Here is a 57,671-nt window from a genome sequence, read left to right on the forward strand (position 1 = left end):
GGGGCGCACATGTATCTGACGAAAACCGATGAGAGCGGCGATGTCTGGGAACGGGAACTGGTCGGCTACGATCCCCGCGAAGAGCCGCTGGAGTACCGTCCGCGCGAAGAACGCTGGACGCGGTACGAGCGTGGCACACCGGATGAACCCGGCGCCTCCTACTTCGCGGTCACCTTCGTCCCGACCGACGACGGCACCAGCCTTGCGCCCATCCCCCGTTTCGACCCCGATACCGACCCGGCGGCAACCCCAGGCGAACCACTCGCGGACTATCCGATCCACCCGATGGGTTCTCGAGCTGAGCCCGACGACAGCACTCCCGAACCTGGCCCGATCGAGGCCCGAACCCCGTCTCCAACAACCGAACCCACCGAATCGCCGCACGAGACTCCCGCAGCGCCAGCGCCGCTGGCCGCTTCGGACGGCCGTACAGATGTGCCCGATGGTTCCACGGCCGTGCGCGACAACGACGCGGTGCCGGAAGTCGCCGGTTTCGGCGCAACGGAATCGGCGGGTCCGGCGCCGAAAACACCGTGGAGCAACCGTCGATCCGACGCGGTGAGTACCGGATCGCAGGATCCGGAACCCCATAAGTCCAGCAGGCCAACACCCTGGAGCAGTACAGAGCCCGCCGATGAGACCACGGATGTAGACCGATTGCAGGACGTGCAAATCCGGCAGTTGATCGATACTCATATCGCCCAAGGTCAACCGGAACACGCGGTCAACCTCCTCGAAGCGCAATTCAAAGCCGACGTATTCCAGGGGATACGAGCGCGTGTAGGCGACCCGCAGGTGGCTCGAGAGATTTTCTCCGACGCGTGTACGGGTGCGATCAGACGTCTCGACCAGATCGGCACGAAAAGCGTCAAGGAATGGGTCGGCATCAATGCGGGAAATCTCATTGGGCAGCACCGTGAAATTGCCGAAATCTGGTACCGGACTTTGGAATTCGTAGCCCGCGGTGCCAGGTTGGCGGCGTCTGACCCGATGCTTGCCGCGCTTGCCGAGGCGAACACATCGCAGGTGCGACAACACCTGCTCGCGCAAACCGCGAGCCGCCAGCGGCACCTGCGCCGATTCGGGTCGCGGCCGACTGGGCCCGGTCGACCGTCGACGCCGCCTCGAGATCCCGCGAGCGAGTCCCGCGCGGTGTGGGATGCCGTCCGAACACTGGTCCTCGCGGTCGCCGACGAACGCGGTCTGCACACGCATATTCCCGACGAGCCTGCACCCAAGCCTGCGCCGTCCCGTCGCACGACAGCCAAGCCTCGTCCGGCAACGGCAGCGGGCAGAGCCACGGCCAATGCGAAACCCCACCCTGCCCGCGTCGAGTCACCCGAATTCCCCGCAAAGGACGGGACGGCGGCCGAGCAGCGCGGGCCCGATGCGTCCGGCCCGGTCACCGCAGCGCCAACCGAACCGAGCGATGAGCCGACCGCAACGAATTCCCCAGTTACACAGCCCAGCCCACTGGACATGGAGCGGGTGGATGCCGCTACCGACCGGCTGGCCGCATTGCTGTCTCCGGCGGTCAACAAGCGCCCACTGCCAACGGCAAACACTCCGGGGCCGAACATACTGTCCGAGCGCGAGCGGACAGTACTCGAATTGGTCGCTGAAGGCCTGACTGATCGGCAGATCGCAGCGACGCTCGACATTTCCCAGCACGCCGTGCGGCACTGCCTCGAACGTGTTTCTCTCAAACTCGGCACCAGCAAGAGCCGGAATACGCTTGTGGCAGTCGCGACGCAGCGGCAACTCATCGGTCACCCGGAAGCTCCCGCACCCACGGAATCGCTCCATGAACCCGAACTCGATTCGGCAGCAAGCAGTTCCGAAACTCCCGAATCCCACCTTGGCAACTCGACAACCGAGCCAACCCACCCCGCTGACGAGAATCAGCGTCCTGTCGAATCGGATCCCGTCGACGACACAGCGGTCGACCGGCAGACCGCTCCGCACTCCGGGACCGAGCATTCGGCGACCGAGCCGCGATACCAACTGGCGGACTTGGAGGATGAGTTCCCCTACCATCCGGAACTGGCCAAACATGTCACATGGGATGATGTCGACTTCGACGAGCACGGCGATGTTCGCGATGAGAACGGCGACCGGTACATCACCGGCCCGAAGGGTGCCGTCTTCCTCTTCACGCCGCAGTTCAAGCGCACGATCCGCCATCGGGCGACGCACATCATGGTGTACAGCTCGTTCCCCGAACCCGGACACTATCCATACGCTTTCGGGCACTGGTTCCTCACCGAGGACGCAAGAATCCGAGTCATGCCCGGCAGCCAGATGTTGCCGAAAGCCTCGGCGCACCCGAAGTTCATCACCCAATGCAAATTCGAATTCGCCAAGCACGTCGACCTCAGTACGGTCGAATTCGATGACGAGCTCCAAGGTGAGCTCTGGCGCAGAGTGCGACCTCCCGGCGTACCCACCTTCGATCAACTGATCGATCGACGTGGCACAAGAGCGCGGGTGGTGGAAGCCGACGCCACAATGTTCAAAGGCGGCGACGTCGAATTCTGGGTGAATGTCGAGCAATGGGAAGCCACGACGGACGGGCTCGCCATCACGTTCTCAGTGGGTTCGGTTTTCGACTGGGAGGGCAAACTCACGCTGGTTCTCGGCCGCGCGAACGGTGCCAAGACGGCGCATTACACCAATGTGGTCCCCGGTAGGGCCCCGGAAGACTTCGCCGCAGCGGTCGAGAAGTTCCACACCGAGCGGGTAGCTCCTTGGCTCGCGGAATCAGACGTCGTAGTCGATGAATTCGGTCCGGACCGGCAATCCACGCCCGTCATCTCTTCCGCACCCGCTGCCGAAATCGAGCCGGTTGCTCCGAGCCGAGCCCGCTACCAGACGATAGCCTCGCCCGCCTCGTCGGCTGGCGACGATACGAACGTCGATCTCGTGTGGCCGACGATCGATTCTCGCGGCTGGCTCCTCGGCCCCGATGGTCAACACTTTCGCACGACCGCCAACTCGGGTGCGGGCTTCCTGCTGACGTCGGCTGGCGATTTCGTCACCTCGGAGAACGCCTGGCCGGAAGAACTGCTCGCCACGTTCCTCGCGCGCGGTGGCTCGCTCGACGATGTGAGCGGCCTCGGAATCTGGTCGGTCATCGGCCCTATCAGCGAGCTCGACCTGCAAATGCTCATTCTCGGGGAGACAACCGACCCGATGAATCCCGCGCAGGTCCTCGACGCGTTACTCCAAGCGGGCGCGGACCTCTCCCGACTGCGAGTCGATGACATCGCCGGTGACCAACAGGGCCTGATGTGGCGCGGCCTGGCGGATCGGATGACGGTCGCCGACCTGTGGCGCGACCGCGGCCGCGATGCCCATCTGCTGTTCGCAGGCTTCGGTATCGCCCCACAGACCGGTAGCCGCGGGGTCGCCTTCGGCGTTGATCTCGCGGGCTTCGAGGTGACAGACGACGGTATGTCGGTGCGGTTGCTCGTCACTGTGCCGCGATGTGATCCTGCCTTGGTCACTTTCGAATTGGTCCGGCACGGCGACACATTCACGTTCCGACGCGGTGCATTGGACCTGGGACGCGACGAGGGACGTGCCGTGCTGGCGTCGGCCGTCGTGCACGAGAAACTGACCGCCCGGTTGGCGGAGTCGGGCGTCTCGTGGGCCGAAGACAGCACCGCTGCACCCACCGAGAACCTGCGGCCGGAACAGGCGCACGGTCCCCGGGAAGCCGCGGTATCGGCGCACGGCGCGGAACATGTTGTGCGCACCGAAGCGTACGAGCGCTGGACCCCAGCTGCTTTTGCCGAGGCTGCGGACTGGCTCGCTCAACAGCTTCGCGGCTTGCCTTCGCGCCTGGTCGATGCGGCCTGCGCCACGTTGCGAGAGGCTGTCGGCGAAGCGCTGCGGCAGCGCCCCGGCAGACTCCATGTGACCGTCGAAACGACGAACGAGCTCGTGCGTGTCACGCTGCTCGAAACGACCACCGAACATCTCGCCGCCGCACCCGAACCTGTTGCGGCCGGAGGTGATTCGCTTGCGATGCGGTCCGGCGTAGAATTCTTCAGACGTCCTGTCGCCGGGTGGAATCAAGCATCATGGTTCGAGCTTCCAATTCCGAACGACACGGCGGACGTGGACGCCGAATCCGCCGCACAGCCTCGCCCCGCACACCCAACCGGCGCCGCACCTGTGAATCCCGCTCACGCAGTCGTGCAATCATCGACGCGCACCGCTGATAGTGAGACCGGCGATCCAGTACACACAGATCCGCCCGCCACCACCCCAACAACCGACGCCAGGGACGACGCGGCGCCATCAGACACATCGAACCCGTCGAGGGACGGGCGATTGCCCGCCGCGCAAGACGATTCCGCAACCGACACCGCGCATCGCCCCGAGCGCGACCTTCTCGCCCCCACACACTTCCGCGCCGCAGGGTGGAACCGGCGAGCCCGCCGCATGAACCCGATCCTCGCCGTCCAGCGCAACAATATCCCGGACGACCCCGTGCACGGGATTCGCAACAGACAGCCCGCACCGCACGGCGCCCCGCAACCACAAGCACCCGCAGCACCGACCGACCCCGCGCCCGACCCAGAAGGGCCACCGAGCACTCATCAGGACGGCATGCCCGGGCTCGGCCCCGCCCTGACCGAGCTTCGGGAGCGGGTCGCTGCGAACTTCGTCTCGATTGCCGACGCGGCGGGCGAATCGGGCGTGTGGCGTGCGCGCGACCGCAATCCGATCGGGCGGCAAAGGCGTCGCCGGATAGTCGCGCACATGATCGGCCACGGTCAGCCGGAGATGGTGCGGTTGCATGAGCTCGCCGCGGACCGTCCGGCGGGCATGCGGCTCGAACAGCGCCGACATGCCTTGGCCCAGCTGCTTGCCGCGCGGATCCGGGCACTGCCGGATGAACTGCGGGCCGAGATCGGGCCGTTGCCACCGGACGCGCCCACTGAGCGGGTGCGGGCTGTCGTCGACATGATCGTGGCGAGCGACCGCGTGCGCGCGGTGCTCGGGCGGCGTGAGCGTAGCGCGTTGGTGCGGTCGGGCCGACAGCTGCTGAGGCTGAACTCGTTGCGCGCCTACGCCGACGGCTTCAACTCCGCCGTCCGGCTGCGCAACAACCTCCTCCAGCTGGAGCGGTGGTACGCCGATGCGTACCGTCGGCGCGACGAGCCCAACCGGCGGGCGTGGTATGAGACCGTGCACTCCTGGGTGGCCGACCTCGAACAGTCTGCCCGCGCCCTGCGCGACGCCGACTCCACCGACATCCAGCATCTGCAAGAGCAGCTGGCGGAGATGCTGACGCCGGATGTAGTCATAGCCGAGGCGACCATCGTCGACGGATCCGGTGCCGCATCGTTCGTCGGCGATGTGGTGGTGCGGGACGGAAGCATCGTCGCGACTGGCCCCGATCTCCCCAGACGGGCTACCACACCGATCATCGATGCGAAGGGGCTGGTCCTTGTGCCCGGCTTCGTCGACACGCATACCCATGACGACGTAGCCGTCACGAAGTGGGGCGCGCTGGACTTCAAGATCGGCCAGGGCGTCACGACCGTGGTCACCGGCAACTGCGGTTTCAGCATGTTCCCGACCGTCGAGCCGCAGGATGCGACGCAGCTCGCGGAGCAAGCCGCCGCAGTACTCGGCGTGATCGACCAGCCATGGGACTGGCCGACAATGCGGCTCTGGCTGGACATGCTCGGTCGAAAGGCATTGGGGCAGAACGTCCGTCCGCTGCTCGGTCACAACGCGGTGCGGGTTGCCGCGATGGGCCTGGATGCACGCGAGGCCACTGAGGACGAAGTCCGCACGATGGAGGCACACGTCGAGGAGGCGATGCAAGCCGGTGCGGTCGGACTTTCACTGGGCATGATCTACGGCGGCGCCACGGCGACCCCGCAGGAACTGACCCGTCTCGGGGCCGTCGTCAAACGCCACAACGGCCTGCTCGTCGCGCATATGCGAAATGAGGGTGAGGGCCTACTCAATTCCATCGCGGAAATGTTGCAGATAGCCCGGGACACCGGGGTGGCGGTCCACCTCAGCCATCTCAAGGCCACCGGCCCCGCGAACTGGGGGAAAATGGCCGAGGCGCTCGACATGATCGACGAAGCCGTCGCCGAAGGCTTGGACGTCACCGTCGATGTCTACCCATACGCGAGTACCGGTCTCATCCCGATCTACCTGCTGCCTCCCCGGGCCTTGCAGGGCGGCATGGATGAGACTATGGCGCGGTTGCGCGATCCCGAAACACGCGCGCAGATCCGCGACCACCTCGCCCATGGCGACCCGGAATTCCCGGATTGGGAGAACATCCTGCAAGGCGACACTCCTGCGGCGCTGGTCTTGACGTTCGTTCCGGACGAAGAACTCGCGCGCATGGAGGTCCGCAGACATGAGGAAGAACTCGAGCGACTGCGCGCGGCGGCGGGACAGGAAGAACTCGTGCGCCTGGAAAATCTCAGGCACGAGCAAGAGCTCAGGGCTCTGGTCGAACTCAAGCAGCTCGAGGGTCTCAATCTGGAGCAGGCGGCCGAAGCTCTCGGCGTGGAGGTCACCGAAGTGGTCTGCCACATGCTGGAAAAGACCAGGGGCGACCTGACATTCGTCTCACTGTGCCTGAGCCCCGCGGACATGGCACGGGTGCTGCGCAAGCCCTACAGCATGATCGGATCCGACGGCCTGCCCACCGATGCGGCGAAGCCACATCCCCGACTGTACGGAACCTTCCCGAAGTACTTCGAGGAGGCGGCGCGGCTCGCGATCCCATTCGAGGAGGCGGTCCGCAAGGTCACCTCACTGCCCGCCCAGCGATTCAGCCTCGGCGATCGCGGTGTCATTCAGGCAGGCAACATCGCTGACCTCGTCCTATTCGATCCCGAGGCCTTCCAGGCCGAGGTCGCCACCCTTACCGATCCGCGGCAACCCGCCGCCGGGATCAGTGCGGTTATCGTCGGCGGCCAAGTGGTCCTGCAGGATGGCGGGCTCCAGAAGGCACGGCCGGGAGAGCTTCTGGCACCTGCGATACCGAACGTCGACGATCCGGAACCCGCACCGGTCCAGAGCGATTCCGTTGAGCCCGTGGTCTCGGGCGATACAGGAGTATGGACGGACTTCACGAACGATTCCGAACACTGTGTGATCGGTGCGGCGGAGCTGGTCGCGGATCTCATCGGCGACGAGAGCATCCGGGAGCGTGCGGCCGCGCGGATCGGCAAGGGAGCCGCACGGGTTCGGGCGATGCAGCGAATCTTCGGCGCCGCGTTGCACCGAGGCGGCTGGGATTCGGTGAGTCGGCACGGTACATCAAAGACTGAGCAGGAGCGTACCGTCGAGGGGTGGATGGCCGAACGTCCCGGGTCGACGGTTGCGCTGGTCTTGCAACGTCCGGGTCCGGTCCGGCGCAATGCGGTGGCGAATCACCTGATCGTGTTGCACAACCGAAGCGAGCGGGTAGGCGAGCCCGACGTGTGGGTGTCATTCCATACCGACGACACGGCACGGCTTCGAGAATGGGAGCCTTTGGCGGATTGCCTGCGGCGCCTCGGTGCCGAATACGGCCTGGATCTCGATAGCCTCGGCCCGTTCGCAGGTATGGCTTTCGTCGACGGCGAGCCGGATCAGAGGTTGGGCAAAAGCGTTGCGGCCCGGCTTCGAGGGTGGCGGGAGGGCCGCATGGTCCGCGGCCGGATCGGCTCCGCCGCAGGGCTGGAATCGCCGGATTCATCCGGGAACGGCATGTCCGGCCGCCAAGTCGAGCTCCTTCGGTTGGCCGATAAGGGTCTGTCGTACAAGGAAATTGGCGCGATCGTCGGCATATCCGAGAGCGCCGTGAAGAGATTGGTGGAACGCGCGGGTCTGGTGGTCGGTACGCGTGGCCGCACCGCAACAGTCGTTCGAGCGCGCGCGTTGGGTGGGCTCGGCGGGCAACCCACCGAAACCGCCGACAATGCGGACAATGCCGCCGCCAGCGAGCCGGGCACTGCGTCCGAGCCCTCGCTGCAGGTCACCGAAACCCGCTCCGATATGCAGGGGACCGCTGATCGCAACGATACGAACGACGACGGTGATGAGGGCCCAAGCGGCGGGACCCGCACCCCAGAACCGAAGCCCGGATCACCGCTCGGTGGGCCGAGCGCGAGTGGCGACAGTGCCCCGCAGGCAAGCCACGACCTACAAGGGCGGATGACGCCAGTAGGTGAGTCGACGGCCGCCGCGCACCAGGAGCAGCTCTCCGATGCCGAGCTGGACGCCGAAATACGCGAGAAGGAGCGGGCCCTCGGCATCGAAACCGACGCGCAACGCAGGCTCGCGGTCAGGTTGTACATCGAGGACAAGTTCGCGCTCGTAGCTTTCGCGGCCGACCAGGATCGGCCCGAACTACTTTTCGGGCGCAAGGAATGGTTGAGCTGGCTAGATGCCCTGGGTTACGCGTTCGACCATCTCGACGACGAGTTGAGCGTATCTTTCGTTACGGAGCTGCACCGTCGGCTGGGCTGGCGGTTCGACCCAGAAAAGGCCGGAAAGTTCGCCTATTCGAAAAACAGGCACTGGGGTGCGCTGGACGGTCCGCTGACCGAATCCCAGCAGCGCGCGATCGCGGAAAACCCGTTATTGACCTATGTGCCCGGACCTTTCGAGCTGGGCCCGTACGGGGCCGTGATATCTCCGGTAGTGGCAGGTCAGCCGGGGGCCCGCCAGATCCGCGTGCTGGAAGCGCCACTCACCCCCGCAGAACTTGCCGCGATCGATGCCGACCCATTGCTGGGTTATGCGCCCCCGCAGCAGGAGACCTACGAACACGGGCTCATTCTGTATCCCAACTTCGGCAGTGTGGAGGGGGCACGCGCGGATGTGGAAGATATGTGCCGCACGTACAACGAGGCGGTACGCGCGGGAGACGATCCTTACTCGGCCGCCGCCGCACTACAGCAGTGGAGTGTCGCGGGTCATCACGGGGCTGGCGACTTCCACGGTCGGCTCTCCAGAATCCTGCTGTACTGGGCATTGAAGAGGGCCGAGTTGCCGCCCAGTGCCCTACCGGAATTCGAGGACGATCTGTTCACCTCGCCGTCCGACTGGGTGGAGATGGTCAAGGCGGGCAGCCTGCGCTATCAGGAATGGGAAGCGGACCTCGAACAGTTGCCGGACGAAGCCGACGCCGTAACCCAGTTCGGTGTGCAGCGTGAGCGTCGGCGTTACCAGCAAATGGGCGGCAGGCCTTCACCTTTCGTGCCAGGAGAGATGCATGCGGCCGACGCGTGCCGACGCCTGCTGGCGACGCTACAGTCCGATGGTCCCCTGCCCGAGAGCGACGAGCAGGTCCGCGCGATAGTCGATCAGTCGCTGCGTGACGAGCAGCGTCGCATACCGAACACACCCCCCACCCGGCAAGGCAGGCCCGCACACCCCCCACACGACTTCCACATCGTCCCCAACCCCGACGACGACATCTTCGGCGACCTCGGTAGCCCCCTCAACCCCGGCCGCAAACCGCTACGCGGAAGGAGACGGATCGAGGAACTCGGAATAGTCCACATCGACGGCGGCGGCTTCGGCCGCGCAGCCTCCGGAGACGACGAATCAGAACCCACCCCAGCCACCGAGCAGCCCGGTGAGACCACGGCGCCCGACGAGGCTGCGGCGTCATCGAAAACCGGTTTCCTGCAATGGATCCGCAGCAAAACTCCGCGGCCCGCGAACAAGAATCTGGCCCGGCTGTACACCGCCACCGGAATCTCTGCCATGGGCAGCGCCGGGCTGATGAGCGTCGTCGGACCGCTGGTATTCGATATGAGCGACTCCGCGCAACTGACCGGCTTCACCACAGCCGCGACCCAAGCCGCCGCAGTGGTCGCGTACATCCCGGCCGGACAGTTCGCGGACCGCGACCCCCTTGACACCTTGCGCAAGGCGGCGGCGGCCGGACTCGCGGTCACGGCGGTCGCCGGTGGCTGGCTGCTCGCCGGTCTGCCCGGCGCGTTGCAGGCCGTCATCGGCTCGGCGGTTGTCGTCGCGGCGAGCGACACCATCGCCGGGGTGAGCTCGACGGTCTACGGCCGAAAGCTGGCTGAAACGGCGGAACAGTCGAAGGCCGCGATAACCTTGACGCTGCTGGAGCGTCAGGCGGCCGGAACGTTCGGCAGGTTCAGTTTTCCCTTGCTCGAACACATTTCATCGGCGATTCCCTTCTTCGGCGACGCCGCTACCTATGCGGTGAGTTCGCGGACGCTGAGCAAGCTTCCGCCCTTGCCGACACCGGAGGAAGGGAGCCGCCTGCTCGATGGCTTCCGAGCCCTGGGCAAAGACCCCTACCTGCACGGTGCTACCTGGCTGCTGATCCCGTCGACCTTCGCGCTCTTCTCCGGCGGGGTGCAGATGGCCGAACTCATCAACACCGCAGGCTATTCCGCGACCACGACCGGACTGCTGCTCTCCGGCACCAGTACGGGAGTCCTGCTCGCGGCGGTACCGGCGACCCGAAAGCGGTTCATGGACCGCATCAGCGTGAAATGGATGCATCCGCTCATGCTGACGTCATTCGGCGGGCTTATGGCCGAGTACGCGACCACTACCAACCCATGGACCATTTGGCCGACCTCGGTTGCCACCGGTTTGTTGATGATGTTGAGCAATCAGAAGATTCTCGAGTACCAGCAAGACGTAGTTCCCATGGAGACGCTCGGCAAATCAGGCGCCGCAGCCTCAATGGTGGGTGCCGTAAGCGGAATGCTCGGCAGCGCATTCGGTGGTCTTCAGTTGGAGCGGGCAGGCGGTACTGCGACCGGTGTGACAAACGCGGCCCTGATGGGCGCCTCGGCATCTGCCTCCGCCGTCCTCGCATACCTCACGGGTAACAGGAGCAAAAATGGACCGCGCGGTAATGGCTCGACCGCGCATGAGGAGCCGGACACCCCCGGCCTCGACACCGGCCTGGTACGAAATTGCGCCGTCCATTTCGCCGCCCTGCACCGCGCCCTCGTACTCACCGACGACGGCTCACCCGAACCCGATCCGACCGACCGCAGCTGGAACTCCAACAAAAATTGGAAACCTGTCGAAGCCGCCCGCGGCGCCGAATTCCAACCCATCGAATACGACGGCGACCCATACTTCACCGCCATCGCCGAGACCGTCCGCACCGGAGAAGACGGCATCGACAGAGTCGACCTTGTCACCGACGACGGTGAAAACGCACACATCATCACCCTCGTCAATGTCGAAGGCCAACTTCTCGTCTTCGACACCCTCGTCAAAGACCCCGACAACGACGACGAACCCGATAACGACGACTACATCCCCCGCGTACGCAACTACGACGGCGACAAAAACGGCCAATATAAATGGGAACCCACCTACCACAACATCAAAGAACTCTTCGCAATCTTCAGCGCCAACGGCACTACTGTCCCGATCCCCGCTAACCACCGACCACTCCCCAAGTACCGACACCTGCGACGCCGACACCCACACAAAATCCAAGGACCGCCCGCCGACAAGGCGGAGTCATCGCCAGCGCTTCCGCCCCCGGAATCCGCTGCGCTGAAGGCGGAGTTGCGCGTCTACGGCTTCGACTACCTCGACCGTCTGGGGGAGCCCGCGGCTGGTGAGCCGCGGGGGCGGGCCTGGATCGATAGCCCGGAACAGCGAACGTGGGAGCTGTCCTGGCTGGCGGAGCGGAGTGCTCGATTGAGCGCGCTTGCCGCGCTCACCGCGGCCGCACTGGAGGCGGCAACGCAACTGAGCCTGCCGAATTCAGAGGCGGGAGCGCTGCTGATCGTGCAGTATCGACAGAAGCTGCCTGGTGTGCTGATCCCGATCTGGAAGTTCCGGACCCAGAACGCGGCTGGATTGTCCAACGTCATCGCTCGGATTGCCCGCAAGCTGTCACTCGACGAGCTTCCGCAATATCCCTATACCTTGTTGGTCGCTCCGAGACCGCTGCTCCCGGCAGAACACGAGTGGATGGCGCCGCCCCTGCTGACGTCGGCCCGACACGCACACTGGAACCAGATCCTGCGTGGCGGCGTGTTCGGACTGCACTTCCCGGGCTGTCGCTTGCTCGAGCGCCAATCACCGGCATACCTGCGCACTCGAGAGGGTGCCGATACCCTCTATGAAGACCATCTCGCCTGCCGGACGGTCGACGAGAAGCACCTGAACACGGTTGTCGAGCCCTACCTGCTCGGCACAGCCTATGAGATACAGGCGAGCTTCGACGGCGCGACATCAGCCGAGGATCGAATCGGCCAGTGGTTCGCGACAGTCGTCGCGGAAATGCTTGCGGCGCCGCCCGATTCCGCGCCCGGTCTCCTCCGCCAAGCTCTCCGAGTGCAGACGGCCCGGAGCGACGCGTTGTCGAGCGAGGAGCGCGCACTCCAACAATTCGTTTCGACGGTGGGAGAGCTGCTGGCCGGAGAGCCCGATTTCGGCCTGTACCTGCACCAGCGCGGACTCCCCGAGACGCAGGCGTACATCCGCGATGTCACCGAGGCCGTCCAGCAGCGCGCCCCGCGGCACACCACCACCGCCGTGCCGTTCATCGATAACCTGATCGGATCATCGCCAACGCACACAGCGTCTGAGGCGAATTCCGGTGCAGGGGAGCAACATTCCGATACCAGGGGCGCTTCGAACGCGGATCACCCAGTCGCCCAACCATTATCGGGCGATCCCGGCAACCGACGGGATACGACGGCATCGGATGAACCGGCCGCCTCCGCAGGCGAGCCGGGCAGTGCACCCGAGGCCTCGCCGCACACCACCGAAACCGCCCGTGAACTCCACGACCACTTCCCCGCCACGTACACCACCGACCCTGGTCTCGTTTACATCCCCGAACCCGGCCACCCCCCGACCGAAGTATTCACGACTGGCATCGCTCCGAGAGGCGAAGGCCCGCTCACCAGCTACCGCGACATCGACCATGCCCGCCGCCGGTCGACCACCGGCCGCGTCTACGTCGCACGCCCGGAAGCCGCATTCCTGCGCGCCGACCCCGACCGATCCATCCAGCTCATCGGTGGCATCACCGGACAACGAATACTCGGCTACTACCACTTCGGCACCGAGGTACCCAGCACGCTCCCCTACGAAATCACCGCGCCCGCCCAGAACGTCGGTGACTGGATCCCCAACACCACACACGGCGATGCGGTACCACCGCCCTTGCCGGTCGACGAGGACGATCCCGGTGGCGGTACCGCCGCGCCGGGGCCGAACTCCGAATCACCTACTGGCGGCGCAACTTCGAGTGGCGCCGGAGCACTGCCACCCACCGCGGACGAAACCGGACCACCCCGCGACACCGCTGCCGACATGCGACCCCATGCGACGACGGTGTTCGACGCGGTACTGGCAGTCGTCGGCGACAAGAAGGCCGCGCAAGACATCACCGCGGAAGCCCTCGCACAGGGCGATGCGGGTGAGCCGATGTCCACGCTCGAGCATGCGCGGCAACTGGCGGAGGAACACCTGTCGTTCGCGCTGTTTCGGCAGGCGGTGCTGGTTCGCATAGCGATTTCAGCGGGGGATCGGTCAAATATCTGGATGCGCGCATTGTTCGACGCGAGCAGATCAGATGTGGAGCGCTGTCTGGACGCTCTCGAGCCCGAGGACCGCGATCGCCTGCTGAGGACCTACCGGGATGGAAGTACCGACGCGGGATACAGTTCTCCCCCGCTGACCGGTGCCGCACATAGGTTGGCGATGAAGCTCGTCGCCGAACGGCCGAAGACCGACACGTCGCATTCGCCGGACTATCCGCACGACGAAACCTTGCCCGACTATCCGGCCATCGAGGAGTTCCGGTATCTCGGTGGAACCACTGGCGCGGACATGGCCGACGATATGGTCAGGGAGCTGGTGAGTTCGGCACTGGACCAGCTCGCCGCAGCCGAATTCGGACATTACAACTGGAATATCCGCGTCGGTGATTTCATGGTCCGAATACCTAACCCGGATGCCGACGAGTTGGATACGAAGGTCGAGCCCGAATGGCAAATACTGGAAAGGCTGGCCCGGTTCGGAATACCGGACGTACCAAGAGTATTCAGGGTCATCGACGGCATCGTCCTGCCCGATGGTCGCCGGGTCGACGGGGTCCAGATCCAGGGGTTCGTAGACAGTGCCGAGCGTCTCGCCGATATGGACGACATCCCCGTCGATGAAATTATCGCCGACCTCGAGGAATTCTTCCGTCGGCTTCGCGTGATCCCGGTGAAACCCGGAGATCCGACCACCGATGATCCACAGGGCAGACTGCGCGACCCCGGCGAGTTCGTACGCGAACTGGTCGCCGAAAGGACCAAGAAATACGAGCAGGCGCGGGCCGAATTCGGCGAGAACTTCGCCAGGGCCGAAATCCCCGCGGACCCCTTCGCACCCGTTGTCCAAATGTCATGGGATCTGGACCCGACTCGCTACCGGATCCTGCACGTCGACCCGCATTTCGGTAATGTGCTGTTCCGGATCACCGATCGCCGGATCATTCTGCTGGACTGGGAGCTGTCCAGGGAAGGAGATCCCGCCTACGACTGGGCTCGCCTCCACCTACTCGAAGGCGTCGGGCCATCCGGCGGATACGTTTATCGCGTATTGGAGCAGATCAGTAGGGTCATAAATGACATGACCCGGCTTACCCGCGCGGCCAGATTCGGACTTCTCACTCCTGACCAGATCGAATTCGTACAAACAAAATTGGTACAGGCCTTCAGCGTCGCCAGAGCAGAATGGCGCTTTCCGACCGCGCTGCACGGCCACAAGATCTTCGATGCGCTCAACGCCACGAATCCGAACGCGCGGAGGGCCCGCTCGCGCGCATCGGAGCACGAGGCAGACAACCGCGGCGAATCCCCTACACCTGCCCCCGCCGAAATCAACCCGGTTTCGACGCAGCAGTCCCGGGAAAACCAGCGCGCTGCTATGGCACCGATCACACCGGCGACCAACACATTGCACGCGGCTCGGGCGACATCGTCCGTCCGGATCCCGACTTCGGAGCTGATCGCGATCAGCTCAGGTGCCATCTTCGACAGGTTCGAGGATGTTTCGGATGAGGACGTTCACGCTTTCCTGGCCGATATGCACGCTACGGTCACCGCACATGTGTCGGCGTTCCGCCGCGGCCAGCTGCCGCCGCACGAGGATATGATCGGTGCGACCAGGGCACTGAATGTGGCACTGAACGAGTTGCGCGAGCGAATTCGTGACCGAGCCCCCACCAGTCCGGTCACCGATTATTCGACGCTGTTCGAACTGGCGCGAAATATAGGGATCCTGATCCCAGAATTGCGCGGGATATCTGCCGCGACCGTCGCGGTATTCGACAGTGTGGGAATCTTGGCCGGCTCCGCCGACGAACTCGAGGACGCCGATCACCAAGCACGAGCTCTCAGCCGCACCGCCTATGTCGCCGAGCGGGCCATTCGCTGCATCCCGTGGGCCGCTGAATCCACTATTCCCGCGGATGCCGAGCCGCCCACGGAGCATCGTGGTCCCACCGAAAACGCCGCGAGTCATCTGAGATCAACTCCATTGCCGCGGGTCTTGGAGTCGTGGTCCGAGGCAGTCGATGGGCTGCTGCTGGAACGGCTGGAACATGAATTCGACATGACATTGCTGCGTGCCCTCCAATCCTTGCCCCGCCTGGACGAATCGTTCGCGACCATCCAGGAAGGCCCGGAGCACGAATTCGCCGCGGCAGCCGCCGACTATCTGTCGAATCTGCTCACTGCCGCGCGGTACTACCTGACGCGCACGTACGAGCCGAACAGCGGACTGGAGCTCCTGCAGCGAATCGCGGACGTCCTGCGCGCAGTCGAAACTCGAATCTTGCCTGAGCAGATCGTGCGGGACACCCGGAGAGAGATCAACCAGTTGCGCCTCGAGCTCACAAATCTCTACGAGGACACCGTGCACTATCGGCGCGACACAATGCGTGCGCTGGCGGCTGGAAAAATGGGACGCACAACCCTGCTCAGCGAGGCACTGGACGAAGTGCTCGAATTGCTCCGCCGCGGAGCTCATTCCGCAGTGACCACGCGAACACACGAACCGGAGTCGGCCGCTGCGGTTTCGGCCGAGGGCAATTCGGTGCCTACGGAACCACCGGCTGGCACCGAGCCCCGGACCGCCACCACCGATCCGGGCAAGGCCGCTAACCCTCGCAGCGCGGGCGGCACCGACCCGCCAGGGCCCACAGTCCCCTTCCATGAGTTCGACCAACGGGCCGCACTCGATCTACCCGCACGACGCGGACCCCGCCGACCGCGCATGGGCGGGCTCGGATTCGCCGGAATCCCTGATGGTGGAATTGCTTTCCATCATGACCCGCACAACGACCAGAAATGGGGCCCCGAGCCTCCGGCAGGGTCGCCTCGGGCTCAGGCCGCTCCCGGCGATGCCGCGCCCTCGGACCAATCCGATCAGCCGGACACTGCCGCCCAAGTGGAGCTGGCACCGGAGGTGGGTCGGGCACTCGAGGCCGCCGAGAAGGAAGCGGCGGAGGTGGCCGCGGAAGGACTGCGGCTGGCTCGCGATCTCGGGATGAAAACCGAGCACGCGCATCGGGCGGAGGTCGAGGGTGTCGAGCAGGTGATCCAGGATCTGCAGGACAGGCAGCGGCGGCGGTTCGACGCGGCTTTGCGTCGGCGCGTTGTCGACGGGTTCGCCACACTCGTGCTGCGCGACGAAGAGCTGGTTCCTAAGGCTGTCGAGCATTTCGAATTGCTGAAACCACATATCAAGAGCGCCCGGAACTATGTGCATGAGGTGCGCACCGCGCTGGCGGTGCTGGCGGCAAGGGATGTGCTGGCAGCTGTGGGCGCGGAACCGATCCTGGATGACGACGGTCACCGGATCGAGGGATTCGGGGTGGTGCCGGGCCAGGGGATCGTGGTCGCATCGCCACTACTCGGTCAACAGAATCTGGCCGATGAGCTGATACCGGGGCTGCGGGAACGGGTCGCGCAGGAAGGGATTCCGATCGAGTACCTGCAGGTATTGATCGACGAGAATGCCCAGTTGACCGTGGAAGCGGTATCCGGCGAACACACTGAGCCGGAGTCGGCGATGCAGTACTACGTCGACCGTCCGGGCACCCGCGAGGCCGACCGTGATGCCAAGGCGTGGCTCAACGACCTCGCCGACGAGCGACCGTTCGCAGAGAAGCTGGCCGAAGCGGAAGCCTCGGGCGAGGTTGCCCGCATACGTCTGAAGACCGTGGATCATCACACTTCGTCGGCATCGGTCTATTTGATCCTCTACCGGAATGGTTATCGGGCGGTCCTGAAGAAGGTCCGGGAAAAAGTCCACGCCGATGCCGAGCAATTGGGCTCGCGGACGCTCCGCGACGCCGGAACACATGCCCCGGAAGTGCTACGCCTCGACGACCTCACGCTGATGGTGGAATATGTGCCGGGAATTCCCGCGAACAAGCTCTTCTGGCACGGGAAAGATGGATGGCGCGAACATTTCCCTACACCTGCCGCAATGCGACAGGGCCTGGGCGATATGTTGATTCGCCCGTGGGATCGACACGAGGGCGGGAATTGGCTGCTCGCGCATGGATTCCATATTGTACCGATCGACAACAGCAACGCATACCAGGACGAGTGGCCGCAACCAAAGGGATTCAGCGACCATTTTATGGCGATTGAACACGGCTTGAACGTACTCAAGAGACATTATGTGCCGAGCACGGAACTGGAGGCTATTCGAGAACGAATTCGAGCCTCGGAATCCGAGTACGACGATCTCCGCCAGTGGGATTGGTACCTGAAGGTAATCCGGATCTTGGACGAGATCGCGGCGATGGCGGATGACGGCATGCCGCGGACCCCTGAACCCATCGATGTGCTACACCTTCTCGAACAATATCGCGACGATCTGGCAGCCCGGTTCGCCTTGCCATACGACGAAACCCGAACACCAGGTGAATGGCGCAGCGTGATTGCCGACCTGAGACAGACCTACACCGATAATCCCGACCCGGAGATGCTCGGCTATGTCGAAACCTTGGATGGGCTGGTCAAACTGCACCTGCACGCGCAGTTGAACGAGGTGAGCGCCGACGAGCTCGACGGCACCTGGGAAACCGAGGAGCCGGTGGACGGCACGCACATCGAATTGGTCGATACATACCTCGATGGCCTGTCGTTGCGACTCGCGGATTTGGCCGAAGGTGTGCACTACCCCGATCCCAATGGCGAGACCGACGCGCAATGGCAGACCCGGTTCGACCGTGAAATAGCCAGCGCTACATCGAAATCCCAGGGATCTCCCGCCGATCCACAGTGGCTTGCGCAGCAACTGCAGAAGGCGGCGAGCCGGGTTCGGGACCAGGCGTGGAATACGTTGCGGGAGAAGACGGCATCGTTGCCGTTCACTGCCGAGTCGGTGTTGTCCGGGGAGTATCGGGAGCATCTCGAGGATGCGGACAAGGTTCAGGAATTCCTCGCGGCGACGAACGCACTGGGGTTCGAGGGCCGAATGGTCCTGATCGCGGAACTGGAGCAGGCGGCGGCCAAGTTCGGCGCGGCCGGGTTGCCGATTCGAGCCGGTGCACCGGCCACGTCGGCACAACAGCTGTCGGTCATCGCACGGCCCGATGAGCTCGACCCCGCGCAGGCCGGAGCATTGGTTGCCGACGCCATCGAAACCCAACTGCTCGGAAAGCAAGCGCTGTGGGCCCTCTCGAAACTTCCGGTGCGCTTTCATCAATTCGACCGATGGGCGATGTCGGCGGCACCTTCGGCTCCCCCGGCGATCAATATCGCGAACGGCTTGAACTGCATCAAACTGCCGCTGTACGGCGGTCTTCTCAGTGGAGTCCTCGATCGGGACTATCTGCGGTCCTATATCGGATTCGAATGGTGGAACGACCAGATCGGCATGCCCATCGCCGGCTCGAGGCCGCTGTGGTCGGACAATTCGGAGATCGAGGATGATGACCTGGATCAATACATGCGCCTGGCTGACGTGGTCCTGTCGCCACGCGGTGTGCGCTCGATGACGTCGGGCACGCCTTATGGATTACACAGCTATCTGGAATCCAGCGGTCCACAGCCTCGTCGCGGCGACCTGGTCTACTTCAACAGGTTCACCCATGTGACGGTGGCGACCGGACGACTGGGCGCGGACGGGACTCCGGAGGTGTTCACCTTCTGGCCGTACCGTTTCTGGCCCGCGATGGACACCGTCCGGATTTCCACCGTCGGCGCCGAGGTAATGCGCATGACCACCGCCCCGGAATGCCGCGCGATGAATTCCATCATCTCGGCGGTCCAGGTCGAATTCGGGTCAGGGCCATGGGGCCGCGGTGGTCGCCTGTACCAGCCCGAACTCGATGAGTGGCTGCAACGACACCCGAGAAACCAGTCCTGAGCGGCACCCTGCTCACTCCCGCGTTTCGGGCGAGCGCGAACGGCGGTGCGCCGGAATGGCTTCGGTCCAGAAGTCGTGGCGGACGGCGTCCCAGAGTTCGGCGAGTTTCGGGAGGCGTTCGCGGGCCTGCACCAGGTCGGGGTAGTCGCCTGGGGCGAACGATGCGATCGGCGTTGCGTCGGATGTGTTGTGTACGAACATGATTCCTATCTCATGGCGGTGGTTCAGTTGCCAGGTTGCTCGCAAGCCGTTGATTTCGGTTCGGTGGATGCTCTCCATCCGGTCAGGGCCGGGTATCTGGGGCGGCGACGCTGTGGGAATCCGCGTCGGTGAGTGCGTCGAGCACGTCCAAGAGCGTTGCGAGATCAGGGCCGCGCCATACCGCGAGCTCATTTCCGGCCGGTTCGAATGGCAGGCCGCGGGCCGCGGCGCGTTCGCGCGGGCTCATAGCCGGTGGGACGAGCGCGCCCGCGCGCACCAGACACCTCAGTGCCGCGGCCTTCTTCGGACAGGTGATGGCACGGCATGCTATGTGCCGCTGCATGATTCGATGTGATTCCGGCACCGTGAGCGGATGGTCCGGGTGGGCGTGGGCGGGCGTGATGCTGCCGAGCATGGCACGTGCCCAGGTCACCGGCGGGCAGACCGTCTCCAGGTCACAGGTCTCGCAGACACGGGCCGGGGTGTTGTCCACGCTGGCCAGGTCGTGGACGATCAGGGCGGCGGCGTGCACACCGGTGGCGATGGTGAGGGCGTAGCCGATCGGGTCGGTGTCCGGATTCTCCGGTGGCCGGACGGTGTAGAGGTAGTGGTACCCCAGTTGTTCTGCGTGGCGGCGGATCTCGGCCGCATGTCGCGGCGCGGCAAGGCCGGACACGCCGGTCCGGACCAGGCCGACCGCCTTCGGTTTGCACGCGTCGCGGCCGTCCGGTCGGGTACGGACGTAGGCTGTATCCGGCTGTCCCGCTTGTATGTTCGTCATTGTCGCGAACCTTCGCCTCGGCGTATCGGTGGTCAATGGTGGCGGTCGTCCGGTCGGACCGGCCGACCGCCACGACTAGGACACACCCGCTGCGGGCGTCTTGGAAGGCGGAAACGGGAACCCCTGCCAATCGGTGGAAAAGCCCAGCGCAAAGCCGAAGTTTGTGGGAGGGTCTTCCCGATTCTGGAGCACACGTCGGCTCGAAATATGGGGGTAATTCATTGGTGGACAGCGATAGCAGCATCACTCGTCGGCAGCTCGGGCGATTGCTGCGCGAAGCACGTGACGGCATCGGATTGACGCTGGAGGACGCCGCACGGCTGATGGAGTGGAGTAAGAGCACCCTTCAGCGGTATGAGAAGGGGCAGAACCAGAAGATCCGGATGCGTGAGCTCGATGGGATGATCGATATCTATCGGATCGATCCCGAACGCGCGGAAGGACTTCGGGGGCTGGCGAAGCAGGCGGCGGAGAAGTCGTGGTGGCATGAGTTCGGGGATCTGATACCCGAGAACTTCAGTGTCTTCATGGGGTTGGAGTCCGCTGCGGAGAAGTTGACAACGTATCAGCAGGACTTGGTTCCGGGCCTGCTCCAAACGGCTGACTACGCACGAGTTCTCATGACCACCGCCCTACCGCCAGACTCGTCGGTAGAGATCGAGCGTCGCGTCGAACTGAAGATGCGGCGACAAAACCTGATCACTCGCAAGACCAAGCCCGCCACCCTCAACGTGATCCTCGGCGAGACCGTGTTGCGACGAATGATCGGCGGACCGACGGTCATGTCGGCACAGTTAAAGCACTTGGCAGACATGAGCACAATGCCTAACGTCAGCATTAGGATTCTGCCGTTCTCGTCAGGAATGCCAACCGGTGAACTGATCGGAACATTCACGATCCTGGAGTTCCCAACAGATAACCGGGGAGAACCGATCGAACCCACAATCGTGTACGCCGAGAACTACACCGGCGACATGTATTCGGAGAAAGTGGGTATCGTGCAGCGGTACAGGCAGGCGTACCAACGCATCGAGGAAGCAGCGTTGGATGAGGTCAGCAGCCGAGCGCTGCTGCGGAAGATAGCAAGGGAGTATCAGCGTGAACGTTGACCTGTCCGGAGCTCAGTGGTTCAAGAGCACTCGCAGTGGGGCGACCAAGGACTGTGTGGAGGTCGCCTTCCTCGACAACGGCATCATCGGCGTCCGCGACTCCAAGAACCCAACCGGCCCAACCCTGGCCTTCACCCCGACCGAATGGAACGCCTTCACCACCGGCATCCAGACCGGAACCTTCAACCACCCCGCCTGACGAAATCGGGCAGAGCAACCAGGCGGCCGCATTCCGAACGCGTTTCGGAGTACGGCCGCTCTTGTTCACACCACTTCAAGCCGGACGTTCGGATCGAGCGCACGCAGATCGTCGGGGTCGGAGGTGATGACGGCGCGTGCGCGGGTCAATCGCGCGCACACGATCACGTGCGCGTCCACCACGTCAGCGCTGCCGGAACCGGCGAGCAGCGCACCGACTGCTTGGGCGTGACGGCGATCGAGATCGACAACCTTCACACCTGCCGCGCCGAGCAGCCGCCCGATCGGGCGCTGACGTGGACTGTTGCGCCACACCTGCGCGAGCACCGTGGCGGGCACTTGCACCGAGAGCCTGTTATCCATGGCGCGCTTGATCAGCGCGGTCGCGCGGGCGTTGCCCTTCTCGATACTGATCAGCGCCCCGGCTTCGAGAATGATCATGCGGCACCATTGATTTCGGCGTCATCGAGCCCGAGCACCCGATCAGCCCAGGCAAGGTCTTCATCCGTCACACCAGCCTCGCGCGCAAGTTCGTCGGCGATCTCCCGTGCCGTGGCCCAGTCGGGTTCACGGCGGGCAATGTCGGAAAACCAGGCGGAGACAGAGGGAGCTTCGCCATGGTTCACGGCGGCCTCGGCCTTGGCTGCCACGTCGTCGGGAATGCTGATCGTAATCCGCTTCATACCTCATTCCGACCGAGAGTATGAAGATGTTCATACCATTTTCGACGCCATCGGATAGCCGAACCGCCGCCCGATCTGCCGTGGATCGGGCCCATGTGACTGGCCACCAGGGCGGTGGTCATCGGGGCAAGATCACGCGTCGGACGCTGCGGCTTCTGTCGGCCGGAACTCGGCGTCATCGGCGAATTCCACCGCTAGCATTGCGGCATGTCCACGCCACGCATCGAGCGCCCGGACCTCCCCGAGTACATGACCTGGGAAGAACTGGAGCGTCTTCCCCAAGAGATCGCCGAGCAGATCGAGCTATGGAATGGACGCGTGGTGTGGGTGCGCCGCGGCCCGGCTGAGCATCAGACCTTCTCGAACCGTCTCTGGAGCACGATCGAACGCTGCGCGCGAAAGACTATGTCGGAGCATCCTGAGCACTGTTGGCGGGTGACCACCGAGACGAACGTATTCCTCGGACGCAACGGCAAGTCCGATTTCCTGACACCCGACTTCCTCGTCCACCGCTGCCTCGAGTCCTCTTACCAGGATCTTCGAAGTGCCGATGTCGTGCTGGTCGGCGAGGTCCTGTCGCCCTCGAACACCCAGACCGATATCGAGGCGAAGAAAGGCCGCTACGCAGCCGCTGGTATCCCGTGGTACTGGGAAGTGCGCTTGGACCGCGAATCCAGCGCCATCGCCACCGTCCGCGCCTACGGTCTCGATATTGGGCACGCCCAGCTGCCGGACGGCGTCCATCCGCTGCGCCCGACCAACTACATCCTCGCCGACGAATGGACCCACGAGAACCCGGACGGCATCGCCATCGACTCCCCCTTCGCCATCACCATCCCATGGACCGAACTCGAATACTGATCGCGGGCGCAAACCACTTCGAGGCGGACGTTCGAGTCGAGAGCAGTCCACGATCCCCACGTGCCGGTGGCGGTAAACAGCGCTGTTTGCCACCACCAGCGCATGGTGATCTTGGTCAGTGACATGTGAAGCGGCGGCCGGTGAGGGTGGCGGGGAGTGGGCCGCGGCGTGGGGTGCCGGATAGGTCGTAGAAGGTCGCGCTGGCCGATCCGGTGAATTCGTCGCCGTGCACGGTCAGGTCGAAGCGCACGATTCCCTTCTGGACCGATGACGGATCCGCGCGGTCGACAGTGAACTCCACGAACGCGCCCGATACCGTTGCGCCGTCTGCCTTCCAGGTGCCCATGCCGTTGCTGTCGCTGGTGGCACGGTTGCCGTGGTCCGGATTCGATTGCGCCATAGTGCCATCCGCGTGGAAGGTCATGACGTGATAGCCGAACGGTGCGCCGTTGGCCATTACTTCCCAGACGCCGACGATGCTCATCCGCACAGTCCGGCGAGCAGTTCGATGCCGGGGTCGATCCGATGTTCGGGCACGCTGGCGAAGCTCAGCCGGAGCGCATTGCGGGGGGCGTCGGGGCCTGCGTAGAAGGCGGATCCGGGCAGGAAGGCCACACCCCTGCGCAAAGCTGGGGCAACCAACATGTCGGCATCGAAATCCGTTGGGCCCTCGACCCATACGAACATTCCGCCATCGGGCTCGGTCCAGCTGAATCCGGATGGAAAGTACTTCTCCAATGCGGCTACCACCATATTCAGTTTGGCCGCATAGGATTTCAGAAGCAGGCTCAGATGCGCGGATCCCACTGGCGTGCCAAGGAATTCGGCGGCGATCGCCTGGTTAAACGTGGATGTCTGCATATCGATGCCCTGTTTGAGGGCGAGCACGGGCTCGAGCAATTCGTCCGGCAGTACCGTGACACCGATCCGCAATGCTGGCGCAAGGGTTTTCGACAGGGAGGTGATGTAGGCGGTTCGGTCCGGCGCGAAGGACCAGACCGTCGGCAAGGGCTCGCCGCGATACCGCAGGTCGCTGTATACATCGTCTTCCACGACCAGTGACTGGTGCCGGGTGATCACCTCGGCGACCTGAGCGCGCCGGGCCGCGGACATGGTTCGCCCGGTCGGATTCTGAAAGGTCGGCAGAAGGTAGACGAACGCCGGAGCGTGTTGTGCCAGTGCATGATCCAATGCATCGGGCAGGATGCCGTCGGCGTCGGAGGCAACCTGGACCACCTGCGCGCCGTGGCTGCGGAAAACCTTCACCGCCGGACCGTAGGTCGGCGTCTCCACCAGCACCACCCCGCCGGGATACAGCAGCGCCATACAGATGTTGTGCAGCGCGCCGGATCCGCCCGTGGCGATATGCACCCGCTCCGGCGAACATCCGATGCCACGGCCGGACAACAGTATTCGCGCCTGCTCCAGCAGCGGCGGAAACCCCTGCGTGAGTCCGTACTGCAATGCGGTATTCCCGTACTTCGCGATCGCGGCCGTGGCCAGTGACGCCACCAGCTCACCCGGCAGCAAAGCCGGATCCGGCGCACCGACCGCGAACGAGATCACATCCGGTCGGCGCGCCAATGTCGCGAACGCGTCGTCGATCGGCCCGCTGCGCATGGCCGCTTCCCGGCCGAGCGCGACACCTGTGCTCATACCCGAGCCAACTCGTGCCGCAATCGCGCGGCGATTTCCACCGCCGCGGCATCGAATTCCGGGGTCAATACCAAATCGGCGCTGAACAGCGGATCGGTGCGTACATCCACCGCCACCAAACCCTCGGTGTCGCTGAGATTCACCGGCACGTGCACCACGCCCTGCGGGATGTACAGAAATTCGCCGGGCCCGTGCACATAGGGCTCCAATTCGGGGCCGATCAGCGTCACCGCCCGTCCCGTCACGCAGAACACGATGGTTTCGCTGTGCTCGTGCAGATGCGCCCGCGCCACCTTCCCCGGTGCCATTTTCACCATGGCGGCCGAAATACCCTCGGCCCCGCAGGTATTCGCGGTTATGCAGGGCAGTAGATGCTGCTCCTGCGGTCCCACTACCTCCGCGACGTCGGCTGCGGCGACCACTCGCACGGCCTTGGCAATATTTCCCATTCGGCAATCCCAGATATCGATGGATCAGCAACTGGCAGGCTATGGCACGCACCCATCGCGAACATCCGCCGCGGCCGACCGAAATATCCGCACTGTCCGTCTATCGTCTCGGTCCTGGCTCGACTGGATGAACGGCCGCAACCGCATCGAATCCGCCGCACGAGGTTACCGCCGGGCGATCCACCTATCGCGGATGCGGATATTCCCGTCCGAAATGGCGGATGATCCGGCACTCCGACTGGCCTAGTGTCCAGAATGCGACCGCCCGGCCGGTACGAATCAGCCGGGCACAGAGCATTCGAACGCAGAGGATCGGGTATGCGGGTGATCGTGGTCGACAACAACGACGATACCGGCGACGCGCTGGTGCGCAAGTTGCGTCTGCGTGGGCATCATGTCGATCGCAAACGTCGGGGTTCGGATCTGCTGGTTACCCATCATCGCTATCACGCGGTCATTCTGGACCTCGACTTGCCAGATATGTCCGGATTGGCGGCGCTGCGCAAGCTGCGGGAGGTCAGCTCGGTGCCCGTGGTCGTGCTCACCTCCGATACCGACGAGCGCTCGGTGGTGCGGGCATTGCGCAGTGGCGCCGACGATTACCTCGTGAAACCGCCGCGGGTGGCCGAGTTGACGGCTCGGCTGCACGCGATTACGCGACGCCTTCCCGCCGCTGCGAACCTCACGCCGACAACGATGGTCGTCGCGGGCGATGTGCAGGTGGATCTGGAAGCCGAGACGGTCGAGGTCGCCGGACGACAGGTACAGCTGACGCGGGTCGAGTTCGCGGTATTGCGGGCACTGCTCGAGCAACCCGGTGCGGCGGTCAGCCGCCAGCAGCTGCTGGACCGGATCTGGGGCGATGCCTTTGTCGCGGTGTCGCATTCGCTGTACGTGCACGTCAATGCACTGCGCAGCAAGTTGAGTCGTCCCGGATTGATTACGACCATCCACAGCTATGGCTACCGATGGAATCCCGGTGCCGTGCGGACTTCGGCCGATATCGAGGAGTCGATGGCGATGAGCGCGCTGGCAGGCAGCACCGCCTGAGCGGTCACCGAATCGGTAGTCTCGCCGCGCTTCCGTCGAACGTAGTCGAATGGTTGTCGCCCACGCCGAATTCGACCGCAATATCACTACGCTCGGCGAGCTGCCGGAAGCGGGATAGCGCGGCAAGCAATCTGGATGTGGCACTAGGAGACCGCGTGAACGGGCTGAGTCGCCTGACAATCAGCGGGTCGGCGATTGCGACCAGCGCGGCATCAGGATCGCGGCGAGGACCGCGCCGGTGAAAAGCAGTGCACCGCAGATCAACAGCGCAATTCGGAAGCCGCTGCCGAAGGCCGCGGTATCGGCGATTCCCGCACCGGAAATGCCGACAAGCCCAGGCAGTGCGGCAACCGCGAGCAACTGTGCGGTGCGGGCGACCGCATTGTTCACCCCGGAGGCGATCCCGGAATCCGTTGCCGACACCGCGGCGAATACCGCACCTGTCAGCGGAGCCACGAAGACGGCCAACCCGATGCCCAGTACGATGGTTCCCGGCAATACCGCACGGAGATAGCTTGTGTGCGAGCCGATCCCGGTCAGCAGAACCGCACCGCAGGCGGCGAGCGCAGGCCCGAGAATCATCGGCATCCGCGCGCCGTGTCGCTGCGCCCATCGACCGGCCGATGCCGACGACACCAGCATGATCCCGGTGATCGGCACCGTCGCCAGGCCCGCCGCCAGCGGCGAGTAACCCGCAAATACCTGCAATTGCAGTGGCAGCAGGAAGTAGACACCGCCGAGACCGGCATAGACGGCAGCCGTCACCAGGTTGGCCGCGGTGAACACACGCGAGCAGAACAGTGCGGGTGGCAGTAGTGGGTGCGCACCGCGCAGCTGGATCCAGGCGAATATCCCGAGTAGTGCCACGCCCAGCAGCGACATCCACCCACGCGCACCGATGAGCCCATAGGTCAACGCACCCAGCCCGGCAGCGGCGGTCGCCGCACCCGGCAGATCGAGCGGCCGCGCATCCGCATCCCGCGACTCCGGAAGAAACCGCACCGATACGACGACAACAGCCACGGCGAATGGCACGTTGACCAGAAAAACCGAGCGCCAACCGGCCAACTCGGTCAACCAGCCGCCGACAATCGGCCCAACCGCCTCGATGACGCCGATGAGCCCCGCCCACAAGCCAATTGCGGCTCCATGGTCGCGCCGATCGATCGAGGCCGAGATCAATGCCAAGCTGCCCGGAGTGATCAACGCACCCGCGACACCCTGCAGCACCCGCGCCGCGACGAGCATTTCCATCGAGGAAGCCAGGCTGCACAACAACGACGCCAACGCGAAACCGCCACTGCCCCAGACAAATACCGCGCGCCGCCCCAGCCGATCCCCCAGTGCCCCGCCGACCAGAATCAGCGACGCCAAGGCCAGCGTGTAGCCACCGACGACCCACTGCAAATCGGCCACATCGTCACCGAGACTCGAACCGATTTGCGGCACAGCGATATTGACGACCGACGCGTCGAGCACCACGACCGCCGATCCGAGCACCGCCGCCGCGACAACCCACCGTCCGGTGGCTGAACGCAGCCGCGGCGGTGCGGATGCCGCAAGGTTCGGTACAACGAGATCGCTCATCCTCGGCAGGCGAGAACCAGCGCGAACCGATCATCCGAATCGGTCCACGAATGCTGTACCCGGAAGCCGGAGGTCTCGAGCTCCCGATGAAATTCGGTCAGCCGGAACTTGGCCGAGATCTCGGTGCGCAGCTGCTCACCCGCCGCGAACTCGACAGCGAGATCGAGCTCGGCGACGGTGACCGACATATCGGCCGTGGCCTCCAGCCGCATCTCGATCCACTCGTTGTCCGGATCCCACACCGCGATATGTGCGAACCGGCCCGGGTCGAAATCGGCGCCGAGCCGCTGGTTCACCACATGCAGGATGTTGCGATTGAACTCGGCGGTCACCCCTGCGACATCGTCATATGCGGGGACCATGACCGCAGGATCGACCACCAGTCCGACGCCGAGCAACAACTGTTCGCCCGGCTCGGTCACCGCGTGGACGCAACGGTAGAAATCCGCGCGCTCCTCCGGCACCAGATTGCCCAGTGTGCCGCCGAGCAGGGCGATCAGCCGCCGGTCACCGCGCGGCAAGGTGTGCAGCATGCTGGTGAAATCGCTGATCACCCCGTGCACCGCGAGATCGGGATATTCCTCGTGGATCCAGGTCACCGCGGCGCGCAGCGCAGATGACGAAACATCCTGCGGCAGATACCTTTTCAGGGACCCATGCGCACGCAAAGCGGTCAAGAGCAGACGCGTCTTCTCCGATGAACCCGAGCCGAGTTCGATCAGCTCGCCCGCCTCGGCCGCCGCCGACGCGATCGCATCGGCACTCCGACGTAAGAGCGTCCGCTCGGTGCGGGTGGGGTAATACTCGGGTAGCTCGGTAATCGCTTCGAACAGCTTGCTGCCCTGTTCGTCATAGAACCATTTGGACGGCAGCCACTTCCGGCTTCCGATCAGCCCGCGCTGGACATCGGCACGCAGTGCGGCCGCGAGATCGTGCTCGGTGAGTTGGATATCGATACTGACGTGAGGCCGCACTGGCTTACTCCGATCGATGCTGAATCGCCAGGGTCAGGTCTGGAGTACAAACCTCGCGGTCCGCTTCTCCGACAACGGAATTGTTGACGCAGCCACCAGAGTCCCGCCAACCGGCGATTCGCATATTTACATCGACTTAAGTCTGGCCACACGCTGCGAATCAATCGGGTGAGCCCGCATGGTGGTCGACCACGGTGGGCCAGGCATCCCGGCCGCCGACCGCGATCGCCTGTTCAGACACCACCGAATCGGGTCATATGCGTCAGGATGAGTGAGAGGATCTTGGGGTATGGAGGTGCCAAGGGATTCCTTCGGAGGGCGGCGGCCGACAAGTCATGAGCGGATGACGGGGCTGCCATGGGATGCGTCGTATCAGGATGGCCCTGCGCCCTGGGATGTGGGTCGGCCGCAGCAGGCAGTAGTGCGGTTGGGGACCGCTGGCGGGTTCGCGGGGGCGGTACTCGATGCGGGGTGTGGGAGCGGGGAGAATGCGCTGTGCATTGCGGCGCAGGGATTTTCGGTGCTCGGGGTCGATGTGGCCGAGACGGCATTGACGAGTGCGCGGGCCAAGGCTGCCGAGCATGGGATCGATGTCGAGTTCGTCGCGGCTGACGCGCTGCGATTGCAGGGATTGGGCCGCAAATTCGAGACAGTGCTGGATTGCGGGCTGTTCCACACCTTCGACGCGGACGAGCGACCAGGATATGCCGCGAGTCTGGCGTCGGTGACCGAGCCCGGCGGCACGCTGTATGTGTTGTGCTTCAGCAACGAGGGTCCCGAAACCGGACCGCACCCGGTCAGTCGCGAAGAGCTCGAGGCGGTTTTCGACGCCCACAGCGGCTGGCATATCGCCACTATCGAACCGGACCTGATCGAGACGAGGTTTCACGACCAGGGCGTACCGGCCTGGTTGGCCACGATCAAACGGAACTGAGCCTCGTCCAGACAGGTCGCACTGCGACGACCGGCGTACGAGGCGCACCGTTCTATCGTGCTACCGCACGCATTTCACCGGTCTACTGTACGCGCGGGCGCGCTTCGGTACACCGGAGCGGGGTCGGCGCTACCTGCCGGACAGAGCCGCCGCGATATCACGCCGCGATCCGATGCCGAGCTTCGCCAGAATATTGGACACATGCGACTGAATCGTCCGGCGCGACAGGAACATCTGCGCCGCGATGTCGGAGTTCGAAAAGCCTTCGGCTACCAACGCGGCCACCTTACGCTCGGTATCGGTCAAGGCGGCCCGTCCAGACTTGGGGCGGTTGCGGGGTCCGCGGACGCCACGGCGAATTCCGTACGGACGCATGCGCGCCACCGCGCGGGCAGTGTCCCAGGAGGCGCCGAGACCGCTGTAGAGCGCGACCGCGGCATCCAGCGCGCCACGCGCATCGGAGCCACGACCGTCCGCGGCGAACAATAAGGCGGCGTTCTCATACGCCTGCGCCTCGTAGAACGGTCGTCCCGCCCTTCGGAAATCAGCGGCGGCAGTGCGCAGGATCGACGGGTCGCGGTCGGCGACGCCGCGACACAGTAGCGCGGTACCGGTTCGAGCAGCCGTGGGTTGGCGCCTCGCCATCTCGGCCGATGCCGCCACCACCGAACGCGCCGCCCTCTCGTCACCGACATCGGCGGCGAGGCGGGCGATATCCGGGAAGATGTAGTACAGCGTGGCAGTGGTCAGGCCGCCCGCGAGCCGCTGATGCGCATCGACGAGGAGATCCAGTGCGCCGCGTGGATCACCGCGGGTCTCGAGCATGAGGGCCTTGAGCCATGGATAAAACTGGCCGTTACTACTGCTGCCCAGTTGGTCGTCGGGTGCCGCAATGGTGTCCGGATCCGGCAGGAAGGTGCCGCGGTGGATGCCGATCAGCGCGGACAGGATCTGCAGGATCTGGGTGTAGCCGAAGGCGTCGGGCACCGACTGGCCCGAAGTGCATTCGACGAGCGCATCATCCCAGCGTCCGTTCAATATGTAGAGCCGGGCCTTGGCGACCACATTCGCCCCCAGATAGAAACCGTGGATCCGGCGACTGTGTCCGATTGCCTTGTGTAGCGCCGCTTCCGCGTCGGCGAGCCGATCGAGCTCGATCAAGCAGTGGGCGTTGAGAATGTAGGGATCGAACTGGTCGGAGCCGAATCCGCTGTCGAAAACGGCCAGGATGCGGTTGCTCAATTCCAGCGCCTCATCGAGATAGCCCTGGGTGTGGCGCACAGACCCCACGGTCAACAGTCCGTATCCGGTCACGAGCGGATTCTCGGTGGCATCCCCGATCGCCAGCGCTCGCGCACCCGCCACCTCCGCGGCTTCCAACCGGCCGAGAAACACATTGCTCAAGCCGCTCATCCCGTAGAACCGGCCCGCGTCCTCAGCCGCGAGATTCGGGGTGGCCAGGGTCTGCTCGGCGATCGCAACCACTTCGCGCAGGTCGCCGCGCGCATGGCAGGCCTGCATCAGCAACCACCGCAGTTCGATATCGTGCTCCGGCCAGGTCAACAGCGCCGTGCGCACGAGGGCCTCCGCCTCGGCCGCGCGACCGTTCCACAGCAGCGCCTGGATGTGCAGTTGCAGGAGTACCGGACGCATGCCGAGGTCCGCGGTGTCGGCCGCGCGCTGCAACAGCTGCACCGCGATCTCGGGCGCGCGCACTATCAGCTTGTCGGCCACCGCGACCAGCCAGTCGAGTGTCGGCTGGTCGAGCTCGTTCTCCCCTGCCAACAGGTAGTAGGCGATCCGCTCGATCGGCGCGTCGGTGGCCAGCAAGATCTGACCGGCCCGGCGCAGCAATCCCACGCGCAGCGAATCCGGCAGCTGATCGGCGAGCACCTGACGGATCAGGTCATGCCGGAAGACCAGTTCGGAATCGGCGCGGGTGAGCAGTCCGCCGTCGGTCGCCTCGGTAACCACATTCCAGATTTCCAGAATCGGACTTTCGAGCACCGCGGCGAGTTCCGCGACGTAGACAGTCGGCCCGAGTGCGGCCGCCATCGGAAGTACTTGCCGCGCCGACCGGGACAGGAATTCCAGCCGCTGCGCGATCGCCTGCGCCAATGATGCCGAGGGAGAATCGGCCGGTTCGGTCGGATCGGCGGTGTCGGCGACCACCGTGATCGCCTCGTCGCGCAACAACGAGGCCACCAATTCCGTAATGTAGAGCGGATTTCCGCCCGCACCGATCACCTGCCGCATCAGTCCCGGACCGGGTGCCGCACCGACCATATGCCGAACCAATTCCGCCGCAGCCGGTTCCGGTAGTGCCCCGAGCCGAATCATCGGCGCACGGCGTTCCACCAGTTCGGCCGTCAATGCGATCATTCCGGTATCCCGTGGCACCGGACGCGTCGCCAGCACCAACAGCAGTGGCAAATCGCCTGCGACACCGCAGAGCCGATGCAGCACCGCCAGACTCTGCCGATCCGCCCAGTGCACATCGTCGATGATCAACGCCACCGGACCCGCGGCACACCAGCTATCGACGAGATCGAGGATCGCCTCGCTAATCGCGAACTCGTGTGTCGCCGCACCGTCGCCCGCCCGATCCCCACTGCGCAGGAGCGCACGCACCGGATCGGATCCACGATCGCTGTCCAGCCAGGAGCACACGGCCGCGAACGGCACCTGCCGCTGCAATTCCTTCGCCGCTCCCCGACGCACATTCAGACCCTCAGCCGCATATCGGGCAATGGCCGCATCGAGGAGCGCGGTCTTGCCGATACCCGGCTCGCCTTCCACCAGCACCACCGTCCCCTCCCCAGCGGCGGCGCGTCGACCTAACGAGACCACACGCTCGACCTCGGCATCGCGACCAACGAAGACGGAGGTAAGGGGAGGAGCCTGCACGCACGGAATCCTATGCCCCCGCATGAATCTGTGCAGCACGCGCATCGCCCGGTCAGCGCAATGTTTCGATACCTGATACGGATATTCCTACCCGTTATGACGGATGTTTCCCGCTTGGTGGTGCCCATAGGGTCCGTCTACGGCGGCTCGCGACCGGCGAACCTACCGGGTACAGCAGATCTGATCGGCCGCCGAACAAGAGGAGAACACACAGCGTTGGCCACACACGTAAGGAAGGTCTGCGTCACCCCTGAGCGCGGTCGACGCTGAACACCGAGCATGAAGATCTTCAGTAGTCGTTGTCGCACCTTCGAATACACCGTCACTACCGCGAGTCCGGCCGCCGTCGATCTCGAATCGGCGGCGATCGGCGTGCCCAATGCGTTTTCCGATTGCCTGCTGCTCATGGTCGGCGTGGAGCGCGGCGATTCGACTTCGTCGACGGCCGCCGCGAAGATCGTACGGCGCATCGCGTCCAAGACCGAAGCGTCGCATATCGTCATCAACGGGTTTTCCCATTTGGCAACCCCCGGTGAACGATCCGATATCCCAACGGCTTTGCACGTACTCGCGAATCTGGCCGAATCCCTCGAGGCCCGCGGTGCCCGCGTCCATCTGATGCCGTTCGGCTGGAACAAGCGCTGGCAGGCCGACGTCCTCGACGGCGAATGGGAACAGCGCGTCGTCCATCTGCCCTCCTGAAGCGGCTGTCCCCGCTCCTGAGAAGGAGCCCGGCATGGCGCGTACTCTCTCCGTGGCCGAACCCACTTGACACGGGTGCGTCCGAACCACCGTGCGCGAAATCTCCAGTTCTGCCCGCAGAAGCGGGAAACTTACCGGAAAATCCGTAGATTTTCCTAACGGGTCACTATTGATTGTGCCGTCAAATAGCGGCACAATAGATCTCAGACAACCTGCACTCCCGGCACACCCACTTACCGACCAAGTCCGGGCTCGGCGGGACGAAGGAGATATCGGTAACCATGAACCTCAAGTCGAAGAAGGTCGTCATAGCCGGTGCGGTCGCCGGTGCACTGGTGATCACACCGGCCGCGATGGCGATTCAGTCGACCATCGCGGCGCCCGGTAACCACAGCAACAGCAATGGCGGCGGCGCGCGGGGCGGCGGATACAGCAACAGCAACGCGGGCAACCGCCGTGTCGCAGACCAGGATCACGCCGCCTCCGGCAACAACTCCAGCCGCGGCGGCTACGAAAGCAACGATGGCGGACGCTGGGTCTGGGTGCCCGCCGAGGGCAACAGCCGCTGACCCACTCCCCCTGCGGCTCTTCATATTACGAATGCGACCGTCGCTCCATCCGGAGCGGCGGTCGCATTCGTATGTGCGCCGCATGCGATGGATCGCATCGGCGCACACCGCCTCGGATCAGCGCCATTCGTCCACTACCCGATCAGCGCCGTTCGTCCACTACCCTCCGCCGGTGGCCAACTGAACGCCCACACAGGCCGATGCCCTCCCGGGCGGCGCGTGCTGAGTTGCACGGCCCACCCGAAAGGGCATCTGCTGTATGGTGTTTCGCGGTCTGGTTACCTAGGTCAGGTTGCCGTCGACGCACAGGCTCGACGAGCGCCACGACGGTCCCGGCCGGTTCGCGGCCATATCGAAGGTCCAGCCCGAAATCGGCCCGGCCGCACGCCAATACAGCCCGCCGCGGCCGTCCGCAACGGCCTCGTAGATGTCCTCGCGACCCTCGATCAGCTGACTGCCGACGCAGTAGTCCATGTAATCGGTACCCGGCTGCTGGGCACCCGGACTGAACTTGCCCGCGGGATTGCCGTTGGTGCCCGGGTTGTACACGCTGCTGCGACCGGATGCGTAGCCCTCACGGTTCCAGCGCGCGAAGCCGAAGAAATCGGACTGGCACCGGAACGTCCAGCCGCCCGCGGCGATCGCCACACCCTGGGGCACGGCTTCACCGGCCCAGAGGCAGCGCACGCCGACATCGGCGTTGGCCGCGGGTGTTTCGGTGCCGATACCGAATCCGCCGACTCCCGCCGCGATCGCCGCAAGCAGGGACAGTGCTCGGATCTTGTTGCGTCCCTTGGCATTACCTGCCTGGTCGGGACATTCCGTAGGTTTGGGTGCGCCGCGCAGCTCGCTGACGTTGATCATCGACGTCTCCTTCATCATTGTCTCGCCCACCGGCCGACGTCGATACGGACCGACGGGAGGTGCTGATCCCGCTGCCTAATGTATCGCTATCTAACGGCACGTTAAGTTAAGTATCACCACATGTGGGAACAATGAAATGGGAAACGCCTGGCCACGGACATGCAGCAGCCACAAGTCAGACAAAAAATGCGCGCCTCGGCCTGTCAGGCTTCGGGCAGCGCCTCGTTGAGTTCGCTGTCCTGTTCGAGATACTTCGCGATAAAGCGGTTCACGAGCTCGGCGGTCGCCTGCCCCGGCCGGATCCGAGTCTCGGCCACCCGGTCGGCCAGTACCGCCGTATCCGCGGGTGTGCGCTCAGAGTTCTGATATGGCTCCCACGCCGACCGATGGAACAGATCGACGAAACGGCGGGCGATCCGGTCGCAGTCCGCGCGCAGCCGCTCCAATTCGGCGAGCAGCGCATCAACCGGCATGCCCGCGCCCTCCAACTGATCGAAGATGCGGATCAGCTGCGGATCGGCAATGCGGTAGGTCGCCGCGTCTACCGGTTCGTACAGACCGGCCGAGACCACGCGGGCCAATCCATGGGGCACGTCGCGGTAGCGCTGCTCGAGTTCGGTCGCCGCGATCGTGTCGCCGGTCGGCGGCGCGGTGGATTGTGTCGCACCAGGCTCCGCGACGCCGAGGATGTCGCCGAGATCGTCACCGCGATCCCATGCCTCCAGCAGTTCCCTGATCCCGTTGAGCTTGATCCCTCGGTCCAGCAAACGGCTGATCGTCTGCACCCGATTGAGGTGATCCGGTCCGTAGAAACCGGTGCGGCCCTTGACCTGTGGTGGGGGCAGGATGCCGCGCTCGGCGTAAACCCGCAGGCTGCGCACGGTCGTACCGGCCTCGCGCGCCAGCTCGTCGATCGTGTACTCCACGTCCCCTGCCATATGTCTAGGAAACCACACAGAAACATTACCCATAGGTAAGCATACGTCAGTGATGTCGGGCTCCTATGGTCAGCGAGGCGCTGTCAACCCCCAATGACGCCCCTAATCATTCCCGCTGTTGGTAATTCGTCCGCACCGAAACGGAGGCAACGGGCTTATCCTTCCGATATGACCGAAGCGCAGGCTTCTCGAATTACCGTGACGGAACGGGAACGGGCGCTGGAGCAACTGTCGCACCATCTCGGCACCGGCCGATTGAGCCTGACCGAGTTCGACGAGCGCAGCGCCATTGCCGCGGCGGCGACCACCAAAGGACAATTGGCGGAATTGTTCGTCGACCTGCCCGGGATCACGCCGGACGCACCGCCCGAACCCACCGGCAAAGCGCTGCAGAGACTGCGAACGATCGCCGCGGTGGTCTCGATCGTCGCGGTCGTGCTCGCGGTCGCCACCGGTAATTGGCTGTGGCTGCTGGCGGGCACCGGAACCATCGTCGCGTTCGTGGTGCAGCAGCTGCGCTGAACTCTTCGCCGAGCTACCAGCGGGTGCGCGGCCGAACCGAATTGGCCAGATCGACCAGCCGGTAGCGGTGCCAGCGATCCGGCGCGGTTCTGGCCAGGGCGCGCAGGCTGGTTTCCAGGCCCTGCCGAAGGCCCGCCGAGGTGACCGGGAAACCGAGGATCGTCCGATTCGGATTCCGCGGTCGCCCGCCGACCCGCAGCCACTCCAGGGCCGCACCGACCACGATGACCTGCAACTGCAGCGTTCGCGCATCGTCGGGCAGCGCCTCCAACCGACCCGCCGCCGTACAGATATCCTCCTCGGTGATATCGGCTATCGGCCGCGAGACCAGCAGCAGACATCCCGTCGTATGCGCGACGCCGTGATGCCGGGACGCGGCGGGTACCTGTTCGAGCACCTCGACGGCCTCCAGCAATTCGCCGTCGGCGGCGAGTCGACGGGCCAGGCCGAATGCCGCGCTCACCACGCCGTGGTTGGTCCGCCAGACCGCACGGTAGTGCTCGGCCGCGGCGCGGTGCCAGCGATCGGATTCGGCTGGGTCGTCCAGATGCTGCAGCACCAGTTCCGCGGTGGCGGCCAGGGCGAGTTCCGGTCCGATCTCGCCGGGCAGCATCCCGTGCACGGTCTCGAAATGCTCCCAGGCGCGGTGGTAATGGCCGTCGAGCAGCGCGGCGACGCCGACATACCACTCGATGCGCCAGTCCGCGCCGTAGTCGGGGCGCAGATCGGCGAGCAACTGGCAGGCCGGAACGGTTTCCCCCAGGTCCAAATAGGCGCGGACCGCGGTCAGCGGCCCCTCCAGGTCGAAGGACTCCGGTGCGACGATCGTGCCCGCGCGGATGCGTTCGTGTGCCCGGCGCAGTGCGTCCAGCGCGTGCCTCGGTTCGCCGTGCAACAGGGAGGAGAGGAGTTCCGCACTGGGGTCCTCGCTATCGATCAACGGCGTCGGCAGGGCCGCGACGACATCGCGCGCCTCGAGCACCGGCATCCTGGCCATGCCGTCGACGATGCCGTCGGTCTGACCGATCAGCGTATCGATGCCGAAATCGTCTCGCATGGAGCTGAATTCGACCGAAGGCTGCGGATGTTCCAGGCCGGTGTCGATCGCGAGCACCATGCGCAGGGCACCGGCGAGCTGACAGTACATGGAATACGCGGTCGGGAAGCGTCGCTCCGGCTCCGGATCGGTGGCACGCAACAGCAGGCGGTACAGACACGGATAGCGCGCCAGCAGCGGCTCCTCATCCGGTTCGGGTATGCCGCCGAGAAAATGCCCGTCGCGATCGCGCGGCAGATCCAGGGCGAGCGCCGCCAGGGTGCGGCCGACCGTATAGATATCCGAAACCACGGTGGGCCCGGTCTCGGTGATCTCCGGGGCCTGGTAGCCGGGCGTGCCGTAGATGCTGCCGTAGGAATCCATCGCCGCGACCGCACCCAGATCGATCAGTTTGACCTCGTGCTCGCTGACCATGATGTTGTCGGGCTTCAGGTCGTTGTATGCCAATCCGAAGGAATGCAGATAATCCAGCGCGGGCAGGATTTCCATGATGTAGGCGATGGCCTCGACAACCGGAATGCGCTCCTCGCCGCGCAGATCGAGCATCTTCTTCAGCGATTGTCCGCCGACGTATTCCATGACGATGTAGCCGTCCGGAATATCGCGGGCCGATCTGTGTTTCACGAAGTTGTAAATCTTGACCACGCCGGGGTGGGCCACCTCGGAAAGGAATTGCCGTTCGGCGAGCGCGACCACATGTGCCTCGAAGTCCAGCGGGTTCTGCAAACCCTTCAGCACGACCCAGCGATCGCTGACATTGCGGTCGACCGCGAGATAAATCCAACCGAGTCCGCCGTGTGCCAGCGACCCCTGCACCTCGTATTGATCGGCGACGAGTTCGCCGCGCTGCAGGGCGGGACGGAAGTTGAACGGCGAGCCACAGCGGCCGCATTCGCCGACCACCGCGCCCGGCTCGGTCGCGGTGCGGCGGCCGACCGGTTCCTGACATTTCCAGCAAAACCGTTTGGTTTCGGGCACTTCCGGATCGTCGAGAATGGCGGCGCGCGGGTCGATCGGCGCCACCCGCGGCATCGGCACCAGGCCCGCACCTAGCCGCCGCACGCTCGGCCGAGAGCGACCGCTGCGGCCGGAGACCGGCTCGTCGAGTTCGAGGGCTTCTTCGGCGCCCGTCGCCGGATCGCTCACCGGCATGGTATCGCCGGGCGATGAAGGCGGGGAGATCCGTTGCGTCGCAGGACGTTCCACGGTGCTGGGCCCGGACCATGGATGCTGGCGGCGTTGCGATGTTTCGAGTTTCGACATGCCGCGGGTAGCCCAGGGATGTGGCGTCCGTCGCGGAACCTCGGTACCGCGCATCCGCCGATTCGCCCATGGGTGCGGCAGCGGATTCTCGGAGGCGCTGGGTTGTTCCGGCATGGGAACCTTTCGAGCCTGGTGAATAGGGGACCCATTCTCTTCCGCCGTCCGCCGCCGCGCGCCTGCCTTGTTCCCGCCTATGGGAATAGCTCCGCCCCGGACATGTTGTCCGGGGCGGAGATCGGATTTCTACTCCTCGTCGGGCTTGTCGAGAACCACGACCGCGTCACCCTCGCGGCGCGGCCGCTCGGCGAGCACCGGGAACTGACCGGTGATGCCCTCGCGTTCCTGAGCGACCTGCAGCACCCGCTTGCGGGCCAGGAACCACCCGCCGACGAAGGCCGGAACCACGACCACGAACATTGCGATCACGGCACCACGCTGCTCGATTTCGTGACTGCATGCCATCAGCACGATGACCGTAACCAGGAACGCCAGCGTGGCGTAGCTGGTGTAGGGCGCACCGACCAGCCGGAACGAAGGACGCTCCGCCAAACCCTTCTTCGACCAGCGGAACAGCTGCAGCTGGCAAACCACGATCGCACCCCAGGCCGCGATGGTGCCCAGCGCGGACATGTTGAGCACGATCTCGAAGGCCTTGTCCGGCACCATCGCATTGAGCCCGACACCGACCAGCGCGATCGCACCGGTGGCGAGGATGCCGACGTAAGGCACACCGCCGTTGGACATCCGCGAGGCGATCTTGGGCGCACTGCCGTTCATCGACATCGAGCGCAGGATGCGGCCCGTCGAGTACAGACCCGCGTTGAGGCTGGAGAAGGCCGCGGTCAGCACCACCAGGTTCATGATCGAACCCGCACCGCCGACACCGAGCTTGGAGAAGAAGGTGACGAACGGGCTTTCACCGGCCTTGAAGACGACATAGGGCAGCAGCAGTCCGAGCAGCACCAGCGAACCGACGTAGAACAGCGCGATGCGGGCGATGACCGAATTGATGGCCCGCGGCATGATCTTTTCCGGGTTCTCCGCCTCACCGGCGGCCGTGCCGATCAATTCCACTGCGGCGTAGGCGAACACGACACCGGTGGTGACGGTGACCAGGGGCAGCAGACCGGTCGGGAACAGGCCGCCGTTATCGGAGAGCACGCTGAAACCGGTGGTCTCACCATCGACCTTGAAGCGGCCCGCCAGGAAGATGGTGCCGATGATCAAGAAGGCGACGAGTGCGACGACCTTGATCAGCGCGGCCCAGAACTCCAGTTCGCCGAACCACTTCACCGAGATCAGGTTGATGCTGACCACGATTGCCAGTGCCACCAGCGCGATCAACCACTGCGGTATCGCCTCGGTGGCTCCCCAGAAATGGACATAGGTGGCGATCGCGGTGATGTCTACGATGCCGGTCATGCACCAGTGGAAGAAGTACATCCACCCGACCGCGAAAGCCAGCTTCTCGCCGTAGAACTCACGCGCGTAGGAGACGAACGAGCCGGAGGACGGACGATGCAGCACCAGCTCGCCCAGGGCCCGCAGGATGAAGAATACGAAGATGCCGCAGACTGCGTAGACCAGGAACAGTCCCGGACCGGCCGTGTGCAACCGACCACCGGCACCAAGGAACAGTCCGGTGCCGATCGCGCCACCGATCGCGATCATCTGCAGCTGGCGCGGGCGCAACGCCTTGTGATAGCCCGCATCCTCAGCATGCAGACCATCCGCGGGCGCCGGCACTTCCGCGGAGGATTGAACGGTTGTCATGGTGGAGCCTTTCAAGTGACGGCGATCATATCGCTGCTTAATGTATCGCTATTCAACGGCACGTTCAATAGGGAAGCAAAACTTGTAACCACGCGGAAACGTCGCGGAGCCGCCATACCCGCCGTGACCTCGGCGTTAGTTGATCGTACCGTTGAACATCGGTACGCTGTATACGTTTACGGCTGATGGAGCGCGAGCATGGCATGGTTCGAACGGGAGTTCATCGCGGTCCCTGAGGGCCGCAAGAATCAACTGGTCTACAAGTGGCCGGATGTCAACATCCGTCGCTACAGCCGTGCCATCGTCAATGCCGACGAGATCGCCCTGTTCGTCAAGTCCGGGCAGGTCGTGGCCGCGATGGGCCCCGGTCGGCATCGGATCGATGCCGACGAACTGCCGGTACTCGGCGCACTCGTGGATACGCTGACCGGCAACAACTTCTACCGCGCCGAACTGTATTTCGTCTCCACCCGCGAGTTCCCCGGCATCAAGTTCGGCGGCCGCCTGGCCGATATCGCCGATCCGGTCAGCGAACAGGTCGTGACGCTGCGGGTCTTCGGGGAATTCGCACTGTCGGTGCGAGATCCGGCCGAACTGGTCACCTCACTCGCGGGCACCACCGACCTGAGCGTCCCGGCGACGGTGGAGTCCTGGAGCTCGGACCTACTGCTCAAGTCCATGAAAGTCGCTGTCACCCAGGGAATTTCCCGCGGCGACTGGCCGGTGCTCGGCCTGTCCGGACAGTTGGAGCCGATCGAGGCCGCCGTGGTGCGCCAGACCAATCTGACGCTCTACGAGTACGGCCTGCGCATCGCGCGTCTCGGCAACTTCGATATCACGCTGGCCCCGGAAGATGCCGAGCGCATCAAGCGACTTGCCAAGGACGTCACTTACATTCGGCTTGCTGGCGACTTCCAGCGTTATGCTGCAGGGGAATTGGCACTCGGTGCGGGCCAGGGATTTGCCCACGGCCATGGCAGTGGCGACGGATTCCTTGGTGCAGCCCTGGGTTTGAACGCGATCCAACAGCAGGCACCGAGCAATCCATGGCAGCGGCAGTCGGTACCCGCTGTCGCGCAACCGGTTTCGACCGGCACGCAGCCGGTATGTGCCAGCTGCGGAACCGAAAACCCCGCGAATGCGCGATTCTGCATGAACTGCGGTGACCCATTGGCGGCCCGACCCCGCCACTGCACCGAATGCGGCGCGGATCTCACTGCAGCAGCGAAGTTCTGCGGCAGCTGCGGCACCGCCGCCACGAGCTGACTACTCCCGCCGGTGTACCCGCCCCCTACGTCAGCTCCTGACCCACACTTCCGGCACTGACGCATACCTTCGACGCCGTCGCACATCGACTCTCCGCACGACACACCGGGCCTGAAATCTGAACCTCTGCGCGAGCAGTGCCCGAGCGTGAGCCACCAAAGGAAATCCCCGTCGTCCAGGCGAACACCGGGATCCACTGCGGAGGTATGGATCCCGATGTTCGGCCGGACGGCGGGGCAGCCGTTCACCGAACCCCGCGATCTCGGGCATTCGCCGAGACCGCGGGGCCGATAGCGGCTAGCTCGAAATCGGTGCTGCCGCGGCGGATTCGCCGCTGCTGACCATGCTGCGGACCTGGCGGGCAGCCACCGAAAGGGTGGCCAGGTCGTGGGTGCCCGCAGCGAAGATCTCGCCGAGGGAGGCACCGGCGCGGGCCAGGCGGGGGCGGTTGACCGACTCCCATTCGGCGATCTTGTCGGCGGTGCTCTCGTCCGGTTCGGATGTGGTGAGCACGTCCAGGGTGAGCGAGCGCAGCGAATCGTAGAGATCGTCACGGACCGCGAGCCGGGCCAGGGTGCGCCACCGGTCGTCGCGGGCGAGGTTGCTGACCGCGGTCAACAGCCGCTCGATCTGGAAGTGATCGTCGAGTGCGTAGTAGAGCTCGGCGACCTCCTCCGCGTCGCGCTCGGCGATATCGGCCACATCGAGGATGTCCAACAGCGGGAACAGGTGGATGAGCCGGTACACCTCCTCCGCCAATTCCGCGGGCGCACCCCGCTCGACAGCGGCACGCGCATTCGTCGCCAGATCCTCGGCGTGGGCCGCGGGCAGCCGGGCAGGCAGCATCTGGCCCGCGAGCTTGCGGACTCCGTCGCGGTAGCGGGCGATATCGGCACCGATGGCAATCGGTTGCGGGCGGCTGGTCAGCAGCCAGCGGGACACCCGATCGAGCGTGCGCCTGGTCTCCCGCTCGAGTTCGTCGCGTGCCGTGGTCGACATCGGCGTGGTCCGAATGCGTTGCCAGAGCGTGTGCAGATCGAAGATCTCCACGGCAACGGTGAAGGCGCGCACCGCGTCGTCGGTGCTCGCACCCGCCTCCTCCGCCAGCCGGAACGCATAGGTGATGCCGCCGTGGTCCACCATGTCGTTGACCACCATGGTGGCCACGATCTGACGGCGCAGCGGATGCCTGCCGATCGCTTCGGCGAACCGTGCCCGCAGCGGCCGGGGGAAGTAGGCCAGCAAGGCTGAGGCGAAGGCCGGGTTATCCGGCAGATCCCCGGCCAGCAGGTCATCCTTGAGCGAAAGCTTCACGTGGGCGAGCAGATTCGCCAGCTCCGGCGAGGTGAGCCCGGATCCGGCGGCGGCACGTTTTTTCAGCTCGGCATCCGAGGGCAGTGCCTCGAGCCGCCGATCGACACCGCGCCGGGACTCGAGGTCGGCGATCAGACGGCGGTGCACGCCCGCCATCGGTACCGCTTGCGCCCGCGAGAGCCCCATCCGGAAGTTCTGCGAAATATTGTCGCGCAGTACGAGTTCGGAGACTTCGTCGGTCATGGCGGCGAGCAGTTCGGTGCGGTCGGCGGCATCGAGCTCGCCGCTGGAGATGACCGCGTCCAACAACACCTTGATATTGACCTCGTGGTCCGAGCAGTCGACACCCGCCGAATTGTCCAGGGCGTCGGTATTCATCCGGCCGCCGTTGGCGCAGTATTCGACGCGGCCGAGCGCGGTCGCACCGAGGTTACCGCCCTCGCCGATCACCTTGGCGCGCAATTGGTTCGCGTCGACCCGCACCGCATCGTTGGACTTGTCACCGGCATCGGCATTCGTCTCGGTGGATGCCTTGATGTAGGTGCCGATACCGCCGTTCCAGAACAGATCGACCGGTGCGAGCAAGATCGCCCGGATCATCTCCGGTGGAGACAAGGTGGTCACGCTCGGATCCAACCCCAGTGCCTCGCGCACCTGCGGGCTGACCGGAACAGCCTTGGCGGACCGGTCGTAGACACCGCCGCCCACGCTGATCAGCGACTTGTCGTAGTCGGCCCAGGACGAGCGTGGCAGTGCGAACATCCGCTTGCGCTCCAGGAACGACTTCGCCGCATCGGGATTCGGATCCAGGAAGATGTGCCGGTGGTCGAAGGCCGCGACCAAGCGGATGTGCTCGGACAGCAGCATGCCGTTGCCGAAGACATCGCCGCTCATATCGCCGACTCCGGCGACGGTGAAATCGGTTGTCTGCGTGTCGATATCCATCTCGGCGAAATGCCGTTTGACGCTCTCCCACGCGCCCTTGGCGGTAATACCCATCGCCTTGTGGTCGTAGCCGACCGAACCACCCGAGGCGAAGGCGTCACCCAGCCAGAAACCATATTGACGCGCAACATCATTGGCGATATCGGAGAAGGTCGCGGTGCCCTTGTCGGCAGCGACGACGAGGTAGGTGTCGTCACCGTCGCGGCGCACCACCCGCTCCGGTGGCAGCACCTCGCCGGAGGCGTGGTCGACATTATCGGTCACATCCAGCAGGCCGGAGATGAAGGTGCGGTAGCAGGCGATGCCCTCGTTCAACTGCGCCTGTCGATCCGCGGTCGGATCACCGGTCGCCGTCGGCGGCTGCTTCACCACGAAACCGCCCTTGGCGCCGACCGGGACGATGACCGCGTTCTTCACCGCCTGCGCCTTCACCAGGCCCAGGATCTCGGTACGGAAGTCCTCCAGCCGGTCCGACCAGCGCAACCCGCCACGCGCGACCGGGCCGAAGCGCAGATGCACACCCTCGACCCGGGGCGAGTACACGAAGATCTCGAATTGCGGCCGTGGCCTGGGCAATTCGGAGACCGCATGCGGATCGAATTTGAACGACAGGTACTCCGGCGCGTTGCCGTCGCTGTCGCGGCGATAGTAGTTGGTGCGCAGGGTCGCAGTGATCAGCCCGAGCACCGCGCGAAGGATACGGTCGGCATCGAGGCTCACCACGGCGTCGATCTCGGCCTGCAGCCGTTCGGCGATGCCAGCGGCCCGCGCCGATGCCACCGCCCCGACACCCTCGGGATCGAAGTACGCGTCGAACAGTTCGATGAACAAGCGGGCCATGTTCGGCTGTGCCAGAAGCACACGGGAGATATTGCCGAGTGTGTAGGCGAATCCGGCCTGCTGCAGGTACTTACCGTATGCGCGCAGTATCGAGATCTGCCGCCACTGCAGTCCGGCGCGCAACACCAATTCGTTCAGCGCGTCGACCTCGGCGCTGCCGTTCCACATGGCCGCGAAGGCCTCCGGGAAATATTGCCGCACACCGCCTTCGACCGAGGACTCGTCGGCCGATCGAGTGAGTTCGTCCTCCAGGTCGGCATCAATCGCGGTGCGCAGCAGCGCCGCCGGGACGCGCAATCCGAAATCGTAGATCCACTTGTGCGTATCGTCCGGCAGGGCGATGCGGTGCGGCCGTTCGTCGACCACCTCGACCCCGAGACTTTGCAGCACCGGAAGCACCCGGCTCAGCGAGACGCCCTCGCCCGCGACATAGAGGGTGAAGCGCCAATCCCCCGACGGTGATTCGGCATTCCGATACAGATTCGTATCGATGGCGCCGTCCGCGAGACGGTCCAGCCGCTGCAGATCGACCAGCGCGTGCTCCGGTTCGTACTCCTGCTGGTAGCCGACCGGGAAGGCGCTCGCGTAGGCATTGGCGACCTTCGACGAGATCGCGGGCACCCCCGTCGCGGCCGCCACCAACCGGTCGGCCCAACTGCGAGTGGTCGCGAAGAGCAGCTCCTGGATGCGCTCGCGATTGGATTCGGAGATATCGGCGGGCTCCGCGTCGGGACCGCGATGCACCGTGAAATACACCACGGCCAATTCGGATTCGCTCGCTCGCGCGGAGTACGCGACCTGTTCGCCGTCGAATTCCGCGCGCAGGATCTCCTCCATGCGCAGCCGGACCTCGGTCGAGTACCGATCGCGGGGCAGGTAGACCAGGCAGTAGACCGCACCGCTGCGCCCATCGCGCCGGATGAACAGGCGGACCTGCCTGCGCAGCCCCAAATTCATGACCGCGGAGACGGTTTCGAACAGCCGCCGAGCGTCGGTGGAGAACAGTTCCACCCGCGGGAAGGACTGCATCATCTCCAGCATCGCCTGCCCGGAGAACGAATTGAGTTCGAAGCCCGCCCATTCGATGACCTGGTGCACGCGTCGGGAGATGACCGGGATATCGAGGATGTTCTCATGCAGACCGGTCACCGTGAACGAGCCGACGAAGACGTGCTCGCCCTGCACCGGGCCGACACCGGCACCGCCGGAGCCACCACTGCCGTAATCGGCGACGCTGACGAAGTACAGCTCACCCGATCCCGGGATCAGCGCATCCACCGACCCGTTGGCCAGCCGCAGGACGGGCCGGGTGTTGCCGAGCACGGGGACATCGAGGTCGACGTTCGAACCGTTCCAGAGCACGCCGAGGCCGGTGCCGGGCACCTGCTGCGGTTCGCTACCGCCATCGGTGCGGCTGCTTCGGTAATACCCGTAGCCGAGCACCGTGAAATGCCCTTCGGCCAACCAGCGCAACAACTTCGCGCATTCGGGCACCTCCGGATCGTCGGAGCGGTGCGCGATATGGTCGAGCCGACCCGCCAGCGCGACCATCGCGTTCGCCATGCCCGGCGTATCGTCGACGACCTTGCGCAGCACCCGCAGCAGCGCGGGCAGCTCGCGGTCGATCCGGTCCAGCAAGGCGGTGCTTACGCCAGCGGCCAGCTGCACATGGATCCACGATTCGGTGACAGTATGACTGCCGCTCGCCGGGACGGTATCGGGCTCCTTTGCGGCGATCGCCCGCAACCGCCCGCGGCGGTCCCGCGCGATATCGAAGACCGGGTGGACGACCTCGGTCACCGCGGCACCGAGACGGCGCAGCGCGGTGGTCACCGAATCGACCAGCAGCGGCATATCGTCATTGACGATCTGGATGGCCGCACCGAGTCCACTGCCGTCATCCGGGCGGTACACCCGGGTGATGGCCGCACCGGGCAACCGAATGGCTGCCAGTTCCAAGTGGTTTCGGAAGATTTGTTCGGCCCGATCGGTGATCGTCGGCGCGGTGGCGCCCGGCTGGATCCAACGGAAGTAGGCCGCCTCCAGATCGGTCGGATCGTCGCGGAACCGTTTGAATGAAATCGTCTGCTGGGTGGTTGCCACCATCGACTCGTGCCTTCCCGAGATCTGAGCCCGTAACCGTACGGTTCCCATACATTACATGGTTTGATGTGCCGTTGTATAGCGGTACGTTAAATGCGTAGAACATTGGTGAAAGAGATCGGCACTGGTCAAGTGCAGTGACCGGCCGGAGCCCGGTCGGTCAGGGGGTTAGACCGGATCGTGACATGAAGGTCTGAGCGGCCGCACGTCCGGTGAAGGCACCCGTCTCTACCCGAAGTCCGACAAGGGTATTCGCGTACCGCAGAGTTGCCGACGGACTGATCGCCACGAAGACGACACCGTCGGCCAGCACAGTACCGCCCGCCGTCCGCCAATTGCGCACGGTATCGGCCCGGCGCTCTGGCGGATCAAGTGCCACCGAGAGCGTCAGATCCCGGCCACCGGTGATTCCACCCGCGAGCATCGGATCGGCCGCCGGAACGACACAGTTCTCGGCCGAGGAATCGACCGGCTGACAGGAGGCGGCCGCACGCAATTGGCTCGGCAGCGCCTGATCGACACCGAGATCGGCCATCGAGGACAGCGGCGTCGAACACGAACGCACGACCGTGAAGCCGAGGCCGAGGACCATGGTCACGATGGCCGCGATCGCGGCACCCCACTGCCAGCGCGGATACTCCTTGGCGACAAGCTTTTCCGCACCCGAGGCCGCATTCTCCGCGCCCGCCACCGCATCCCCGGTCGCCGCCACGGCCCGCTCGGCACCCACGACCACCCGTTCGACGTCCTCCGGATACCGGGTCAGGCTCGATAGTCGACGCACCGCGGATAGCGGCGCACCGCAATGCCCGCATTGCGCTGGATTACCGATATTGCGGTGGGAGCAGTACTCGCAGACCAACTCGGCTACTGACATGGCAGCGGCCTCAGTGCCCGGTGATCACGATGGAAGAAATCGCGATGGTATTGATTGTCGGATCACCCTTCGATTCCTGAACCGTCAGTACGATCTTCGACGCCTGCACGGGCGCCTCGAACTTGGTGACGACCAGGGTGCGCTGATCGAGGGTCTGCTGGGTATAGGCCGTCTTGTTCGGATCGTCGAAGATATACCGAACCCGGCTGGCGGTGCGGTATTTCGTCCACTGGTCCACACCGTCGCTGCCGACACTGTCCCAGCCGGGGACGATGCCGATCGAATCGATCTGATAGGTCTTGCCGAGATCGATGGTCAGCACCTGCCCGTCGACCTTGTATGCGCGCGGGCATGACCAGGCCTTGCCCTGCTGGCCACCGAAGGCGTCCATACCCGGTGTACCGCCTGGTGGGCAGTTGGCAGTGGCGGATTTCGGGGTGATCGTTCCGGACGCGGGCGAGGACGATTCCGGTTTCGATGTCGGGGCGGGCGCGGTCGCCGAGGGAGTGATGACCGCGATACGATCCGGCGCCTTCGAATCGTCCTTCCCACCGGTGGAAACCAACGCGATGATCAGCAATAGAACCAACACACCGCAGATCGCCAACGCGACTTTGGGATTCTTGAGCTTCTTCGCCAGCAAGGCGATCTGCTCCGCGGTGTCGGGTCTGCGCGTCTTGGCGGTTCCGGATGCCGACCGCGCCGGTTCCTCGGGCGGCGGCTGCTTCGCCGAGACTTCGGAGTAGTCCGCCGAAAAGTCCAGTCCCGGTGCCGCATCCGGCTGCTGCCCGTTCAGCAGCGCGATGATCCGCTCACTGGCCTTCGGCCCATCGGAGGATCGCCGCGGCGGCAACTCCGCGTCGGACATCCCGCCCTGGGCGGAACCGGCCGCCACCGCGGCACTGGAGTACGGATCATCACCGAAACCCAGTTCCCCGAATTCCGGATCGCCGACCAGGGGTCCGCTCGGCACGGATTCGGATGCCGGATCACTTTCCCCGAACGAGGGATCCGAGAGCAACGCATCCAGGACAGCGCCTCGATGGCGGAGAATGACATCTCCCGGATCCTCGCCAGCCATGGTCGGGATCGTATCCAGACCGGCCACAGCACGGCTCAGCGTTATTCCCGGTGGCGGGAATAACGTTGTCAGCGGTTTTTCTGCTCGGTGACGAAATGTTCTGGCGGCACGTCGAATACCCGCGCCAAGGCGATGATCAGATCGAGCCGGGGCACCGCGTCACCATGAATGAGCCGATACAGACCCGACTGGGAAACCGGAACATCCGGGTACGCCTGTTCCAGGTGCTGGGCCAGTGAATAGAGCGTCAGCGACCGCGTCGACCCGTCCTCGGTCGATACCACCGATTCCGCGATCAATTCCGACAGCCGACTCGAGAAGATCGCTACCGCGGCCTGTCTCGGGGTCAGTGCCTCCCCACTGTCCTCCTGCACATATTCGCCGTCATTCGGCTGGGAGTCCACAACCACGCTGATAGACACTACCTGTCTCCCATCAGCTCATGCGCCGAACGTCCGGCCCTGGCGTGGCACCATTGCCACCCGCGGTAATCGCGGGTTGTTCGGCGGCGGAATCGAAATAGCGGGTTTCACCGCGCGGCTCGATCAAATCGACACGCACGGTCCGCATCGGAATGCTGACATCCACCGCGGTCGCGCTGACCTGGTTGATTGCCAGATCGACCGACCGCCGCCGTGGCCCACCTGGCTCGCTGATGGTCACAGTGGTTTGCGCGGCCGATACCTGCGGCGGCAGATTGTCGAAGACCGTGATCGTAGCCGATGACGGCGGCGGACCTGAACCGGCTTGTCCGGCAGCGGCATTCGCGGCACCAGCCTCCGGAGCCAGCCGCAGCGATTCCGGATCACCGACCGCGGCGACCAACTGCCACCAGCGGTGCGGGCGCACCGAATGGACCTCGACATCCGCGCCTACCACCATGGCGCGCAAGACGATCTGCTGTGCCACCGGTAGGTCGGCGTGCACGTCGATGGTGCGCCTGCGCGGGTTGTAGCGGGCCGGATCGAACAGCGGCAGCGCCAGGGTATGACGCGGCTGACCACTGATGGAACCGAGAATCTGACCATTGGGACCGATCGCGATGGTGAGATCCGCCAACAACTCCTCGGGGCCGATATCGCGGCCCGAATCGTCGACGGGCACCGCGCGGATAGAGGTCCCGGTCGGCATCGTGGCCAGCAACGCGATCGCCTGCCTGCCGGTCAATCGACGCAAATAGTCCGGTGGCTCGGTCGTGACCGGTGGACCGATATACCGCGCGAGCGCGCGCGGCCCGGTCGTGGCATCGGTGAGGCTCACCACCAACGTTGTCCGGCCGCGGTTCCACGACCAGCAATCGTCCAGACCGGCGCCGTCCATCCGCGTCCAGTCGATCAGGAAACTGGTCACGCAGCGACCAGGTACCGAGGTCTCCATACAAGTCCAGGTCTCCCGCAGATCGCCGAGTTCGACACCGGCGTGTAGCACCCTGGTGGCCTCCTGCATCGCCGCCGCAGGCAGCGCGTGCGCGGCGATACCGCGTTCCCGCAATCGGCCCGCGATGCGGTGCGCCGCGGTGGCCAACGCTCTGGGCGCGACCATCGAGACCAGACCGCGCCGCTGCAGCAGATCCAGGTTCCGCTCCATATCCAGTCGGACGACCAACCAGGTGAGGCGATGGCCGACCACCGGATGGGAACCGATCAGCTGGTCATAGAGCATGCTGTAGTTACCGGTCGGACGAACCCGCTGACCAGTTGTCACGATATCAATATCGACCGCGAGGCCGAATTGATCGAGCAGGCCGACCAGTGCGTCGACCGGGACGGTGTCCTCGGTGTAGATGGATTTCTCCGCGATGACCGTCGGCAGGTCGAGGTTGGGGGCGAGCTGGATCATCGCCGTGAGCACGGTGCCCTCGGAGCGAATACCACAGACCCCGGGCGGCACCTCGATATCGACCACATTCGCCGGACCGGCGAGCGCTTGGGCTCTGGAGGCCCTGCCGAATCGGTAGTCGGCCCAGTCGAGCAGCCATCGACTCGTCGTGCGGCCGTTAACCTCGACCGCCACGGTCACCAGCAGCACGGTGATCACCGCCGCGCTCGCCCACATCGGGGTGTGCGACCACAGCCCGGTTACCACCAGGCTGCCGCCGATTACGGCGACGGCGAACGGACCACGTTCGACACCGCCTACCCGAACACTCGGAAGGCTCACCGCCGCCTCCGGACCGCGGAGCTCGCGTAGGTGGCGCCGAGCCCGAGCAGCACGGCGGCGATGATGACGACGGCGGCCGCGAACGGCGGACGACGATCCTTGGCCCGCGGCGGATCCGGTATGACCAGAACCGACGACCGGTACAACCCGATCGGCGGCTTGGGCGCGGTGCGGTAGCTGAGCGCGGTGAGCGGATCGATGACACCGGCGCCGATGACGTTATCGATACCGCGCGCTGGCGCGTGCGCGCTCGCGGTCAGCCGGGCCATGATCTCGGCCGGGGTTTCGTTGGGGAATCGGGAACGCAGCAGGGCCGCCACCCCGCTGACATAGGCCGCCGCGAAGGACGCGCCACCGACCGGCACCAATTTGCCGGGTTCACCGACACCATTGATCAGGCCATCGCCACCGGGACCGATCGATTCGATCGCGGTCCCCGGAGCACCGACCGAAACCCATGGGCCCGTCAGCGAATCGGACATGGTGGCACCGGTGGCGGTGGTGAAGCCCACCGTCAGCACGTCCGTCCCGAACCATCCCGGCGCGGATACGGTCTTCACATCGCGCCAGTTCCTCGGGTCGCTCGGCCGGGTCGGATCAATATCCGGATTCTGATCACAGCCACCGGAGGCACTGCCGGCACCCGCGACGATCATCGAGCCTCGCACATGTACGGCGTAGCCGATCGCCACCGACAGTATCGACTGATCCACCGCGAGTCCCACTGGAACGCAGACCGGCAGCGCCACCGTGATCACACCGGCGCCCAGATTCGCCGCATGCACGATCGCCCGCGACAGCGTCCGGATATCCATCGAGAGTTTTTGCGCCGCATCGTTATTCGGGCGCTCTGGACTGAAGGCGCCGGAGCGGTACCGAATGGAAATGATCCTGGCGTCCGGTGCGACTCCGGTGAATCCATCTGTGGGACCGGATGCGGCGCCGATGATTCCGGCGACCAGGGTGCCGTGCGCATCGCAGTCCGACAGACCGTCACCGCCAGCCTGAATATAGTCACCGCCGCCGACAAGACCGGGCAGGCGGCTGTTGGGCGTGACGCCGGTGTCGAGCACTGCGACGGTCACCCCGGCACCCCGGCTCAGGGCCCGGGCGTTCGGCAGATCCAATGCCAACTCCGACGGCGGCGTGCGCGTCAGATCGCTGTCCCTCAGAACGCCGGTCGCCAAGCAGCCGTTGTCCTGCTTCATCGGCAACTCCGGGCCGGGCGGATCATCCGCGGGCGCGCCGATGACCACCTGCGGCGGCTCCACCGCCAATGCCGGTGCGGCGGAGGCGATCAGCGCGAATCCCACCAGCACCGCGACCGCGGTCGCGCCGATTCGCATCAGATCGCCCGCATCGCGGTGTAGATGCCCATGATCCAGCAAGCGATGATCGGGATCACCAGAATGAGCGCGTACTCCACCAGGTCGATCATCCGGCGCGTAACCGGCGAGAGCCGCCGACCCGGCAACCGCACCGCAGCGACGCATGCCGCAGCGGCGGCCATGCCGACCACGAAGACGACGACCAGCCGAGCCGGGGCTGTCTCGTACGCGATGACCAGCACCAAGCCAACGCCTACCACGGTGATCGCCGATGCGACGACGAGCGCGATGGCCTGTACCCGGTCCGGGAACCAACGCGCGCGCAGGGACAGCAGACCGCCGATCGCGACGGCGAGCACGATTTCCCGAATACCACCGGGGCTCACGGCAGCCGACAGCACGGCAGCGCCCGCGAGAAGTGTCGACGTCGCGGCGATGAGCCCTCGCAGACTCGTGACCGCCAGTCGGGCCCGGCCCTCGATACCGGCCCCGGCCTGCTCCCGCTGCCGCTCGGTATCCTCGGCGGAATCGAGTTCGGCGTCATCGCGCGCGGATTCGGCGTCGAAAATATCGGTCAGCGTGGCTGGATTGACCTCGTTGCCGGGGTCCGGCAGATCCGGTGGTCGAATCCGGGCGACCACGACCGCGAGACGTGGTGCGGCGGTGAGCAGTATGAGTCCGAGAAGTACCGCGCCCCCGGATATCTGGCGCACCGACAGATCCAGATAGGTCAGTGGAATCGCCGCGGCAGCGACAGTCACGCCGAGCACGGTAACCGCCATCAACGTCGCGATCCCGAGTTTGGTCACGCGCATCATGGCCGCGGCCGCGACAGCGGCGACCACCGAACCCGCGGCCAAATTGGCCGCGGCGAACGGACCCGGCTCACCATAGGCCGGTGGCACCAGCATCGCGCCGCCCGCGAACAACAGCGGAATCGAGGACAACGCCAACCCGAGGCTGATCCGCGGCGCGAAATTGCGCTGTCGCGCTTGCACCGCGCCACCCCAGCACACCGCCCCGAGCAGTAGCGCGGGCAGCGCGTACCACCAGATCGAGCCGGACTCTGTCCACGACAACGACAACATCGCCGCGATGGCGACCGCACCGACACCCAGCGTGGTAAGGCCGACAACGGCGGCGGTCTCCGCATCGAATTCGGCGAATTCGCGCTCGTTGATCAGGGCGAGGGCATCGGTGATGTCCTCCACGACCGGCGTGAAGACCTCCGCGGATTCGACCGCGGCCAACATCAGCACGGTGCCGTCGACGACATCGTGGTCGGCGAGGCTGCGCCAGCGCGGCATCGGCGCTTCGCCCGGTCGAGCCAGGCTCCACTGTCCGGTCGGCGGGGTGAAATCGACGGTTTCGTCGTCGATGGCGTTGGCCAGCACGGTGAGCAGATCATCGATGAAGGTCTCGATGGTGAATTTGGTCGGCACCACGACATCGACCTGATAGCTGGACACCAGGACCGCCATCCGGGCCCGCGCCACCTCGGCGGATGCCGCGGGTGCCGCTCCCGGCGGCGAAGCAACGGCAGTACTCATCGCCACCCTCCGGCGGACCGGCCGCCGCCACCAACATAATTCGGGAATCCATCGGCAAACCCGGCCGCGAGTTCTTCGAACGCGAGCAGGGTTTCCTTCTCCACCAGGCGCAGATCGATTTCGCCGCCCTCGGCCAAGTGGTCGTCGAAGGGCAGGATGCAGGTCGGGCGCTGGCCGGTAGCGAACAACTTCTCGATCGCCGCGACATCGACGACCGGCTTAGATGGTTGCTGATGCACGATCGACACAACCGATTTGGCGATCAGATGCTGCATACCGTGCGAACTCAGCCAATTCAACGTGGCCACCGCACCTTTCACCCCACCGACGGTGGGCGGGGTGACCACCACGACGGCGTCGCTGGTCTTCAGCACGCTGAGTGTCACCGAATCCAACACGCCGGTACCGCAATCGACGAGCAGCAGATTGAAGTGGCGGCGCAAAACCTCGACCGCCGTAGCGTATTCGCGACCCGAAAGGGCCTCATTGGCCTCGATGGTCCACGGCGAGGCGATGACGGCGAGATCGGCCGAATTGATCGACATGAACGATTGCACCGTCGAGAAGGCCTCGAGATTCGAAGCCTGCGCGAGATCGCGCAAGGTCAGGCCATACGGGTGCGGAGCGGTACGGGTGGGCAGATCGCCGAAGTCCGGATTCGCGTCGACGGCAACGACCCGGTCCGGGCGCAGCGCCGCGAAGGTCGAGCCGAGCGTCGCGGCGGTGGTGGTGCGGCCGACGCCGCCCTTCACGCTGATCACCGCGATCTGGTACGGGGTGTTGAGCTGGGTCCGGATTCGGGCGCGCCGATCCTCGGCGCGCTGCTCGGCGGGTGAGAGGCCGAGCCGGAACCCGACCTTGTTCAGTGCACCGCGTACGCCCGTGCTGGACTGCAGCTTGGCGCGATTGGCCGCCGAGATATCGGCCAACAGATCCATCGAGGTCAGTGCCGCGGGCAGCACCTCGACCTGCGGTGCCGCCGTGCGATCGATGCGATCGGGCACCCAGTTCGCCGCCTGAGCGGGTTGCCATGGGGTATCGACGGATTCGGCGCCGGATCTTTCCGCGCTGGGTCCGGTACCGCCGCTGGATGTATTCGCCGAATTCGACGCGGTGTGGGTAATCCGAGCCGTAGCGGGCTCGGCTCCGGCGTGGGCCGCCCATGTCTCGGGTGCCGAAGGTGTCGCGGCCACGTAGTTCTCGCGCGGCGAATCCGCCGTCGCCGCAGCCACGTTCGGCGCAGTCGGATGTGGTCCTGTCGGGTGCGCCACGGCAGCTTCCGGCGCGGTCGTGCTCCGCGGTGGCGCCGGACGCTCCGCCGCGGGCTGCGGCACCGACTGACCGGGCGCACCGATCACCGGTTCGCTGAAGCTTGGGTTCGGGCGAGCCGGGGCGCTGCCAGCGGGCGCGCCGCTTTCCGGCTCCTGCTCTGCCTGCATGAAAAAGGCGTCGTAGCCGCCCTTGTGTCGGACGGACTCGGCCGGATGACCATTAGTACTCGGCGCTCGGCTCATATCTGTCGTCCTCTCCAAAAACCCATCGGGACGTTCAACCGATCCGGCTGGTATCGAACCAACTTCGGTCCGGCAACAGCTCGACCAGTCCCACGATCGCGGCGTGCATCGCCGCATCGTCGCCGGGTGCGTATGTCGATCGGACTTCCCCGTCCATCGCCACACTCGGCGTCACAATGATGCGCCCCGACAGCGTATCCAGCACACTCACACCGTACTTCGGCTTCAGCTCAACTCCGTCCTGGTGTTGCACCACCGCCACTTCCGCGCGCCGGACTACCTCGCCGAGCGCTCGACCGAGCACCCCCGCGGTGCGCGGCTGCGCGCCCAACTCCAGCAGTGCCTGCCGTCGTCCGTCCTCGTCGTCGGGCACCTCGGCAAGATCTTGCTGCGCTGCGGTCATCGGCTCGAAACTCAGCGCCGGAGCATCCCCCAACGCCGCCGCCACCGCCGCAGACACCGAATCCAACTGCCGTTCCTGCTGGTACACCGCCTGGATGACGACCTCGTCGTCATAGCGCACCGCCAGCACATGGGTATCGCCGCGACGCACCAACGACATGCGCAGCATGCCCTTTTGTTCGCCATCCAGGCCGGTGGCCAGCACGAGCGCCATCAGTTCCACATCCGGGCGGTACAGGCACTGCAACCAGTGCTCCACCCTCGGATGCACGCGGTCGCCGTCGATGATGCCCACCTCGGTGAGCTGTTCGGCGACGACAGCGCGCACCCGCTCCAGGTCGTCGATATCGAAAATATTCGGCATCAACGCCAGGATCGGGGGGTAGGAATCGATGCCGGCCATGTCTTGCAACAGCAGCGCGGCATCGACATTCAGATCGACTGCTACCGGATCGTTTGCCACACCTTCCTCTAACACATTGTCATCCTCTGCTTGCCGTCCGCGCCAGTTATCGAAGCCAGCGACGGACGGGTGCTGCACGATGAACTAGATGTTCATAGCGAGGAACCTGCTGCCCTGGTCCTTGTCGGTTATCTGCATCGTGCCGACCGCTTTCTGCACCGCAACCTTCAAGGTCTCGAGAGATGCGCGGTATTCATCGATCAGTCCCATCAGCTTATCGATCTGCGGGTTCCAACCTTGCTCGGCTGCTTCACCAGTGAAGCTGTGCTTGAGATTGTCCTTCAGGTTCGTCAAGGCATCGTTGTTCCCCTGAATGTTGGTCACAATCTGCCCGAAGGTCAGGGTGTGTGTGTCTACTGCTTTATAGTCGTATGCGATACCCATTGTCGATCTACCTTTCTAGAGCGGTTTTCTTCAGAAGTGTCGGCAAAAAGTCACCACTTGAGGCTGACATTGCCTGCATGCATATCGTTCTGAATGCTGTTGACGCCATCGAGGCCATAGGCAGTCGCGTGCTGCACGTGAGCCGCAGCTTCCATATCGGACGCATCGACTTTGACACCAGTGTTCAGCAGCTCGTTGAGGATGTCCTGCAATTTCTGGGCGAGGTTATTGCCTTTTTCCCACGCGTTTTGCATCGCCTGCTGAATCGCCACACCACCGCCAGGGCTCTTGACCGCGGCCTGCAATTCGTTCTGCACGGCGAGAAGAGCCTTCATATAGCCCTCGTGATTACCTTGCAGTCCCAGCCCGGTCTTGGCAGTGGGGATCAAAACCTCCGGATCGGCATTAAGTCCTTGCATTTTATATCCCTTTCCCTAATGAATTACACATGACCTCGGTGCGATTCACCGGAGGACGCTCTCGGATGACACTGAATCGTCGTCGGCATTCTCGATGACGCCGACCAGAACTTCCTGATCGGTCACCACTTCATCCGGCTGATCGGCATATTCGATGATGCCGATCACCGGAGGCTTCTCCAACACCGGAACTTCCAACTGCTCGCCCGGCACGAATACCTTGCCCGGTTTCCGTTCCTCGTCCCGCCTGCGTCGCATTTGCGTCTTCGGTGCGATGGCACCCTTGCGCGGAGCCCCGCGGCCAGCCGGTCCGGCGCCCGACGGATTCGAGGATGCGCCGAATGCCGTGCCCGGACCGCGCAGCCAATTGGACGGCATCCGGAATCCGGTGGACGCACCCGGCATGGAGCCGAGTCCGCCCCGGGCCAGATTCAACGCGACCATACTTCCGACGCCCCCGCTCAAACCCGCCAAAGTCGGCGAATTGGGCGAGGTTCCAAAGAATCCCGACTGTCCGGCGGACCCGTCCGCGCCCGTGTACGATCCGGAATCGCTCAGCGG

The 57,671-nt window shown here is 64.8% G+C and carries 36 protein-coding genes (2 of these 36 cut by a window edge); 10 read left to right on the forward strand and 26 right to left on the reverse strand.

The window, feature by feature from the left end:
• Positions 1-19,386 carry the 3' portion of an MFS transporter gene (locus NA5_RS19675; RefSeq protein WP_062988149.1) on the forward strand. It extends 21,837 nt beyond the left edge of the window, so 19,386 of the gene's 41,223 nt are visible here — the last part of the coding sequence; its start codon lies beyond the left edge, outside the window; the stop codon is at positions 19,384-19,386.
• Between the two features lie 12 nt (positions 19,387-19,398).
• Here the strand turns inward: NA5_RS19675 and NA5_RS19680 are convergent, their stop codons facing one another.
• On the reverse strand, positions 19,399-19,587 hold the full coding sequence (locus NA5_RS19680; RefSeq protein WP_157110528.1) for a hypothetical protein: 189 nt from the start codon (positions 19,585-19,587) through the stop codon (positions 19,399-19,401).
• Between the two features lie 82 nt (positions 19,588-19,669).
• Positions 19,670-20,368, reverse strand: a complete 699-nt coding sequence (locus NA5_RS19685; protein ID WP_062988153.1) for a hypothetical protein — start codon at positions 20,366-20,368, stop codon at positions 19,670-19,672.
• 224 nt (positions 20,369-20,592) lie between these two features.
• Between NA5_RS19685 and NA5_RS19690 the strand changes: the two genes are divergently transcribed.
• Both NA5_RS19690 and NA5_RS19695 read left to right on the forward strand, forming a co-directional pair.
• On the forward strand, positions 20,593-21,477 hold the full coding sequence (locus NA5_RS19690; RefSeq protein ID WP_245672304.1) for a helix-turn-helix domain-containing protein: 885 nt from the start codon (positions 20,593-20,595) through the stop codon (positions 21,475-21,477).
• The gene (locus NA5_RS19695) at positions 21,467-21,676 is read left to right on the forward strand and encodes a DUF397 domain-containing protein (RefSeq protein ID WP_062988157.1); all 210 of its coding nucleotides are present in this window, start codon (positions 21,467-21,469) and stop codon (positions 21,674-21,676) included. The genes NA5_RS19690 and NA5_RS19695 overlap by 11 nt, the downstream gene beginning before the upstream one ends.
• 65 nt (positions 21,677-21,741) lie before the next feature.
• Here the strand turns inward: NA5_RS19695 and NA5_RS19700 are convergent, their stop codons facing one another.
• Positions 21,742-22,116, reverse strand: a complete 375-nt coding sequence (locus tag NA5_RS19700) for a PIN domain-containing protein (protein WP_062988159.1) — start codon at positions 22,114-22,116, stop codon at positions 21,742-21,744.
• Positions 22,113-22,358, reverse strand: coding sequence for a hypothetical protein (locus NA5_RS19705; protein WP_062988161.1), 246 nt, complete (start codon positions 22,356-22,358; stop codon positions 22,113-22,115). Before NA5_RS19705 ends, NA5_RS19700 begins: the two co-directional genes overlap by 4 nt.
• Before the next feature lie 207 nt (positions 22,359-22,565).
• Between NA5_RS19705 and NA5_RS19710 the strand changes: the two genes are divergently transcribed.
• Entirely contained in the window at positions 22,566-23,219 is a 654-nt protein-coding gene (locus NA5_RS19710; RefSeq protein ID WP_062988163.1) for a Uma2 family endonuclease, read from the forward strand.
• 115 nt (positions 23,220-23,334) lie between these two features.
• Here the strand turns inward: NA5_RS19710 and NA5_RS19715 are convergent, their stop codons facing one another.
• From NA5_RS19715 to NA5_RS19725, 3 genes are read right to left on the reverse strand one after another with little or no spacing between them, the layout of a single operon-like run.
• Complete coding sequence (locus tag NA5_RS19715) at positions 23,335-23,703, reverse strand: hypothetical protein (RefSeq protein WP_062988165.1); 369 nt, start codon at positions 23,701-23,703, stop codon at positions 23,335-23,337.
• The gene (locus NA5_RS19720; protein ID WP_062988167.1) at positions 23,700-24,875 is read right to left on the reverse strand and encodes an aminotransferase-like domain-containing protein; all 1,176 of its coding nucleotides are present in this window, start codon (positions 24,873-24,875) and stop codon (positions 23,700-23,702) included. Before NA5_RS19720 ends, NA5_RS19715 begins: the two co-directional genes overlap by 4 nt.
• On the reverse strand, positions 24,872-25,324 hold the full coding sequence (locus tag NA5_RS19725; protein WP_062988169.1) for a cupin domain-containing protein: 453 nt from the start codon (positions 25,322-25,324) through the stop codon (positions 24,872-24,874). The genes NA5_RS19720 and NA5_RS19725 overlap by 4 nt, the downstream gene beginning before the upstream one ends.
• Positions 25,325-25,642: 318 nt before the next feature.
• On the opposite strand from NA5_RS19725, the gene NA5_RS19735 reads away from it, so the two are divergent.
• A complete protein-coding gene (locus tag NA5_RS19735; RefSeq protein WP_063813494.1) occupies positions 25,643-26,374 on the forward strand; it encodes a response regulator transcription factor in 732 nt (243 codons plus the stop codon).
• Between the two features lie 180 nt (positions 26,375-26,554).
• Here NA5_RS19735 and NA5_RS19740 read toward each other — a convergent pair whose 3' ends face one another.
• Positions 26,555-27,961 (reverse strand): MFS transporter, encoded by a 1,407-nt coding sequence (locus NA5_RS19740; RefSeq protein WP_063813496.1) that lies wholly within the window; start codon positions 27,959-27,961, stop codon positions 26,555-26,557.
• On the reverse strand, positions 27,958-28,935 hold the full coding sequence (egtD, locus tag NA5_RS19745) for an L-histidine N(alpha)-methyltransferase (RefSeq protein ID WP_062988173.1): 978 nt from the start codon (positions 28,933-28,935) through the stop codon (positions 27,958-27,960). The genes NA5_RS19740 and egtD overlap by 4 nt, the downstream gene beginning before the upstream one ends.
• A 343-nt stretch (positions 28,936-29,278) precedes the next feature.
• Here egtD and NA5_RS19750 point away from each other — a divergent pair, with 343 nt between their 5' ends.
• Positions 29,279-29,869: a class I SAM-dependent methyltransferase gene (locus tag NA5_RS19750; protein WP_062988174.1), complete on the forward strand. Its 591-nt coding sequence runs from the start codon at positions 29,279-29,281 to the stop codon at positions 29,867-29,869.
• A gap of 129 nt (positions 29,870-29,998) precedes the next feature.
• On the opposite strand, the gene NA5_RS19755 is transcribed toward NA5_RS19750, so the two are convergent.
• Positions 29,999-32,776, reverse strand: a complete 2,778-nt coding sequence (locus tag NA5_RS19755; RefSeq protein ID WP_169811334.1) for an ATP-binding protein — start codon at positions 32,774-32,776, stop codon at positions 29,999-30,001.
• A gap of 279 nt (positions 32,777-33,055) precedes the next feature.
• Between NA5_RS19755 and NA5_RS19760 the strand changes: the two genes are divergently transcribed.
• A complete protein-coding gene (locus NA5_RS19760; protein ID WP_062988178.1) occupies positions 33,056-33,478 on the forward strand; it encodes a threonyl-tRNA synthetase editing domain-containing protein in 423 nt (140 codons plus the stop codon).
• A 281-nt stretch (positions 33,479-33,759) separates the two neighbouring features.
• The gene (locus NA5_RS19765) at positions 33,760-34,047 is read left to right on the forward strand and encodes a hypothetical protein (protein WP_062988180.1); all 288 of its coding nucleotides are present in this window, start codon (positions 33,760-33,762) and stop codon (positions 34,045-34,047) included.
• Between the two features lie 282 nt (positions 34,048-34,329).
• On the opposite strand, the gene NA5_RS19770 is transcribed toward NA5_RS19765, so the two are convergent.
• A complete protein-coding gene (locus NA5_RS19770; protein WP_157110529.1) occupies positions 34,330-34,911 on the reverse strand; it encodes a hypothetical protein in 582 nt (193 codons plus the stop codon).
• Positions 34,912-35,114: 203 nt separating this feature from the next.
• Positions 35,115-35,849 carry a MerR family transcriptional regulator gene (locus NA5_RS19775; protein ID WP_062988184.1) on the reverse strand — a complete coding sequence of 245 codons (735 nt, stop codon included), beginning with the start codon at positions 35,847-35,849 and terminating at the stop codon, positions 35,115-35,117.
• Between the two features lie 168 nt (positions 35,850-36,017).
• Between NA5_RS19775 and NA5_RS19780 the strand changes: the two genes are divergently transcribed.
• Positions 36,018-36,371, forward strand: a complete 354-nt coding sequence (locus NA5_RS19780; RefSeq protein WP_062988186.1) for a DUF1707 SHOCT-like domain-containing protein — start codon at positions 36,018-36,020, stop codon at positions 36,369-36,371.
• Between the two features lie 13 nt (positions 36,372-36,384).
• On the opposite strand, the gene NA5_RS19785 is transcribed toward NA5_RS19780, so the two are convergent.
• Both NA5_RS19785 and NA5_RS19790 read right to left on the reverse strand, forming a co-directional pair.
• Positions 36,385-38,580, reverse strand: coding sequence for a serine/threonine-protein kinase (locus NA5_RS19785; RefSeq protein WP_245672308.1), 2,196 nt, complete (start codon positions 38,578-38,580; stop codon positions 36,385-36,387).
• A 354-nt stretch (positions 38,581-38,934) separates the two neighbouring features.
• Positions 38,935-40,464: an amino acid permease gene (locus NA5_RS19790; RefSeq protein ID WP_062988190.1), complete on the reverse strand. Its 1,530-nt coding sequence runs from the start codon at positions 40,462-40,464 to the stop codon at positions 38,935-38,937.
• Positions 40,465-40,662: 198 nt separating this feature from the next.
• On the opposite strand from NA5_RS19790, the gene NA5_RS19795 reads away from it, so the two are divergent.
• Complete coding sequence (locus NA5_RS19795; protein ID WP_062988192.1) at positions 40,663-41,730, forward strand: SPFH domain-containing protein; 1,068 nt, start codon at positions 40,663-40,665, stop codon at positions 41,728-41,730.
• A 297-nt stretch (positions 41,731-42,027) separates the two neighbouring features.
• Here NA5_RS19795 and NA5_RS19800 read toward each other — a convergent pair whose 3' ends face one another.
• The 12 genes from NA5_RS19800 to NA5_RS19855 form a co-directional block, all read right to left on the reverse strand.
• The gene (locus NA5_RS19800; RefSeq protein WP_062988194.1) at positions 42,028-46,935 is read right to left on the reverse strand and encodes an NAD-glutamate dehydrogenase; all 4,908 of its coding nucleotides are present in this window, start codon (positions 46,933-46,935) and stop codon (positions 42,028-42,030) included.
• Positions 46,936-47,092: 157 nt separating this feature from the next.
• A complete protein-coding gene (locus NA5_RS19805) occupies positions 47,093-47,809 on the reverse strand; it encodes a hypothetical protein (protein ID WP_157110530.1) in 717 nt (238 codons plus the stop codon).
• 10 nt (positions 47,810-47,819) lie between these two features.
• Positions 47,820-48,890, reverse strand: a complete 1,071-nt coding sequence (locus NA5_RS19810; RefSeq protein ID WP_157110531.1) for a discoidin domain-containing protein — start codon at positions 48,888-48,890, stop codon at positions 47,820-47,822.
• A gap of 68 nt (positions 48,891-48,958) precedes the next feature.
• Positions 48,959-49,312, reverse strand: a complete 354-nt coding sequence (locus NA5_RS19815; RefSeq protein WP_062988200.1) for a helix-turn-helix domain-containing protein — start codon at positions 49,310-49,312, stop codon at positions 48,959-48,961.
• Between the two features lie 13 nt (positions 49,313-49,325).
• A complete protein-coding gene (eccE, locus tag NA5_RS19820) occupies positions 49,326-51,050 on the reverse strand; it encodes a type VII secretion protein EccE (protein WP_062988202.1) in 1,725 nt (574 codons plus the stop codon).
• Entirely contained in the window at positions 51,047-52,396 is a 1,350-nt protein-coding gene (mycP, locus tag NA5_RS19825; protein WP_062988204.1) for a type VII secretion-associated serine protease mycosin, read from the reverse strand. The genes eccE and mycP overlap by 4 nt, the downstream gene beginning before the upstream one ends.
• Positions 52,396-53,928 (reverse strand): type VII secretion integral membrane protein EccD, encoded by a 1,533-nt coding sequence (eccD, locus tag NA5_RS19830; RefSeq protein ID WP_062988235.1) that lies wholly within the window; start codon positions 53,926-53,928, stop codon positions 52,396-52,398. Before eccD ends, mycP begins: the two co-directional genes overlap by 1 nt.
• Entirely contained in the window at positions 53,925-55,442 is a 1,518-nt protein-coding gene (locus NA5_RS19835; RefSeq protein ID WP_245672306.1) for a CpaE/TadZ family protein, read from the reverse strand. Before NA5_RS19835 ends, eccD begins: the two co-directional genes overlap by 4 nt.
• 34 nt (positions 55,443-55,476) lie before the next feature.
• Positions 55,477-56,322: an ESX secretion-associated protein EspG gene (locus tag NA5_RS19840; RefSeq protein WP_245672307.1), complete on the reverse strand. Its 846-nt coding sequence runs from the start codon at positions 56,320-56,322 to the stop codon at positions 55,477-55,479.
• A 69-nt stretch (positions 56,323-56,391) separates the two neighbouring features.
• On the reverse strand, positions 56,392-56,691 hold the full coding sequence (locus NA5_RS19845; RefSeq protein ID WP_062988206.1) for a WXG100 family type VII secretion target: 300 nt from the start codon (positions 56,689-56,691) through the stop codon (positions 56,392-56,394).
• A 50-nt stretch (positions 56,692-56,741) separates the two neighbouring features.
• On the reverse strand, positions 56,742-57,110 hold the full coding sequence (locus tag NA5_RS19850) for a hypothetical protein (RefSeq protein ID WP_062988208.1): 369 nt from the start codon (positions 57,108-57,110) through the stop codon (positions 56,742-56,744).
• A 45-nt stretch (positions 57,111-57,155) separates the two neighbouring features.
• On the reverse strand, positions 57,156-57,671 hold the 3' end of the coding sequence (locus NA5_RS19855) for a PPE family protein (protein ID WP_062988210.1). The gene runs 792 nt beyond the window's last position; 516 of the gene's 1,308 nt are visible here — the last part of the coding sequence; its start codon lies off the right edge, out of view; the stop codon is at positions 57,156-57,158.

This window comes from Nocardia anaemiae NBRC 100462 (genome assembly GCF_001612725.1).
Taxonomy (GTDB): Bacteria; Actinomycetota; Actinomycetes; order Mycobacteriales; family Mycobacteriaceae; genus Nocardia; species Nocardia anaemiae.

Excerpts from the sequence above, each read along its gene's own strand:
- mycP (WP_062988204.1), bottom strand. The coding sequence starts at position 52,396 with ATGCGAATCGGCGCGACCGCGGTCGCGGTGCTGGTGGGATTCGCGCTG.
- NA5_RS19680 (WP_157110528.1), bottom strand. The coding sequence starts at position 19,587 with ATGTTCGTACACAACACATCCGACGCAACGCCGATCGCATCGTTCGCC.
- NA5_RS19700 (WP_062988159.1), bottom strand. The coding sequence starts at position 22,116 with ATGATCATTCTCGAAGCCGGGGCGCTGATCAGTATCGAGAAGGGCAAC.
- NA5_RS19750 (WP_062988174.1), top strand. The coding sequence starts at position 29,279 with ATGACGGGGCTGCCATGGGATGCGTCGTATCAGGATGGCCCTGCGCCC.
- NA5_RS19795 (WP_062988192.1), top strand. The coding sequence starts at position 40,663 with ATGGCATGGTTCGAACGGGAGTTCATCGCGGTCCCTGAGGGCCGCAAG.
- NA5_RS19800 (WP_062988194.1), bottom strand. The coding sequence starts at position 46,935 with ATGGTGGCAACCACCCAGCAGACGATTTCATTCAAACGGTTCCGCGAC.
- NA5_RS19720 (WP_062988167.1), bottom strand. The coding sequence starts at position 24,875 with ATGAGCACAGGTGTCGCGCTCGGCCGGGAAGCGGCCATGCGCAGCGGG.
- NA5_RS19715 (WP_062988165.1), bottom strand. The coding sequence starts at position 23,703 with ATGAGCATCGTCGGCGTCTGGGAAGTAATGGCCAACGGCGCACCGTTC.
- NA5_RS19740 (WP_063813496.1), bottom strand. The coding sequence starts at position 27,961 with ATGAGCGATCTCGTTGTACCGAACCTTGCGGCATCCGCACCGCCGCGG.
- NA5_RS19850 (WP_062988208.1), bottom strand. The coding sequence starts at position 57,110 with ATGCAAGGACTTAATGCCGATCCGGAGGTTTTGATCCCCACTGCCAAG.
- NA5_RS19685 (WP_062988153.1), bottom strand. The coding sequence starts at position 20,368 with ATGACGAACATACAAGCGGGACAGCCGGATACAGCCTACGTCCGTACC.
- NA5_RS19765 (WP_062988180.1), top strand. The coding sequence starts at position 33,760 with ATGAACCTCAAGTCGAAGAAGGTCGTCATAGCCGGTGCGGTCGCCGGT.
- NA5_RS19835 (WP_245672306.1), bottom strand. The coding sequence starts at position 55,442 with ATGAGCCGAGCGCCGAGTACTAATGGTCATCCGGCCGAGTCCGTCCGA.
- NA5_RS19775 (WP_062988184.1), bottom strand. The coding sequence starts at position 35,849 with ATGGCAGGGGACGTGGAGTACACGATCGACGAGCTGGCGCGCGAGGCC.
- NA5_RS19735 (WP_063813494.1), top strand. The coding sequence starts at position 25,643 with ATGCGGGTGATCGTGGTCGACAACAACGACGATACCGGCGACGCGCTG.
- eccD (WP_062988235.1), bottom strand. The coding sequence starts at position 53,928 with ATGAGTACTGCCGTTGCTTCGCCGCCGGGAGCGGCACCCGCGGCATCC.
- NA5_RS19760 (WP_062988178.1), top strand. The coding sequence starts at position 33,056 with ATGAAGATCTTCAGTAGTCGTTGTCGCACCTTCGAATACACCGTCACT.
- NA5_RS19845 (WP_062988206.1), bottom strand. The coding sequence starts at position 56,691 with ATGGGTATCGCATACGACTATAAAGCAGTAGACACACACACCCTGACC.
- NA5_RS19710 (WP_062988163.1), top strand. The coding sequence starts at position 22,566 with ATGTCCACGCCACGCATCGAGCGCCCGGACCTCCCCGAGTACATGACC.
- NA5_RS19790 (WP_062988190.1), bottom strand. The coding sequence starts at position 40,464 with ATGACAACCGTTCAATCCTCCGCGGAAGTGCCGGCGCCCGCGGATGGT.
- NA5_RS19810 (WP_157110531.1), bottom strand. The coding sequence starts at position 48,890 with ATGGCTGGCGAGGATCCGGGAGATGTCATTCTCCGCCATCGAGGCGCT.
- NA5_RS19770 (WP_157110529.1), bottom strand. The coding sequence starts at position 34,911 with ATGATCAACGTCAGCGAGCTGCGCGGCGCACCCAAACCTACGGAATGT.
- NA5_RS19725 (WP_062988169.1), bottom strand. The coding sequence starts at position 25,324 with ATGGGAAATATTGCCAAGGCCGTGCGAGTGGTCGCCGCAGCCGACGTC.
- NA5_RS19705 (WP_062988161.1), bottom strand. The coding sequence starts at position 22,358 with ATGAAGCGGATTACGATCAGCATTCCCGACGACGTGGCAGCCAAGGCC.
- NA5_RS19785 (WP_245672308.1), bottom strand. The coding sequence starts at position 38,580 with ATGCCGGTGAGCGATCCGGCGACGGGCGCCGAAGAAGCCCTCGAACTC.
- NA5_RS19805 (WP_157110530.1), bottom strand. The coding sequence starts at position 47,809 with ATGTCAGTAGCCGAGTTGGTCTGCGAGTACTGCTCCCACCGCAATATC.
- NA5_RS19780 (WP_062988186.1), top strand. The coding sequence starts at position 36,018 with ATGACCGAAGCGCAGGCTTCTCGAATTACCGTGACGGAACGGGAACGG.